The sequence below is a fragment of the Micromonospora sp. NPDC048871 genome (genome assembly GCF_043198155.1).
GTDB lineage: Bacteria > Actinomycetota > Actinomycetes > Mycobacteriales > Micromonosporaceae > Micromonospora.
This window is the reverse complement of record NZ_JBICUM010000001.1, coordinates 564086-621756: the sequence shown is the minus strand read 5'-3', so window position 1 is coordinate 621756 and position 57671 is coordinate 564086. Positions and strand designations below refer to the sequence as shown.

52 protein-coding genes, 2 tRNA genes and 1 pseudogene (2 of these 55 running past the window's edge) are annotated in these 57671 nt (G+C 71.2%); 29 read left to right on the top strand and 26 right to left on the bottom strand.

Annotation, left to right across the window (positions count from 1 at the left end):
• Positions 1–642 carry the 5' portion of a cellulose binding domain-containing protein gene (locus ACGFIK_RS02985; protein WP_327022483.1) on the bottom strand. 483 nt of this gene lie to the left of the window's left edge, so only the first 642 of its 1125 coding nucleotides appear in the window; it begins with the start codon at positions 640–642; its stop codon lies off the left edge, out of view.
• Positions 643–954: 312 nt separating this feature from the next.
• Between ACGFIK_RS02985 and ACGFIK_RS02980 the strand changes: the two genes are divergently transcribed.
• Together ACGFIK_RS02980 and ctaD are read left to right on the top strand one after the other, a co-directional pair.
• On the top strand, positions 955–2061 hold the full coding sequence (locus tag ACGFIK_RS02980) for an FAD-dependent monooxygenase (RefSeq protein WP_327022482.1): 1107 nt from the start codon (positions 955–957) through the stop codon (positions 2059–2061).
• A gap of 114 nt (positions 2062–2175) precedes the next feature.
• On the top strand, positions 2176–3933 hold the full coding sequence (ctaD, locus tag ACGFIK_RS02975) for a cytochrome c oxidase subunit I (protein WP_327022481.1): 1758 nt from the start codon (positions 2176–2178) through the stop codon (positions 3931–3933).
• Between the two features lie 193 nt (positions 3934–4126).
• On the opposite strand, the gene ACGFIK_RS02970 is transcribed toward ctaD, so the two are convergent.
• The 4 genes from ACGFIK_RS02970 to ACGFIK_RS02955 all read right to left on the bottom strand — a co-directional run bounded on the left by ACGFIK_RS02970 (position 4127) and on the right by ACGFIK_RS02955 (position 10005).
• Complete coding sequence (locus ACGFIK_RS02970) at positions 4127–5356, bottom strand: MFS transporter (RefSeq protein WP_327022480.1); 1230 nt, start codon at positions 5354–5356, stop codon at positions 4127–4129.
• Positions 5357–5427: 71 nt separating this feature from the next.
• A complete protein-coding gene (locus tag ACGFIK_RS02965; protein WP_327022479.1) occupies positions 5428–6009 on the bottom strand; it encodes an isochorismatase family protein in 582 nt (193 codons plus the stop codon).
• A 14-nt stretch (positions 6010–6023) separates the two neighbouring features.
• Positions 6024–7310, bottom strand: a complete 1287-nt coding sequence (locus tag ACGFIK_RS02960) for a nicotinate phosphoribosyltransferase (protein WP_327022478.1) — start codon at positions 7308–7310, stop codon at positions 6024–6026.
• A gap of 16 nt (positions 7311–7326) precedes the next feature.
• On the bottom strand, positions 7327–10005 hold the full coding sequence (locus ACGFIK_RS02955) for a LuxR C-terminal-related transcriptional regulator (RefSeq protein WP_393337355.1): 2679 nt from the start codon (positions 10003–10005) through the stop codon (positions 7327–7329).
• Between the two features lie 137 nt (positions 10006–10142).
• On the opposite strand from ACGFIK_RS02955, the gene clpS reads away from it, so the two are divergent.
• The 8 genes from clpS to rdgB all read left to right on the top strand — a co-directional run bounded on the left by clpS (position 10143) and on the right by rdgB (position 15313).
• Positions 10143–10433: an ATP-dependent Clp protease adapter ClpS gene (gene clpS / locus ACGFIK_RS02950; protein WP_327022476.1), complete on the top strand. Its 291-nt coding sequence runs from the start codon at positions 10143–10145 to the stop codon at positions 10431–10433.
• 2 nt (positions 10434–10435) lie between these two features.
• Positions 10436–10930 carry a DUF2017 domain-containing protein gene (locus ACGFIK_RS02945; protein WP_327027248.1) on the top strand — a complete coding sequence of 165 codons (495 nt, stop codon included), beginning with the start codon at positions 10436–10438 and terminating at the stop codon, positions 10928–10930.
• 54 nt (positions 10931–10984) lie between these two features.
• The gene (locus ACGFIK_RS02940) at positions 10985–11473 is read left to right on the top strand and encodes a M67 family metallopeptidase (protein WP_357528708.1); all 489 of its coding nucleotides are present in this window, start codon (positions 10985–10987) and stop codon (positions 11471–11473) included.
• 64 nt (positions 11474–11537) lie between these two features.
• Positions 11538–11876: a MoaD family protein gene (locus tag ACGFIK_RS02935; RefSeq protein WP_327022473.1), complete on the top strand. Its 339-nt coding sequence runs from the start codon at positions 11538–11540 to the stop codon at positions 11874–11876.
• An 11-nt stretch (positions 11877–11887) separates the two neighbouring features.
• Positions 11888–12853: a PLP-dependent cysteine synthase family protein gene (locus ACGFIK_RS02930; RefSeq protein WP_393337351.1), complete on the top strand. Its 966-nt coding sequence runs from the start codon at positions 11888–11890 to the stop codon at positions 12851–12853.
• A 268-nt stretch (positions 12854–13121) separates the two neighbouring features.
• Entirely contained in the window at positions 13122–13868 is a 747-nt protein-coding gene (locus ACGFIK_RS02925; RefSeq protein WP_327022471.1) for an MBL fold metallo-hydrolase, read from the top strand.
• Positions 13869–13924: 56 nt separating this feature from the next.
• Positions 13925–14656 (top strand): ribonuclease PH, encoded by a 732-nt coding sequence (gene rph / locus ACGFIK_RS02920; protein ID WP_327022470.1) that lies wholly within the window; start codon positions 13925–13927, stop codon positions 14654–14656.
• Between the two features lie 51 nt (positions 14657–14707).
• A complete protein-coding gene (rdgB, locus tag ACGFIK_RS02915; protein WP_327022469.1) occupies positions 14708–15313 on the top strand; it encodes an RdgB/HAM1 family non-canonical purine NTP pyrophosphatase in 606 nt (201 codons plus the stop codon).
• Between the two features lie 12 nt (positions 15314–15325).
• On the opposite strand, the gene hutH is transcribed toward rdgB, so the two are convergent.
• From hutH to ACGFIK_RS02885, 6 genes are read right to left on the bottom strand one after another with little or no spacing between them, the layout of a single operon-like run.
• Positions 15326–16861, bottom strand: coding sequence for a histidine ammonia-lyase (hutH, locus tag ACGFIK_RS02910; RefSeq protein ID WP_393337346.1), 1536 nt, complete (start codon positions 16859–16861; stop codon positions 15326–15328).
• On the bottom strand, positions 16858–18105 hold the full coding sequence (gene hutI / locus ACGFIK_RS02905; RefSeq protein ID WP_393337343.1) for an imidazolonepropionase: 1248 nt from the start codon (positions 18103–18105) through the stop codon (positions 16858–16860). The genes hutH and hutI overlap by 4 nt, the downstream gene beginning before the upstream one ends.
• Entirely contained in the window at positions 18102–19454 is a 1353-nt protein-coding gene (locus tag ACGFIK_RS02900) for a formimidoylglutamate deiminase (protein ID WP_327027247.1), read from the bottom strand. Before ACGFIK_RS02900 ends, hutI begins: the two co-directional genes overlap by 4 nt.
• Positions 19451–20671 (bottom strand): allantoate amidohydrolase, encoded by a 1221-nt coding sequence (locus ACGFIK_RS02895; protein ID WP_393337340.1) that lies wholly within the window; start codon positions 20669–20671, stop codon positions 19451–19453. The genes ACGFIK_RS02900 and ACGFIK_RS02895 overlap by 4 nt, the downstream gene beginning before the upstream one ends.
• An 11-nt stretch (positions 20672–20682) precedes the next feature.
• Positions 20683–22326, bottom strand: a complete 1644-nt coding sequence (gene hutU, locus ACGFIK_RS02890) for a urocanate hydratase (protein WP_327022465.1) — start codon at positions 22324–22326, stop codon at positions 20683–20685.
• Positions 22327–22339: 13 nt separating this feature from the next.
• A complete protein-coding gene (locus ACGFIK_RS02885) occupies positions 22340–23188 on the bottom strand; it encodes a MurR/RpiR family transcriptional regulator (RefSeq protein ID WP_327022464.1) in 849 nt (282 codons plus the stop codon).
• A gap of 164 nt (positions 23189–23352) precedes the next feature.
• Here ACGFIK_RS02885 and ACGFIK_RS02880 point away from each other — a divergent pair, with 164 nt between their 5' ends.
• Positions 23353–25296 (top strand): trypsin-like peptidase domain-containing protein, encoded by a 1944-nt coding sequence (locus ACGFIK_RS02880; protein ID WP_393337336.1) that lies wholly within the window; start codon positions 23353–23355, stop codon positions 25294–25296.
• A gap of 82 nt (positions 25297–25378) precedes the next feature.
• On the opposite strand, the gene ACGFIK_RS02875 is transcribed toward ACGFIK_RS02880, so the two are convergent.
• The 7 genes from ACGFIK_RS02875 to ACGFIK_RS02845 form a co-directional block, all read right to left on the bottom strand.
• Positions 25379–27463 (bottom strand): acyltransferase family protein, encoded by a 2085-nt coding sequence (locus tag ACGFIK_RS02875; protein WP_393337334.1) that lies wholly within the window; start codon positions 27461–27463, stop codon positions 25379–25381.
• Positions 27453–28754, bottom strand: a complete 1302-nt coding sequence (locus ACGFIK_RS02870) for an O-antigen ligase family protein (protein ID WP_393337331.1) — start codon at positions 28752–28754, stop codon at positions 27453–27455. Before ACGFIK_RS02870 ends, ACGFIK_RS02875 begins: the two co-directional genes overlap by 11 nt.
• A gap of 1 nt (position 28755) precedes the next feature.
• Positions 28756–30117, bottom strand: a complete 1362-nt coding sequence (locus tag ACGFIK_RS02865; protein ID WP_393337328.1) for a lipopolysaccharide biosynthesis protein — start codon at positions 30115–30117, stop codon at positions 28756–28758.
• Positions 30114–31178, bottom strand: a complete 1065-nt coding sequence (locus tag ACGFIK_RS02860) for a glycosyltransferase (protein ID WP_393337325.1) — start codon at positions 31176–31178, stop codon at positions 30114–30116. The genes ACGFIK_RS02865 and ACGFIK_RS02860 overlap by 4 nt, the downstream gene beginning before the upstream one ends.
• Positions 31178–32140 carry a glycosyltransferase gene (locus ACGFIK_RS02855; protein ID WP_327022458.1) on the bottom strand — a complete coding sequence of 321 codons (963 nt, stop codon included), beginning with the start codon at positions 32138–32140 and terminating at the stop codon, positions 31178–31180. The genes ACGFIK_RS02860 and ACGFIK_RS02855 overlap by 1 nt, the downstream gene beginning before the upstream one ends.
• A gap of 115 nt (positions 32141–32255) precedes the next feature.
• Positions 32256–33803 (bottom strand): sugar transferase, encoded by a 1548-nt coding sequence (locus ACGFIK_RS02850; protein WP_393337322.1) that lies wholly within the window; start codon positions 33801–33803, stop codon positions 32256–32258.
• Positions 33804–33918: 115 nt separating this feature from the next.
• Positions 33919–34986: an LCP family protein gene (locus ACGFIK_RS02845; protein ID WP_393337319.1), complete on the bottom strand. Its 1068-nt coding sequence runs from the start codon at positions 34984–34986 to the stop codon at positions 33919–33921.
• A gap of 114 nt (positions 34987–35100) precedes the next feature.
• On the opposite strand from ACGFIK_RS02845, the gene ACGFIK_RS02840 reads away from it, so the two are divergent.
• Both ACGFIK_RS02840 and ACGFIK_RS02835 read left to right on the top strand, forming a co-directional pair.
• Positions 35101–35934 (top strand): O-methyltransferase, encoded by an 834-nt coding sequence (locus ACGFIK_RS02840; protein ID WP_393337316.1) that lies wholly within the window; start codon positions 35101–35103, stop codon positions 35932–35934.
• A 4-nt stretch (positions 35935–35938) separates the two neighbouring features.
• Entirely contained in the window at positions 35939–36757 is an 819-nt protein-coding gene (locus tag ACGFIK_RS02835) for an MOSC domain-containing protein (protein ID WP_393337313.1), read from the top strand.
• 135 nt (positions 36758–36892) lie between these two features.
• Here the strand turns inward: ACGFIK_RS02835 and ACGFIK_RS02830 are convergent.
• From ACGFIK_RS02830 to bcp, 3 genes and pseudogenes are all read right to left on the bottom strand, one after another.
• Positions 36893–37408 (bottom strand): annotated as a pseudogene (locus ACGFIK_RS02830) (GNAT family N-acetyltransferase); the annotation flags it as partial.
• Positions 37409–37479: 71 nt separating this feature from the next.
• A tRNA-Leu gene (locus tag ACGFIK_RS02825) sits at positions 37480–37565 on the bottom strand.
• A 64-nt stretch (positions 37566–37629) separates the two neighbouring features.
• Positions 37630–38106, bottom strand: coding sequence for a thioredoxin-dependent thiol peroxidase (gene bcp / locus ACGFIK_RS02820; RefSeq protein WP_327022453.1), 477 nt, complete (start codon positions 38104–38106; stop codon positions 37630–37632).
• 169 nt (positions 38107–38275) lie between these two features.
• Between bcp and ACGFIK_RS02815 the strand changes: the two genes are divergently transcribed.
• The 4 genes from ACGFIK_RS02815 to ACGFIK_RS02800 are packed head-to-tail and all read left to right on the top strand — an operon-like array spanning position 38276 to position 40946.
• Positions 38276–38992 carry an energy-coupling factor ABC transporter permease gene (locus ACGFIK_RS02815; RefSeq protein ID WP_393337309.1) on the top strand — a complete coding sequence of 239 codons (717 nt, stop codon included), beginning with the start codon at positions 38276–38278 and terminating at the stop codon, positions 38990–38992.
• Positions 38989–39408: a PDGLE domain-containing protein gene (locus tag ACGFIK_RS02810; RefSeq protein WP_393337307.1), complete on the top strand. Its 420-nt coding sequence runs from the start codon at positions 38989–38991 to the stop codon at positions 39406–39408. Before ACGFIK_RS02815 ends, ACGFIK_RS02810 begins: the two co-directional genes overlap by 4 nt.
• 3 nt (positions 39409–39411) lie before the next feature.
• A complete protein-coding gene (cbiQ, locus tag ACGFIK_RS02805) occupies positions 39412–40185 on the top strand; it encodes a cobalt ECF transporter T component CbiQ (protein WP_327022450.1) in 774 nt (257 codons plus the stop codon).
• An 8-nt stretch (positions 40186–40193) separates the two neighbouring features.
• Positions 40194–40946 carry an energy-coupling factor ABC transporter ATP-binding protein gene (locus ACGFIK_RS02800; protein ID WP_393337303.1) on the top strand — a complete coding sequence of 251 codons (753 nt, stop codon included), beginning with the start codon at positions 40194–40196 and terminating at the stop codon, positions 40944–40946.
• Here ACGFIK_RS02800 and ACGFIK_RS02795 read toward each other — a convergent pair.
• Genes ACGFIK_RS02795 through ACGFIK_RS02780 form a run of 4 tightly spaced genes read right to left on the bottom strand, consistent with a single transcriptional unit; the run spans position 40927 to position 43883 of the window.
• Positions 40927–42087, bottom strand: a complete 1161-nt coding sequence (locus ACGFIK_RS02795) for a hypothetical protein (RefSeq protein WP_327022449.1) — start codon at positions 42085–42087, stop codon at positions 40927–40929. The two genes, ACGFIK_RS02800 and ACGFIK_RS02795, sit on opposite strands and share 20 nt — an antisense overlap.
• Complete coding sequence (locus tag ACGFIK_RS02790) at positions 42084–42800, bottom strand: thioredoxin domain-containing protein (protein WP_327022448.1); 717 nt, start codon at positions 42798–42800, stop codon at positions 42084–42086. Before ACGFIK_RS02790 ends, ACGFIK_RS02795 begins: the two co-directional genes overlap by 4 nt.
• Positions 42793–43281, bottom strand: a complete 489-nt coding sequence (locus ACGFIK_RS02785) for a MauE/DoxX family redox-associated membrane protein (protein ID WP_327022447.1) — start codon at positions 43279–43281, stop codon at positions 42793–42795. Before ACGFIK_RS02785 ends, ACGFIK_RS02790 begins: the two co-directional genes overlap by 8 nt.
• Complete coding sequence (locus tag ACGFIK_RS02780) at positions 43278–43883, bottom strand: sigma-70 family RNA polymerase sigma factor (RefSeq protein WP_327022446.1); 606 nt, start codon at positions 43881–43883, stop codon at positions 43278–43280. The genes ACGFIK_RS02785 and ACGFIK_RS02780 overlap by 4 nt, the downstream gene beginning before the upstream one ends.
• 144 nt (positions 43884–44027) lie before the next feature.
• Between ACGFIK_RS02780 and ACGFIK_RS02775 the strand changes: the two genes are divergently transcribed.
• The 3 genes from ACGFIK_RS02775 to ACGFIK_RS02765 all read left to right on the top strand — a co-directional run bounded on the left by ACGFIK_RS02775 (position 44028) and on the right by ACGFIK_RS02765 (position 47418).
• Positions 44028–45683: a copper resistance protein CopC gene (locus ACGFIK_RS02775; protein WP_327022445.1), complete on the top strand. Its 1656-nt coding sequence runs from the start codon at positions 44028–44030 to the stop codon at positions 45681–45683.
• 14 nt (positions 45684–45697) lie between these two features.
• The gene (locus tag ACGFIK_RS02770) at positions 45698–46474 is read left to right on the top strand and encodes a YcnI family protein (protein ID WP_327022444.1); all 777 of its coding nucleotides are present in this window, start codon (positions 45698–45700) and stop codon (positions 46472–46474) included.
• A 152-nt stretch (positions 46475–46626) separates the two neighbouring features.
• Entirely contained in the window at positions 46627–47418 is a 792-nt protein-coding gene (locus tag ACGFIK_RS02765) for a hypothetical protein (RefSeq protein ID WP_393337678.1), read from the top strand.
• Positions 47419–47473: 55 nt separating this feature from the next.
• Here ACGFIK_RS02765 and ACGFIK_RS02760 read toward each other — a convergent pair whose 3' ends face one another.
• Positions 47474–48796, bottom strand: coding sequence for a glycosyltransferase family 87 protein (locus ACGFIK_RS02760; RefSeq protein ID WP_327022443.1), 1323 nt, complete (start codon positions 48794–48796; stop codon positions 47474–47476).
• A 66-nt stretch (positions 48797–48862) separates the two neighbouring features.
• Between ACGFIK_RS02760 and orn the strand changes: the two genes are divergently transcribed.
• The 9 genes from orn to ACGFIK_RS02715 form a co-directional block, all read left to right on the top strand.
• On the top strand, positions 48863–49459 hold the full coding sequence (gene orn, locus ACGFIK_RS02755) for an oligoribonuclease (RefSeq protein WP_327022442.1): 597 nt from the start codon (positions 48863–48865) through the stop codon (positions 49457–49459).
• Positions 49460–49542: 83 nt separating this feature from the next.
• Positions 49543–49618, top strand: a tRNA-His gene (locus tag ACGFIK_RS02750).
• Between the two features lie 312 nt (positions 49619–49930).
• Positions 49931–51133, top strand: coding sequence for a membrane dipeptidase (locus ACGFIK_RS02745; RefSeq protein ID WP_327022441.1), 1203 nt, complete (start codon positions 49931–49933; stop codon positions 51131–51133).
• A 2-nt stretch (positions 51134–51135) separates the two neighbouring features.
• Entirely contained in the window at positions 51136–52758 is a 1623-nt protein-coding gene (locus tag ACGFIK_RS02740) for an ABC transporter substrate-binding protein (protein ID WP_327027244.1), read from the top strand.
• Positions 52759–52789: 31 nt separating this feature from the next.
• Entirely contained in the window at positions 52790–53743 is a 954-nt protein-coding gene (locus ACGFIK_RS02735) for an ABC transporter permease (RefSeq protein WP_327022440.1), read from the top strand.
• Positions 53744–53816: 73 nt separating this feature from the next.
• On the top strand, positions 53817–54698 hold the full coding sequence (locus ACGFIK_RS02730; RefSeq protein WP_327022439.1) for an ABC transporter permease: 882 nt from the start codon (positions 53817–53819) through the stop codon (positions 54696–54698).
• Positions 54699–54701: 3 nt separating this feature from the next.
• The gene (locus ACGFIK_RS02725; protein ID WP_327022438.1) at positions 54702–55883 is read left to right on the top strand and encodes a Xaa-Pro peptidase family protein; all 1182 of its coding nucleotides are present in this window, start codon (positions 54702–54704) and stop codon (positions 55881–55883) included.
• Positions 55880–56716 (top strand): alpha/beta hydrolase, encoded by an 837-nt coding sequence (locus tag ACGFIK_RS02720; RefSeq protein WP_327022437.1) that lies wholly within the window; start codon positions 55880–55882, stop codon positions 56714–56716. The genes ACGFIK_RS02725 and ACGFIK_RS02720 overlap by 4 nt, the downstream gene beginning before the upstream one ends.
• Positions 56713–57671, top strand: the 5' portion of a protein-coding gene (locus ACGFIK_RS02715) for an ABC transporter ATP-binding protein (protein ID WP_327022436.1). Its footprint extends 25 nt past the window's final position; only the first 959 of its 984 coding nucleotides appear in the window; it begins with the start codon at positions 56713–56715; the stop codon falls past the right edge of the window. The genes ACGFIK_RS02720 and ACGFIK_RS02715 overlap by 4 nt, the downstream gene beginning before the upstream one ends.

The following is a 57671-nucleotide window of genomic DNA, read 5'->3' as shown; positions in this document are numbered from 1 at the left end:
ACGGGTGTCGTTGATGAAGGCCAGCAGGTTGAGGTTCGCGCTGCTGATCGCCGAGGGGGAGACGTACGAGATGACGTTGTTGCCGCCGTTGTTGCCCCGCCAGACCTCCCAGTTGCGCCCGTCGATGTTGGCGTTGCCGACCGGGGAGCCGATGGGCTGGATGGAGCCCTGCCGGTTGAGCCAGATCATGATCTCCATCTGGTTCACCCCGTCCCGCTTGGGCGAGGGGTCCAACCAGATGTCGTACGAGGCGTTGTAGATGGCGTTGCTCACGTACCGGTAGTTGATGCTGCTGGTCGCACTGCTGATCTGGCTGACCTGGATCGGCAGGTTGGTGCCGGGGGAGCAGTTGGTGTAGTGGCAGCCGAGGAAGACCGAGGGGTACGCCGTCGGGGCCCCGTTGGTCGGGTTGCTGCCGTTCTGGGTGGTGATCTCGAAGCCGTTGCTGGTGACGTTGATGCACTGCTGGGCGGTGGTGCCCCACTTGTTGTTCTGCACCACGTAGCGGTTCTGGATCACGGTGCTGCCGTACTGCTCGCAGATGACCGTGTCGGCGGCGGCGGTGCCGCCGAGAGCCACGGCGACGACCGCGCTCGCGGCGAGCAGGCCGGTGGCCATCAGGGCTCGCAGGGTACGTCTCATGGATGCTCCTTGCGTTGCGGCGTCGCGCGGACGCCGGGACGGGAGGTGCGGACGAGCGGTCGGGAGCGTGGACGGTGGTGGGGGTCCGGGAGCGCTCCCACATTCATCGTCACATTTACATCCTTCGAGCTGATGGTGCAACTGGCGAGGGGAAATGCGGCAGAAGGTGAGGTGTGTCACCGCCCGCACGGGTGGCCGACGGCGATCGGCGGGCATCGGGGGTGACCGGATTGCCTCTGGCGTGCACCGATTGCGCCGAGTAGTGTCTTGCCTCCGACGCGTTCCGAACCCCCTCCGGAGGCGTACACCCCCATGCGTGGCTCCCCCCTGCGCATCCTCGTCGTCGGTGCGGGCATCGCCGGCCTTTCCGTGGCCCGGGCCCTGCGCCTGGCGGGCTTCCGCCCGGATGTCACCGACAGAGCGGCGCCGAATGACCTCGACGACGCCGGTCTCTACCTCCCCGGCAACGCCGCCCGGGCGCTGCGACGACTGGACCTCGACGGGCCGGTCCGCCCTTTCGGACAGGTCATCCACCGGCAACACTTCCTGGACTCGGCCGGGCTGCCGCTCTGCGAGGTGGACCTCGACGCCCTCTGGGCCGGGGTCGGCGAGTGCCGCGCCCTGTCCCGCGCCGACCTGCACCGGGTGCTGCTCAGCGGAGCCGGCGGTGCGGTCCGGCACGGCGCCGAGGTCAGCGGCATCGAGCTGCTGCCGGCCGGCGTCGGGGTCACCTTCGTCGACGGCACCCGGACGGAGTACGACCTGGTGATCGGCGCGGACGGACCCCGTTCCTCGATCCGCTCCCTGGCCGCCCTCGGCGGCCCGCCCCGCCCCGCCGGTCAGGTGGTGTACCGCAGCATCGTGCGCCACGGGCCGGTGGTCGAGGAGTGGACCGCCCTGCTCGGGCAGCGCAGTGGCTTCCTGGTGGTGCCGATCGGGGCCGGCCGGCTGTACTGCTACGCCGACGAGGCCGGCACGGAACTGCCCAGGGACCCCCGGGCGCGGCTGGTGGAACTGTTCGGGGACTACGGCGGGCCGGTGCCGGAGGTGCTCGAGGCCCTGGACCGGGTGCAGGCCACCACCACCGACGAGGTCGAACTCGGGCGCTGGTACCGGGGGCGGGTGCTGCTGGTGGGTGACGCCGCCCACGCCACCGCCCCGACCCTGTCCCAGGGGGCGGCGATGGCCCTGGAGGACGCGGTGGTGCTCGCCGAGTCACTGCGGGCCGCGTCGAGCGTGGATGCGGCACTGACCGCGTACGAGAGTCGTCGCCGGCCGCGTACCCGATGGGTGCGGGACCGTACCCGGGACCGCAACCGGACCCGGGACGTGCCGCCCGCACTGCGCGACCCGTTGCTGCGCGGTCGCGGTGATCGCATCTTCGGCGAGCATTACCGGCTGCTACTCGGCCCCCTGTGATCCACGGTCGGTAACCCCGCGCGGCGCTCTCACCTGCCGGGGACTATCCTCCTTGCGGATGACGGCCGCCCCGACAGCGTGCCGAGCGGGACAACCCAGAACCGGAGGCCACTCGTGACCACCGTCGCACCCAAGCCGGTCGTGACCCGGCCCTGGCCGGTCCGGGAGCCGGTCAAGGGGTCGGCCATCGCGCGGATGCTGCGGACCACGGACGCGAAGCAAATCGGGATCATGTACATGGTCACCGCGTTCGTGTTCTTCATGATCGGTGGTCTGATGGCCCTGATCATGCGGGCCGAGTTGGCCCGGCCCGGGCTGCAGTTCCTGTCGCCCGAGCAGTACAACCAGCTGTTCACCATGCACGGCACGATCATGCTGCTGTTCTTCGCGACGCCGATCGTGTTCGCGTTCGGCAACTACATCGTGCCGATCCAGATCGGCGCGCCGGACGTGTCGTTCCCGCGGCTGAACAGCTTCGCGTACTGGCTGTACCTGTTCGGTGGCACCCTGGCCACCGCCGGATTCCTCACCCCGGGTGGTGCGGCCGACTTCGGCTGGACCGCGTACACCCCGCTGAGCACCACCGAGCACGCCCCTGGTGTCGGCGGGAACATGTGGGTGATGGGTCTGGCCATCTCCGGTCTGGGCACCATCCTCGGCGCGGTCAACCTGATCACCACCATCCTGACCCTGCGCGCACCGGGCATGACCATGTTCCGGATGCCGATCTTCACCTGGAACATGCTGGTCACCAGCCTCCTGGTGATCCTGGTCTTCCCGCTGCTGGCCGCCGCGCTGTTCGCCCTGGCCGCCGACCGTCTGCTCGGGGCGCAGGTCTACAGCCCGGACACCGGCGGGCCGATGCTGTGGCAGCACCTGTTCTGGTTCTTCGGGCACCCCGAGGTCTACATCATCGCGCTGCCGTTCTTCGGCATCATCAGCGAGATCATCCCGGTCTTCTCCCGCAAGCCGATCTTCGGCTACAAGGGCCTGGTCGCCGCGACCATCGCCATCGCCGGTCTGTCGATGAGCGTGTGGGCGCACCACATGTTCGCCACCGGCCAGGTGCTGCTGCCGTTCTTCAGCTTCCTGAGCTACCTGATCGCCGTGCCTACCGGTATGAAGTTCTTCAACTGGATCGGCACCATGTGGCGCGGCCAGATCAGCTTCGAGTCGCCGATGCTGTTCTCCATCGGCTTCCTGGTCACCTTCCTCTTCGGTGGTCTGACCGGTGTGCTGCTGGCCGCCCCGCCGCTGGACTTCCACCTGCACGACTCGTACTTCGTGGTGGCGCACTTCCACTACGTGCTGTTCGGCACGATCGTGTTCGCGGTCTTCGCCGGCATCTACTTCTGGTTCCCGAAGATGTTCGGCCGGATGCTCGACGAGCGGCTCGCCAAGATTCACTTCTGGCTGACCATGATCGGTTTCCACACCACCTTCCTGGTGCAGCACTGGCTGGGCAACGAGGGCATGCCCCGGCGTTACGCCGACTACCAGGCCATCGATGGCTGGACGACGCTGAACATGATCTCCACGATCGGCGCGTTCATCACCGGTATCTCCACCCTGCCCTTCCTCTGGAACTGCTGGAAGGCCTACAAGGCCGGTCCGGTGGTGGAGGTCGACGACCCCTGGGGTCACGGCAACTCGCTGGAGTGGGCAACCAGCTCCCCGCCCCCGCTGCGCAACTTCGACCGGATGCCCCGGATCCGCTCCGAGCGCCCGGCCTTCGATGCGAAGTTCCCCGAGCTGGCGGCCGGCCAGAGCATCGCCGGCCCGCCTGAGGGTGGCTCCAAGCCGCTGACCCGGGAGTCCGACGGTGGCGCCAGCTACACCGAGGACGTCTCCAGCGACATCGACCGCCGCTGACCCACTCCGTACGCCGAACGACGGGCGCCGCCCCCACCAGGGGCCGGCGCCCGTCGCCTTTCCGTGCCCGCCTTTCCGTGCCCGTCGCCTCCCCGACCTTCTCTCCTCCGTGCGTGGTGGGGCTCGCGTCTGGGATCAGCACTGCGTCAGCTGGAGGCGAGGCGAGGCGACGGGAGGCCGGGCGGGCAGGCTTTCAGGCGGACGTGGAGGCGGGGGTGGGGGTTGGGGTGGGGTCGGCGTTGGGGAGGGGGGCTTTGTCGGCGCGGCGACGGCGTAGTTCGATGGGTAGGACTGCCAGGGCCACCAGGGCACCGATCGCGCCGATCAGGGCGAAGCCCCACGCCGGAGCGGTGGCGTCGATGACCGCGCCGGCCAGGGGGGCGCCGACGGCAGTGCCGATGGTGACCGCGGAGCCGTGCAGGCCCATCGCTTCGCCGCGGACGCTCGCCGGGGCCAGTCGGCTGACCGCGTCGGAGGTGGAGGCGATGGTCGGGGCGCAGACCAGGCCGGCGGGGATCAGGGCCAGCCCTAGCAGCCACCAGTGTGATCCGCCCAGGCCGACCGGGATGGTGAGCAGGCCCAGGGCGCCGATCAGGACGACCGGGGGGATCAAGCGGCGGGCCGCGCCGTAGGCGAAGCCGCCCACCAGCGAGGCGATCGCCCAGACCGCGAGCACCAGGCCGGTGAAGGCGGTGTCGTCGTTCTCCCGCAGGGTGGCGATGACGGCCACATCGCTGCCGCCCAGGACCAGGGTGGCTGCGGCGCTCACCGCGAACACGGCGACCAGCCGGGAGGTGAGCCACTGTCGGCGGGCCAGTCTGGGCTGGGGTCCGCTGGCCACCTCGCTGGCGCTGCGTACCGGGGGGTTGAGCAGCCACAGCAGCACACCGGAGGCGACGATGCCGGCACCGACCACGTAGAGGGTGAGCCGGGCCGAGATGGTGGTGACGCCGACCGTGGCCAGTGCCGGGCCGATCATGAAGGACAGTTCGACCGACATCGAGTCCAGGGCGTACGCCGGGCGTCGCTTCTCCAGCGGCACCAGGGCGGCGATGGACTGCCGGATCACCGAGAAGATCGGCAACGCCAGCAGGCCGGCCAGGAAGGCGGCCGGCAGCAACAGGGCGTACGAGAGCAGCGGCGCGCTGAACCAGAAGATCGCCTCGGCCACCACGGTGAGCACCAGTACGGGACGCAACCCACCGCGGTCCACCAGTCGGCCCAGCAGGGGAGCCCCGATCGCGGCACCGACCGTGATCGCTCCGCCGACCAGCCCGGCCGCACCGTAGCCGCGCCCCAGATCCTGCACGACGTAGAACGTCAGCGTGATCCCGGTAGCGGTCAACGGCACCCGGGCCAGGATCGCCACCAGCAGCAGCGACCGTAGACCGGGCAGGGCCAGGGCCTCCCGGTAAGGCTTCATGTTCACGTCGGTCCGTACCTCCGCCGGACATCCTCAGCCCGGGCGGGGGCGACCGCCAAACGATTAAGCCCTCATGCGGTCCCGATCACAGCGGTGCCTTCCAGGGTGATCCCGGCCCCCTCGAACGCCCGCAGCGCGACATCCAGGGTGTCCGGGGCCACGGCTGCGGTCAGGTCCAGCAGCACGGTGGTGGCGAAGCCCTCCCGGGCGGCGTCCAGGGCGGTGGCGCGTACGCAGTGGTCGGTGGCGATGCCGACCACGTCGACCCGGTCGACGTCATGCCGGCGCAGCCAGTCGGTCAGGGTCTCGCCGTCCTCGGCCTGGCCCTCGAAGCCGGAGTACGCGGCGGCGTACTCGCCCTTGTGAAAGATCGCCTCCACCCGATCGGTGGCCAGTTCGGGGTGGAACTCCGAGCCCGGGGTGCCGACCACGCAGTGCCGTGGCCAGGTGCTCACGAAGTCCGGCGGATCGCCGAAGTGCGTGCCGGGGTCGACGTGGTAATCCTTCGTCGCCACGACGTGATCCCACCGGTCCGGCTCGGCGGCCAGCAGTCGGGAGATCCCGGCGGCCACCCCCGCGCCACCGGCGACGGCCAGCGAACCGCCCTCACAGAAGTCCTTCTGCACGTCCACGATGATCAGGGCATTGGGCACGGAATCGCTCCTCATCACTGGGCCGGTACGACGGTGACCGGGATGGCGGGATCGCCTGCGGAGAGCTTCAGACCCTCCCACGGGATGGAGATCAGGCACTGCCGCAGGTGTTCCCGCGACTCGTCGAGGGTCGGCAGGGTCACCGTCTGGCCGCCGGTCACGTACGACCGTTGCAGCAACCGGTCGTGGGGCTGCCGGTCCGGCACCCCCTGCGGGACGATGATCTCCTCGGTGGCGGTGCCGGTCGGCTTGTGTCGGCGGACGGCGACCTTGCGCCCACCGATGGTGGCCTTCTGCTCGGATCGCTTGACCACCGGGCGTCCCTCGACCTCGACCAGCTTGTAGACCAGGCCGGCGGTCGGGGCTCCGGAGCCGGTCACCACGGAGGTGCCGGCGCCGTACATGTCGACCGGCTCGGCGGCCAGCGCCGCGATGGCGTACTCGTCTAGGTCACCGGAAACGATGATCTTGGTCTCGGTGGCGCCCAGGGAGTCCAGCAGCTCCCGGGACTGCTGGGCGATCACCGCCAGGTCACCGGAGTCGATCCGGACCGCCCGCAGCTGCGACCCGGCCACCTCGATCGCGTTGCGGATGCCCTGGCTGATGTCGTACGTGTCGACCAGCAGGGTGGTCTGACTGCCCAGCGTGGCGACCTGCGAGGCGAAGGCCGCCCGCTCGTCGTCGTGCAGCAGGGTGAAGGCGTGCGCGGCGGTGCCGGCGGTGGGGATGCCGTACCGCTGCCCGGCGGCCAGGTTGGAGGTGAACTGGAACCCGACCAGGTACGCCGAGCGGGCCGCCGCCACCGCGGCCTCCTCGTGGGCCCGCCGGGACCCCATCTCGATCAACGTCCGGCCCCGGGCCGCGGTCACCATCCGGGCCGCGGCGGCGGCCACCGCACAGTCGTAATTGAGCACCGACAACACCACCGTCTCCAGCACCACACACTCCGCGAAGGTGCCCGAGACGGTGAGGATGGGCGACCCGGGGAAGAACAGCTCGCCCTCGGCGTACCCGTCGATGTCGCCGGTGAACCGGTAGTCCGCCAGCCAGGCGGCGGCCTGCTCGTCCACCACCCCGGTACGCCGCAGGAAGTCGATCTCGGCCGGGTCGAAGCGGAACTCGCGGATCAGGTCGATCAGCCGGGCGGTGCCGGCGACCACCCCGTACCGGCGTCCGCTGGGCAACCGGCGGCTGAACACCTCGAACACGCACTGGCGGTGCGCGGTGCCGTCCCGTAGGGCGGCACTGACCATGGTCAGCTCGTAGTGGTCGGTCAACAACGCGGGACGAAGGGTGTGCACGACCTCAGCCTAGAGTTCAGCTGCTCGTCGTGCCGCCACGGCCCGGGATCGCCCGCAGGGCCGCCTTCAGCTCCGCCCGACCGGTCAGCCCGAGCTTGCCGTACACCCGTTGCAGGTGGTTCTCCACCGTCCGGGCGGACAGGAAGAGTCGCTCGGCGATGGCCCTGCTGGTCTCCCCCTCCGCCGCCAGCCGGGCCACCTCCCACTCCCGTTCGCTGAGCGCCGGGGTGGCCGCCCGCAGGGCCGGGGTCTGCACGGTGTCGCAGCAGCCGAGCAGGAAGGCCAGTCGCTCACCGGCCATGCCGATCTCCGGGGAGCGCCGCTGCCGCAGCAGGTGTACGGCGCCGGCGGCGGCCTCCGCACCCAGCAGGGCCAAGCCCCGGTCCAGGAAGCTGTCGGCCACCGAGAGCAGTTGCTCGGGTGAGCCCTCCACGGCGGCCCGGGCATGCCGGGCCAGCAGCGGGGGAAGGTCCCCGTCGATGCGCTCCGACAGCTCCGTCAACCGCTGGGCGACCGTACGCCGGTTGGCGTCGGAGCAGGTCGGCCCGGTCGCCGCCGGGGCCGCGCCGAGCCGCACCAGGTCGTGCAGGGCCAGGGCCTCGTGTCCGGCGAAACCGTCCGCGCGTAACCGGTCGACCAGCCCGTGCAGGTGGGCGACCGCACCGGGCAGGTCACCCGTGGCGGCCAGGGTGGCCGCCCGGGCCTGCTCCAGCCAGGGGTACAGCACCGCCATGCCGGGGGCGTGGGTGCGGTCGGCCTCGGCCATCGCCTCGACCGCCTGTCGGGCGTCGCCGCGCAGGGCGGCGGCCTGCGCCCGCTCGGCCTGGGCCAGTCCGGCGTAGACCCGGCTGGTCGCCAGGATCGCGCAGGCGCCCAGGGCGGCCCGCAGGGCGGTCTCGCTGCGCCCCCGCAGCCGTGCCGCGTACGCCCGCAGGATCGCCAGGTAGCCGCTGCCGAGCCGGAAGTCGCCCGCGTCGGCCAGGTCGGCGAACTCGTCCGCCACCAGCCGGTCGATGCCGGCCAGATCGCCGGAGAGGGCCAGCCGGGTGCCCCGGGCCAGCTCCACGGCCAGTTGCAGGTACGGCATGTCGGCCCGCCAACTGGCCGCCTTCGCCTGGACCAGGTCAACCGTGGTGGCGCTGCGGCACAGTTGGCCCTGCACGGCCTGGAGGTGGGCGATGGTGCACCGGGCCAGTTCCCGGGCGGCCGTGCCGGCCGCAGGTCGGTCCAGCACCCCCTGGGCGAGCCGCCGGGCGACCGGGGCCTCCAGCCGGTGCAGGCGCATGATGGCCTCGAAGGAGTGGATCCGGGCCTTGGCGGCGAGGTCGGTCAGACGGGCCCCGCGCCGGGCGATCTCCTCCACGGTGGACTCCTGGCTGAGCCCCCAGTAGCTGACCATGCCCCGGGCGGTCAGCCAGCGGCTGAGTCGCTCCTCGTCCTCCTCCTCGGGGGCCGCCGCGTCGAGCACCCCGAGGGCCTCGGCCGGCCGGTCGGCGAACATCAGGATGGTGGCCAGCAGTTCGGCCGCGTGGAAACCCCCGTCGGCCGCCAGCGCCGCGCGGGCCAGCCGGGTGGCCAGCGGTACGTCGTACCGGGCGAACGCCTGCTCGGCGGCGTTGACCAGCATCGACGGGTCCTGGGCGGTGCCGGAGTCCAGCCGCCACACGGCCACCCGGAGCAGATCCTCCCGGCGTCGTTTGCCGGCCCCCTCCAGCAGGGCGGCCAGTTCCGCGTGCAACCGGCGGGTCCGGCTGACCGGGCACTGTCGGCGTACCACCTCGCCGTAGAGCGGGTGAGCCAGTCGGACGTCCAGCCGCCGGTCGGACCGGACCATGGTGATCAGGCCGCGTTCCTCGGCGGTCTCCACGGCGGTGTGGTCGGCGGCCGTGTCGAGCAACCGCAGCCCCAGCGGCTCCCCGAAGGCGACCAACTCGACCACGGCCCGGACCTCGGGACTCAGCCGACCGATCCGGACGTCGATCAGATCGGTGAGGCTGGGTGCCAGCTCCAGGCGTCCGGTCCAGGTCCAGATGCCGTACCGGGGGGTTAGTTCCCCGCTGCCCTGGGCGGCGTGCACCAGCTCGCGCAGCAGCAGCGGGTTTCCGGCGCTGAGCCGGCCCAGCCGGTCCGCCGAGCCGTCATCGACCGGGCCACCGAGGATGGCGGCTAGCAGCCCGGCGGTCTCGGTCGGCGCCAGTGGGCTCAGCTCGGCGTGCTCCACCAGGCCGTCGGTCCACAGTGCCCGGATCGGCACCGGGATCTGTTCACCGTCGCGCAGGGTGCCCACCACGCAGGCGTTCTCGGCGCGGGCCACCAGGTGCACCAGGGCGGCCGAGGGTGGATCCAACAGGTGGGCGTCGTCGACCGCGAGCACGATCCGCCGGCCGGTGGCCTCCTGCTGCAACGTCTCCACCGCCCAGCGCAGGATCCCGGCCGGTGGCAGCCCCGAGGGCTGCTCGACGGCGAGGATCTGCACCAGGCCACCGAAGGGGATGGCCGCGGTGGTGGCGCCGGCCGCGATCCACCAGACCGCGTAGTCCTCGGCGGGCAGGGCGTGTACCCCCTCCCGCAGCAGCCGACTCTTGCCGATCCCGGCGCTGCCGGTGAAGAACACTCCCCGCGCCGGTGTACCGGTCACCGCGGCCCGTAGGCGGTCGAGTTCCATCGTGCGGCCCACGAACCTCCAGGGAGTCATCCGCGCAGCATATCGACGTGCCTGCTTTCCGGCCGGTGGCCGCAAAGGGCGAGGTCGGGGTGTCCGGGCGGGCTGTTGAAGCTCCCTCCGGCGTTCCGGTTCCTCGGTTGCGCCGATCCGGTGGCACGATGGGGGGCATGGCGGCTCCGCAGGTTGCACCGGTCGAGACCCCGGACACCGATGAGGTGCCGGCTTCGGACCGGCCGTGGGTGACGATCGTGTGGGACGACCCGGTCAATCTGATGAGCTATGTGACCTGGGTGTTCCAGAAGCTTTTCGGCTACAGCCGGGAGAAGGCCGAGCAACTCATGCTGGACGTGCATCACAAGGGCAAGGCCGTGGTCTCCAGCGGCGCCCGGGAACGTATGGAACATGACGCCTCGCAGTTGCACGCCTACGGGCTCTGGGCGACGGTGGAGCGGTCGTGAGCATGTTCCGCCGCCGGGGGGACCGGTACGTCGCCACCTTCGCCGTCGACGAGGTACGGGTGCTGCGCAAGGTCGCCTCCGAGGTGGTCGGCCTGCTCACGGACGGGTTCGACCACGCCGATCCGGTGGTCTGTCGGCTTTTCCCCGATGTGTACCCGGATGACGCCGCCGGGACCGCGGAGTTCCGCCGCTACACCGAGGGGGACCTGAAGACCGCGAAGATCGACCAGGCCGGGGCGATCCTGGCCGCCCTGCCCGGCGAGGGCGGCGGCGAGGTACGCCTGGACGCCGAGGCGGCCGAGGCCTGGCTGCGGGCCCTCAACGACGCCCGGCTGGCGATGGGGGTACGGCTGGAGATCAAGGACGGCACGGACCTGGGTGCCGAGCTGGACGACGCGGTGGCCGAGGATCCCTCCTCCAGCCGGGTGTTCCAGCTTTCGGTCTACGCCTACCTGGGCTATCTCCAGGAATCCCTGCTCAACGCCTTGATCGAGTGACTGTGACCAGCGCCGCCTCGCATAGCGTCAGCGACGGGCGCTAGGCTTGGCGGCGTGCTGAGCATCGACCGGTCGATCGTTGACGCGATCGTGGCCCACGCTCGTCGGGATCACCCCGACGAGGCCTGTGGCGTGGTCGCCGGTCCGGTCGGCAGTGACACGCCGACCCGGCACATCCCGATGGAGAACGCCGCCCGCTCGATGACCTTCTACGAGTTCGACTCGATGGAGCAGCTGCGGGTCTGGCGGGAGATGGACGATCGGGACGAGGAGCCCGTCGTCATCTACCACTCGCACACCGCCACGGAGGCGTACCCCTCGCGGACGGACATCGCCTTCGCCGGTGAGCCGGGCGCTCACTACCTGCTCGTCTCCACCCGGGAACCGGACACCGAGGAGATCCGCTCCTTCCGCATCGTGGACGGGGTGGTGACCGAGGAGCCGGTGCGGATTCTCGACGCCGGGGTGGATCCGCACGCCGTGCAGTCCTACATGTTCGGGCAGAGCCCGGCGACGGTCGACTACGAGTGTTCGGGCAACTGATCCCAGCCCCGCACACCCTTTTCCGGCACGTCACCGCGCACACCTGATCAAGGAGTAAGACATCATGGCCATCGAGGTTCGCATCCCCACCATCCTGCGCAGCTACACCGGCGGCGCGAAGGTCGTCGAGGGCAGCGGAGACACCCTGAGTGACCTGCTCGCCGACCTGGACTCCCGGCACGCCGGGCTGCGGGGGCGGCTGGTCACCGAGGCGGGTGCCCTGCACCGCTTCGTCAACGTCTACGTCAACGACGAGGACGTACGCTTCCTCGGCGCCCTGGACGCCAAGCTCTCCGACGGCGACAGCGTGACCATCCTGCCGGCCGTGGCCGGCGGCGCGTTCGGCTTCGCCGCCGCCGCGGCGATCGCGCAGCACAGCCGTACCTCCGTCACCGCCCGCTGAGGCTAGCGGCGATGGCGCGGTACGACAGCCTGCTGGACGCCTGCGGCGGCACACCCCTGGTGGGCCTGCCCCGACTGTCGCCGACGGTGCCCGAGGGGGCGCCGCCGGTGCGGCTGTGGGCCAAGCTGGAGGACCGCAACCCGACCGGTAGCGTCAAGGACCGGGCGGCGCTGTTCATGGTCCGGGCCGCCGAGGAGGCCGGCCGGCTCCGTCCGGGCGACACCATCCTGGAACCGACCAGCGGCAACACCGGCATCTCCCTGGCCATGGTGGCCAAGCTGCGCGGCTACCGGCTGGTCTGTGTGATGCCGGAGAACGTCTCCACCGAGCGGGTGCAGTTGCTCCGGATGTACGGCGCGGAGATCATCTTCTCCCCGGCGGCCGGCGGCTCGAACCAGGCGGTGGCCACCGCCAAGCAGATCTCCACGGAGCACCCGGACTGGGTGATGCTCTACCAGTACGGCAACGAGGCCAACGCGCGGGCCCACTACGAGACGACCGGCCCGGAGCTGCTGCGCGACCTGCCGACGATCACCCACTTCGTGGCCGGACTGGGCACCACCGGCACCCTGATGGGGACCGGGCGTTACCTGCGGGAGAAGGTCGAGGGCATCCAGATCGTGGCCGCCGAGCCGCGGTACGGGGAGCTGGTCTACGGCCTGCGCAACATCGACGAGGGGTACGTCCCGGAGCTCTACGACGCCACCGTGCTCAACCGACGGTTCTCGGTGGGTACCCGGGACGCCGTGCTGCGGACCCGGCAGCTGGTCGAGGTCGAGGGGTTGTTCGTCGGCTTCTCCACCGGCGCGGTGCTGCACGCGGCGTTGGCCGTGGCGCACGAGGCGGTCCGCGACGGTCGCCGCGCCGATGTGGCCTTCGTGGTCAGTGACGGCGGCTGGAAGTACCTCAGCACCGGGGCCTACGGCGGCACCCTGGCCGATGCCGAGGAGGCCCTGGAGGGGCAGCTCTGGGCCTGACCCGGAGCGGTCGATGACGGACCCGAGGGCCATCGGCGACACGCCGGTGGCCCTCGCCGCGTCGGCCCTAGCTGACTGGCCACTCAGCCAACCCGGACTCGATCGGACGGCCCGAGCGGGTGTCACGTTGATGACAACTTCGAGCGGATCATTCTTGCCCTCGCATCAGCGGGCGTAGGCTGCGCAGCGTGGCGTACGCGTCGGTTGTGATCACCACCGGAGCGGTGGCCCGGAGAATCACCACCTACCGTGACAGCGAGACAACTCGATGCGACTGACCGTCCTGGGCTGTGCGGGCAGCTTCCCCGGACCCGAGTCCCCCTGTTCGGCCTATCTGATCGAGGCCGAGGACTTCCGGCTTCTGATCGATTTCGGCCCGGGCTCGCTGTCCACCCTGCAGCGTTACGCCGGGCTGCACGCCCCCGACGCGATCCTGCTGTCCCACCTGCACTGCGATCACATCCTCGACGCCGCCTCCTACGTGGTGGTCCGCCGGTACGCCCCGGACGGCCCCTACCCGCCGTTGCCGGTGTACGCCCCGGCCGGTGCCCCGGAGCGGCTGGCCGCCGCCTACGGGCAGGGGGACAGCGCGGTGGAGGACGTCTACCAGTTCTACGCCCTGGAACCCGGCACCTTCCCGATCGGCCCCTTCACGGTCACGGTCGACCGGGTGCAGCACCCCATCGAGACCTACGGGGTACGGCTGGAGCACGAGGGCAAGGTGCTGTGCTACTCCGGGGACACCGCCCCCTGCGAGACCCTGGTGCGGCTGGCCCAGAACGCGGACGCCTTCCTCTGCGAGGCCAGCTACCTGGACGGGGTGGACAACCCACCGGATCTGCACCTCACCGGCCGGGAGGCCGGCGAGGCGGCGGCCAAGGCGGGGGTCGGGCGGCTGCTGCTGACCCATCTGGTGGCCGCCTGGGGCAGCGAGGCACACACCGTGGCCGCCGCCGCCGGCGCGTACTCCGGGCCGCTGGAAGTGGTCCGCCCGGGCGCCACGTACGACATCTGAGCCGTCGGGCGGGCACCCGGGGACGCTTCGATCACGACACCGCATAGGGTGCAGGGATGGCGCGACCTGATGGGCGGCAGCCCGACCAACTCCGTCCGGTGACCCTCACCCGAGGCTGGAGTACCCACCCCGAGGGATCGGTGCTGGTGGAGTTCGGTGCCACCCGGGTGCTCTGCACGGCCAGCGTCACCGAGGGGGTGCCCCGCTGGCGGCGCGGTTCCGGGCTGGGCTGGGTCACCGCGGAGTACGCGATGCTGCCCCGGGCCACCAACACCCGCTCGGACCGGGAGAGCATCAAGGGCAAGGTCGGTGGGCGCACCCACGAGATCTCCCGACTGATCGGTCGCAGTCTGCGGGCGGCCATCGACCTCAAGGCCCTCGGCGAGAACTCCATCGTGCTCGACTGCGACGTGCTCCAGGCCGACGGGGGCACCCGGACCGCCGCGATCACCGGGGCGTACGTGGCCCTGCACGACGCGGTCAGTTGGCTGGCCGCGCGCAAGGCCCTGACCGGCACCCCGGAGAAGGTGATGCACCGGTCGGTGGCCGCGATCAGTGTCGGGATCATCGGCGGCGAGCCCCGGCTGGATCTGTGCTACGAGGAGGATGTGGCCGCCGAGGTCGACATGAACGTGGTCTGCACCGGCACCGGGGACTTCGTCGAGGTGCAGGGCACCGGTGAGGCCGGTGTGTTCGCCCGAGACCAGTTGGACGCCCTGCTAGACCTGGCCGTCCTCGGCTGCCTGGACCTGGCCGAAGCCCAGCGGAAGGCTCTGTCCCTCCTGTGAAGCGCGAGGAGTGAGCTTGCGAGCCCCGCAGTCGCGAACGAAAGGTGACTCATGAACAAGGTGCTGCTCGCCACCCGGAACCGTAAGAAGCTCATCGAGTTGCAGCGCATCCTCGACGGTGCCCTGGGTGCCCACCGGATCGCCCTGATCGGGCTGGACGACGTCGAGGCGTACCCGGAGTTGCCGGAGACCGGGCTGACCTTCGGGGAGAACGCGCTGATCAAGGCGAGGGAGGGGTGCCGCCGTACCGGCCTGCCGACGATCGCGGACGACTCCGGGCTGGCGGTGGACGCCCTCAACGGGATGCCGGGGGTGTTCAGCGCCCGCTGGGCCGGTCGGCACGGCAACGACGAGGCCAACCTGCAACTGGTGCTGGACCAGGTAGCCGACGTGCCGGACGAGCACCGGGGGGCCTCCTTCGTGTGCACGGTGGCCCTGGTGCTGCCCGGTGGCAAGGAGCATCTGGTGGACGGCCGGCAGCAGGGTCGGCTGCTGCGCGCCCCGCGCGGCGACGGTGGCTTCGGCTACGACCCGATCTTCCTGGGCGACGGCCAGGACCGCACCAACGCCGAGTTGACCCCGCAGGAGAAGGACGCCATCAGCCACCGCGGCAAGGCCCTGCGCGAACTGGCCGCCCTGGTGGCCAAGGTCCTCTGACTCCGCAGACGGCTAGTCGAGGTCGCCGATCGCCTGCTCGATGGTGGTGCGGAGGGCGGGGGTGGCTACCACCTCGCGGGCGGCCTCCATCACCGGCGCGAGGAAGACGTCCGGGCCGGGCGGGCCGGCGATCTCGCCCAGGGCGGCGATGGCCGCCCGGCCGGCGGGCGAGGGGGTCAGCGGGGCCCGCAGTTGCAGTCCGCGTACGGCGGCCAGCAGCTCCACCGCCAGCAGGCTGGTCAGGTTGTCCAGCACGGTACGCAGCTTCTTGGCCGCCGCCCAGCCCATCGAGACATGGTCCTCCTGCATCCCACTGGTGGGCAGGGAGTCCACCGAGGCCGGTGCGGCCAGTCGACGGTTCTCCGCGACGATCCCGGCCGCGGTGTACTGGGCGATCATCAGCCCGGAGTTCACCCCGGCATCGGGGGACAGGAAGGCCGGCAGGTCACGGGAGCGGGTCACGTCCAGCAGCCGGTCCACCCGGCGCTCGGCGATCGCACCGACCTCGGCGGCGGCGATGGCCAGGAAGTCCGCGGCGAAGCCGAGCGGGGCGCCGTGGAAGTTGCCGGTCGACTCGACCCGGCCGTCCGGCAGCACCACCGGGTTGTCCACCACCGACAGCAGTTCCCGGGCAGCCACCGTACGCGCGAAGTCCAGGGTGTCCCGGGCCGCGCCGGCCACCTGCGGGGCGCACCGCATCGAGTAGGCGTCCTGCACCGCGTGGGTCACGTCGGCGCGGTGTGAGTCCATCACCGCCGAGTCCTGCAACAACCGGTGGATGTTGGCCGCGGAGAGGCCCTGCCCGGGGTGCGGGCGGATGGTGTGCAACTCCGGCAGGAAGGGCCGGTCCGAGCCGAGCATCGCCTCGATGGCCAGCGCGGCGGTCACGTCGGCCATGGTGAACAGGTGGGCCGCGTCGTGGATGGCCAGCAGCAGCATGCCGAGCATGCCGTCGGTGCCGTTGATCAGCGCCAGCCCTTCCTTGGCGGCCAGCTCGATCGGGGCCAGCCCGGCCCGGCGCAGGGCCTCGGCGGCGGGCTGCCGCTGACCCTCCGGACCCAGCACCCAGCCCTCGCCCAGCAGCACCAGCGCGCAGTGCGCCAGGGGGGCCAGGTCACCGGAGGCGCCCAGCGAACCGTGCTCCGGCACCCAGGGGGTGACCTCGTGGTTGAGCAGGTCCACCAAGGCGGAGGCGACCAGCGGGCGGACCCCGGAGTGCCCCAGGGCCAGCGAGCGGACCCGCAGCAGCATCATCGCCCGCACCACCTCCCGGGGCATGGGTTCGCCGATGCCGGCGGCGTGCGAGCGGATCAGGGCGTGCTGCAACTCGGCGCGACGTTCGGGGGCCACGAAGGTGTTGGCCAACGCCCCGAAGCCGGTGGAGACGCCGTACACCGGACGACCGGCGGCCTCGATGCCGTCCACGATGGACCGGCTGGTGGCCATGGCCGCCAGGGTGGCCGGGTCGAGGACGACCTTGGCGGTGCCCCGGGCCACGGCTAGCACGTCGGCGGGAGAGTTCCCGGTGGGCTGAATGGTCACGGTCATCGCGGTACTCCGTTGTGCAGGACCTGGCGGATCAGGGGCACCCCCGGCCGGTAGGCCAGGTGCAGGTGGGACGGGGCGTCGAGGATGATCAGGTCGGCTCGGGCGCCGGGCCGCAGCACCCCGATGTCGTCGCGGCGCAGGGCCCGCGCGCCACCGGCGGTCGCCGCCCACACCGCCTCCGCCGGGGTCATCCCCATCTCGCGTACGGCCAGCGCGATGCAGAACGGCATCGAGGAGGTGTACGAGGAACCGGGGTTGCAGTCGGTCGCCAGGGCCACGGTGACCCCGGCGTCGAGCAGCCGACGGGCGTCCGGGTAGGGCGACCGGGTGGAGAACTCCGCCCCGGGCAGCAGGGTGGCCACCGTGGCGGTCTGCCCGTCGGCCCTCCTCGTCGAGGCCAGGGCCTCGATGTCGGCCTCGGTCAGGTGGGTGCAGTGGTCCACACTGGCCGCGCCGAGCTCCACCCCGAGTCGCACCCCCGGGCCGGGGCCGAGCTGGTTGGCGTGCACCCGTGCGCCGAGCCCCAGAGCCTGTCCACAGGCGAGGATCGCCCGGGTGTGGTCGGCGTCGAAGGCGCCCCGCTCGCAGAACACGTCGATCCAGCGGGCGTACGGCGCGGCGGCGGTCAGCATCGGCCCGCACACCAGCCCGACGTACTCGTCGGGGCGGTCGGCGTACTCGGCCGGCACCACGTGCGCGCCCAGGAAGGTGGTCTCCTCGCTGAACTCGGCGGCGATCCGCAGGGAGCGGGCCTCGTCGGCGACGGTCAGGCCGTACCCACTCTTGATCTCGATCGTGGTGGTGCCCTGCCGCAGCGCCTCGGCGTGCAGCCGGCGCACGGTGGCGCGCAGTTCCTCGTCGGAGGCGGCGCGGGTGGCACCCACCGTGGTGCGGATGCCCCCACCGGTGTACGGCTGCCCGGCCATCCGGGCGGCGAACTCGGCGGCCCGGTCCCCGGCGAAGACCAGGTGGGCGTGGCTGTCCACGAACCCGGGCAGCACCGCCGCGCCCTCGGCGTCGATCCGCCGGTCGGCGTTCGGGGCGTCGCCGTCGGGCCCCACCCAGACGATCTCCCCCTGCTCGATGAGCACGGCCGCCCGCCGCCGCAGCCCCAGCGGCCCGCCCTCACCGGTGCCGGCCACATTGGTGACCAGCTCACCGATGTTGTGGACCAGCAGGCTGCCGACGGCGTGCCGGCCTCTGTTCGCGACTGCGGGGCTCGCAAGCTCACTCCTCGCGCTCACGGTGTCACCTCCGCTATGGCGTCGGCCAGTTCCTGCGGTACGTCGACCGTCAGGTGGCGGCCGTCGCGGACCACTACCCGCCCCTCCACCACCACCTGCGTGATGTCGGCTGCCCCGGCGGCGAACCAGACCCCGGCCGGAGCCACCCCGGCGGTGCGTACGCTGTCCAGCCGTACGGTGACCAGGTCGGCGCGGTCACCGACCGCGATCCGCCCGGCGTCGGTCCAGCCCAGTGCGGCATGTCCGGCCGCACTCGCCGCCTGCATCAGCTCCGCCGGGGCGAAATGCCCCCGCTTGCGGGTCCGCAGCCGCTCGTCCAACTCGACCGCGCGGGCCTCCTCGAAGAGGTCGATCACGGCATGGCTGTCGCTGCCCAGGCTCAGCGGGGTGCCGGCGTCGGCCATCCGGCGGGCCGGGCCGATGCCGTCGGCCAGGTCCCGTTCCGTGGTCGGGCAGAGGCAGACCCCGGTCCGGCTCTCCCCGAGCAGGCTCACATCGCCGCTGGTCGGATGGGTGGCGTGCACCGCCGTGGTGGCCGGACCGAGGATCCCGTGGTCGGCCAGCAGCCCGGTCGGGGTACGCCCGTGCACCGCCCGGCAGGCGTCGTTCTCAGCCGGCTGCTCCGACAGGTGCACATGCAGCGGCGCGTCCCGCCGGTGCGCCCAACCGGCCACGGTGGCCAGCTGCTCGGCGGGTACCGCCCGCACCGAGTGGATCGCCGCCCCGAGCCGGGCGTGCTCCCCCTCGGGGGTGAAGGCGGTGACCCGGTCGGCCCAGCGCAGCGCGTCCCCGTCGCCGAAGCGCAGCTGGGCCCCGGTCAACGGCCGGCCGTCCACCGAGGCGGTCAGGTAGCAGGTGTCCAGCAGGGTCAGCCGGATCCCGGCGTGCGCCGCCGCCTCGACCAGCGCCGCGCTCATCGCGTTCGGGTCCTCGTACGGGGTGCCCCCAGGGCCGTGGTGCAGGTAGTGGAACTCCCCGACGCAGGTGATCCCGGCCAGGGCCATCTCGGCGTAGACCGCCCGGGCCAGGGCCAGGTAGGAGTCCGGGTTCAGGCGGGTGGTCACCGCGTACATCCGGTCCCGCCAGCTCCAGAAGTCGCCCCGCCCACCGTGGGTGTGCCCGCGCAGGGCCCGGTGGAAGGCGTGCGAGTGGGCGTTGGCCAGGCCGGGCAGGGTCAGCCCGGGCAGCCGTACCGCGTCGGCCAGCACGTCCACCCCGGCGTGCGGCGGGCCGCCCGGCGACAGCGGGGTGACCCCGGTGATCCGACCCTTCACGGTCTCGATCAGCACCTCCGGGGTGGGTTCGGCCTGCTCGGGCAGCCAGGCGTACTCCGCCAGCCAGCGCATCACCGACATGCCAGCTCCTGCAACACCCGGGCCAGGGCGACCACCCCGGCGGCGCAGTCGGGGTCGTCGGCCGACTCGGCGGGGGAGTGCGAGACCCCGGTGGGGTTGCGGACGAAGAGCATCGCGGTCGGCACCTGGGCCGCCAGCACCCCGGCGTCGTGGCCCGCTCCGGTGGGCAGCACCGGGGCCTCCAGCAGCCGGGCCAGCCGGTCGGTCAGCCCGTGGTCGAAGGCCACCAGGGGGGTGGCCGACTCCTCGGTCAGGGCCACCTCGGTCCCGTCGCGGCGGGCCCGCTCGACGGCCTTGGCCCGGACCGCCTCCACCAGACCGGTGAGGGTCTGTGGCTCGGCGGCGCGGGCGTCCAGCCAGCCGGTCACCCGGGAGGGGATGGCGTTGGTGGCGTTCGGCTCGACGGTCACCCGGCCCACGGTGGCGTGGGCGTCGCGCAGCCGGGCCTCCTTGTTGGCGGCCAGCACCGTGAAGGCGTACGTCAGCATGGGGTCACGGCGGTCGGCCATCCGGGTCGTACCGGCGTGGTTTCCTTCGCCGGTGAAGTCGAAGCGCCAGCGGCCGTGCGGCCAGATGGCGCTGGCCACCCCCACCGGGGCGTTTTGATCGACCAGGGCCCGGCCCTGCTCCACATGCAGCTCCACGAAGGCGCCGAAGCGACCCACCAGGGCCGGGTCGGCGCCCGCCGGGCGGGCCCCCAGCGCCTCGGCGAAGCTCACCCCGGCCGCGTCCCGCAAGGCAGCCGCCCGCTCCACCTCGATCTGCCCGGTGAGCAGCCGGGACCCCAGGCAGGGTACGCCGAAGCGGGCCCCCTCCTCCTCGACGAAGGCGGCGACGACCAGCGGCCGGTCCGGGGTGACCCCGGTGGCCCGCAGCTCGTCCACGGCCAGCCAGGCGCTGACGATGCCCAGTGGCCCGTCGTAGCCCCCGCCGTGCGGCACGGAGTCGAAGTGGCTGCCGGTCAGCACGGCCTCGCTGCCGTCGGGATCCCCCCACCAGGCGAACAGGTTGCCGTTGCCGTCCTCGGCGACCGGCATGCCCCGCTGGTCGGCCTGGGCCCGGAACCACTCCCGCAGCCGCAGCTCCGGCTCGGTCAGGGCGTAGCGCAGGTAGCCCCCGCTGCGCGGGTCGCGGCCGATCGGCGCGATCTCGTCCCACAGCCTGCGGAACCCGTTAAGAAGGGGCCCTTCCTCTACCGTATGCGTTAACAAGGGGCCCTTCCTTACTCCGCCATCGGGATGCGGACGTCGGTGTGCGGGGTGGGGTAACCGGCGTCGACGTGCCGGATCACCCCCATCGCCGGGTCGTTGGTCAGCACCCGCTCGATCTTCTGCCCGGCCAGGGCGGTGCCGTCGGCCACACAGACCTGACCGGCGTGGATGGAGCGGCCGATGCCCACCCCGCCGCCGTGGTGGATGGACACCCAGGAGGCGCCGCTGGCGGTGTTGACCAGCGCGTTGAGCAGGGGCCAGTCGGCGATCGCGTCCGAGCCGTCGGCCATCGCCTCGGTCTCCCGGTAGGGGCTGGCCACACTGCCGCAGTCCAGGTGGTCCCGGCCGATCACCACGGGGGCGCTCAGCTCACCCGAGGCGACCATCTCGTTGAACCGGACCCCGGCCTTGTCGCGTTCGCCGTAGCCCAGCCAGCAGATCCGGGCCGGCAGGCCCTGGAAGGCCACCCGTTCGCCGGCCATCCGGATCCACCGGGCCAGGGACTCGTTCTCCGGGAACAGGTCCAGGATGGCCCGGTCGGTGGCGGCGATGTCGGCCGGGTCGCCGGAGAGGGCCGCCCACCGGAAGGGGCCCTTGCCCTCACAGAACAACGGCCGGATGTACGCCGGCACGAAGCCGGGGAAGTCGAAGGCCCGCTCGTACCCGCCCAGCCGGGCCTCGCCCCGGATGGAGTTGCCGTAGTCGAAGACCTCCGCACCGGCGTCGAGGAAGCCCACCATCGCCTCGACGTGCCGGGCCATCGACTCCCGGGCCCGGTCGGTGAACTCGGCCGGCTTGGCCGCCGCGTAGTCCCGCGCCTCGGCCGGTTCCACCCCCACCGGCAGGTACGACAGGGGGTCGTGGGCGCTGGTCTGGTCGGTGACGATGTCGATGGCCACCCCCCGGCGCAGCAGCTCCGGGAAGACCGTGGCGGCGTTGCCGACCACCCCGACGCTGAGCGCCCGGCGGTCCCGCTTCGCGGCCAGGACCCGCTCGACCGCGTCGTCCAGGTCGTCGGCGACCTCGTCCAGGTAGCGGTCGTGCACCCGGCGGTCCAGCCGGCTGCGGTCGACGTCCACGATCAGGCAGGCACCGCCGTTCATGGTCACCGCCAGGGGCTGGGCCCCGCCCATCCCGCCGCAGCCGCCGGTCAGGGTCAGGGTGCCGGCCAGGGTGCCCCCGAAGCGCTTCTCCGCCACGGCCGCGAAGGTCTCGTAGGTGCCCTGGAGGATGCCCTGGGTGCCGATGTAGATCCACGATCCGGCGGTCATCTGCCCGTACATGGTCAGCCCCAACTGCTCCAGGCGGCGGAACTCCGGCCAGGTGGCCCAGTCACCGACCAGGTTGGAGTTGGCCAGCAGCACCCGGGGGGCCCACTCGTGGGTGCGCATCACCCCGACCGGTCGGCCCGACTGCACCAGCATGGTCTCGTCGTCGCGCAGGTCGGTCAGGGTGTGGACCAGGGCGTGGTAGGAGGGCCAGTCCCGCGCGGCCTTCCCGGTGCCCCCGTAGACCACCAGGTCGTCCGGGCGTTCCGCGACCTCCGGGTCGAGGTTGTTCATCAGCATCCGCAGGGCGGCCTCCTGCGGCCACCCTCGGGCGGTGCGTTCCGGGCCTCGGGCGGCCCGGATAGGGCCGGGGGCTATGTGGGTCATGGTGTGTCTCCTCCTAACCGAGGAACAACTGGCGACGGGCGGCGGAGGCTTCGAAGGCCTCCAACCGCCGCTGGGTCTCGGCCGGGGCGGCGTCGCAGATCGCCTGGAGCAGCACCATGGCCAGGGTCATCGGAGCGGTGTGCAGGTCGAACACGAGCTGGGTGCCGACCGCCGCCGGCAACACCACATCGGCCAGTTCGGCGGCCGGGCTGACCGGGGAGTCGGTGATCGCCACCACGGTGAGCCCGGCGGCGCGGGCCTCCCGCAGGGCCTCCAGGGTCTCCCGGGGATAGCGGGGCAGCACCAGGGCCAGCAGGGCGCTCGCCCCGGCCTCGGCGGCCTGCTCCAGGCGGTCGGTGAGCAGGCTGCCCCCGTCGTCGAGCACCCGCACGTCCGGGTGCACCTTCGCGGCGAAGTACGCGAAGTAGGCGGCCAGGGGAGCGGCGGCCCGCAGCCCCAGCACCGGCAGGGGACGGCTGGCCGCCAGCAGTCGGCCGGTCTCGGCCAGCCGCTCCCGGTCGCTCAGCTGCTCGGCCAGCCGGTCCAGGTTGCCGATCTCGGCGCGTACCGCCTGTTGGAGTTCGTTGCCGGCGGTGGCCGGGCCGGGCGCGGCGGCGGTGAGTTCGCGCAGCCGCCGCCGCAGCGCGGGATAGCCGTCGTGGCCCAGCGCGACGGCGAAGCGGGTGACCGAGGGCTGGCTGACGCCGGCCAGTTCGGCTACCTCGGCGGCGGAGAGGTAGCCCACCGCAGGGGCGTGCTGCACCAGGCAGTGCGCGATGCGCCGCTGGGTCGGGGTGAGTCGGACGCCGTCGAACAGGCCGACGACCCGTTCGGTCGGCGCCTTGGTATCCCCGTCATTCACCCTATGACTCTATGCATCAAAACTTTCAGCAGGCAAGTGGTCAACCTCATTGACCGTTCTGACCAGCGAATTCACGAGGATGAGGCGATGCGGGCCGACCGGCGGGCAGGGCTAGGTGCGGTGGCTCGGTAGGATCCGCACGGCGGTTGAGCAGAGGAGTTGCCATGCAGCCGGAAGGCCCCTACCGGTACACCCATCTGCTGGGGGGTTCACCGGTCGGCAAGGCATGGGCAGCCCTCGATCAGCAGGGCCGGTTCGTGACCGTGGCCGTCCTGGACGCCACTGTGGCCGCCGCCCCGGGCTGGCGGGAGGCCTTCGCCGGGATCGTCAACAACCTGGCCCAGGGGCCCGCCGGAACCCCCTTTGTGTACGCCGACTTCTCGGCGGCCGCCCCCTGGGTCGCGTACGGCCCGGAGGCCGGCCCGGCTGCGGAGAAGCTGTTCCGGGCGCTCGGTGTGGAGTACCAACCCGTACCCTCCTCGGCCCCGCCGCCGGTTTCCCCACCCGTCTCCGGCCCACCCCAGCCGATCTCCGACCCCCCGCAGCCGGTCTCCGGAATGCCGCAACCTGTGTCTGGGATGCCCCAGCCGGTCTCCGGAATGCCGCAGCCCGTCTCCGGGATGCCCCAGCCGATCTCGGGGATGCCGCAACCGGTGCCCGGGATGCCGCAGCCGGTTTCCGGGGCGGCGCAGTCGGCGGGGCCGGTACCCGCCCAGCCGGTCTACCCGGATCCGGTCTCGGGCACCCCGGCCTCGCCCGGCTTCGGCCCGGCCCCGGACGACCCGCTGCGGCACGACCCCTTCAGCTCTCCGGCCCGGCGGATCCAACCCTCCACCGCGCCGAAACGGCAGGGTGGCCTGTGGGTGGCGATCGCCGCGCTGCTGCTGGTCGCCGCCATCGGTGGGGGTGCCGGCATCTGGGCCATCTCGGCCAGTGACGGACAGAACCCGCCGGCGGTCACCGCGCCAACCGCGCCCCCGCCCCCGCCGGGGCTCAAGCCCTGGGCCGAGGCCGCGCCGCGCAGCCCGCAGGAGCACGCCCTGGCCAAGGTGGCACCCGCGATGGTCTTCCTGGAGGCCATCTACACCGGCTACGTCCGCAACAAGCAGGACGGTGCCCTGCTGCACCCCGATCCCTTCACCTTCAGCCGCCGCTGCACCGGGGTGGTGGTCAACCACGACGGGCATCTGCTCACCAACGGGCAGTGCGTCGCCCCCACCTCGGAGATCCTGCTCGAACACGCGCTCGGCTCGCTGGCCGACACCCTGGTGGCCCGGGGCACCCTCAAGGCCGGGGAGGTCGGCGGCTACGTCAAGGGTCGACTGCCCAGCAGTGCCTTCACCGGCCCCGAGCGGGACACCGACCCCGCGGTCGTGCTGCACGGCCAGATGAACGTGGCCAAGGGTGACCTCAAGGCCAGCCCGGCGATCCCCGGCACGGTCGTCAAGGTGCTCCCCCTGGAGGAGGGCAACCTGGCCCTGGTCAAGCTCGACCAGGCCAACCTGCCCACCGCCGAACTGAACACCTCCGCCACGATCGCCCCGGGAACGGCACTGAACGTCCTCGGCTACGCCACCACCGATGCGGAGTACCGCTCCGCCACCTACACGGTGAGCACCAAGGCCGCCGAGGTGACCGAAGTGGACCCGGAGACCTCCTTCTACCGGGTCAGTGAGGATGTCGGCGCCTACTCCCGGGGCGGCATCGCGATCGACCCCGAGGGCCAGGTGGTCGGGATGCTGGACAACGACCTGCTGGCCCCCAAGCGACCCAACCGCCTCGTGGTACCGGTGGCCCGGCTGACCGGGCTGCTGGACTCCGCCGACGTCGACAACAAACTCGGCGAGACGGACACTCTCTACCGCAGCGCCCTCGAGGCGTACTTCACCGGGGACGAGGGGAAGGCCGCCGCACAGTTCGCCCAGGTCGTCGAGCAGGCCCCCGCGAACGCCCTGGCCCTGGCGTACCGCGACACGGCGGTCGCCTTCGGCGGTAAGCCGGAACCGGACCGGCCCGCCTGGGCGGTGCCGGTGCTCATCGGTGCGGGTGTCGCCCTGGTCGCCGGGCTCGGCGTGCTGCTCTGGTCTCGGCTCCGCCGGACCAGGTAGTCGCCGGTAGCTGCTGGCCGGGTGGTCGTCAGCCGGCGGCGCGGCTACCGGCACGCCGGTGCTGGCCAGCCTGGCGTGCGGGTCAGTCCGAGGGGCCGCGTAGGACCGGGGTCAGGGCCTCGTCGAACATCGGGGCCAGCTTGCGGGCGTACTCGGCCGTGACATGGTTGCCGTCGCGGCGGACGATGACCCCTCCGACGAAGATCGGGCACTGTCCACCCTGGCAGAACCAGTCCGTGGTGGCCACGTGCCAGGCCCGCTTACCACTCCAGACCCGTCCGTCCACCTCGGCGTAGGAACGGTACTCGTCGTCCAGTTGGGAGACGCAGTCCTGCGGGGCGGAGAAGCGGGTGATGCAGCTCTTCGGATCCGGGCCCAGGGGCGGGGGTTGCAGGGCGACGATCTTCCCGGCGAGGGCCAGCCAGTTCTCCCGGGCGGTGCGGGCGGCCCGCTCCCATTCGGCCAGCGCCGACCGGCCGCCGGTGTCGGTGAACCGCTGACGGTAGGCGTTGCTGACGATCACCAGGTCCGGCCGGTTCTCCTCGATGATGCGCCGGACGATCTGCTGGTGACCGGGACAGGACCGGGTGATGGCGTTGATCGGCGAGGTCGTGCCCGAGGCCAGGAAGGGGCAGCCGGCGTAGGTCAGGTCCCGTACCGCCCAGCCCTGGGGCTCCAGGACCCCGCGGACCAGCGGCAGCCAGGCGGTGGCGATGGAGTCCCCGACGACCACGGCCAGCCGGGCGGGGCGGGGTGACCCGATGACGCAGTCGTTGCCGTCCGGGATCGCCGGCCGGCAACCCTGCCCGTGCCCCTGAGTGAAGCCTCGGCGGCCCAGTTCACCGGGGGCCGGGGTCAACACCGGCCAGTCCTTGGCCGCCAGCGCCGTACCGATCTGGGCGCTCAGGTCGCTCTGTGAGGTGACCGCCGCCGTCTCGGCCGGGGCCTGCGGCGGCGGGATCAGCACCGCCACCGTGGCCGCCACCACCGTGGTGGCCAACGCCGCCACGGTGGCGTACCGGCTGATCCGGGCGACCCTGCTCTCCGGCGGCCGCCCCGGCGCGCGCGGCTCCAACCAGGAGGATCGACGGATCGGATCCTCCACCAGGTGGTAGCTGAGCATCGAGAGCAGCACCGTGCCGACCAGGGTGAGCACCACCACGGTGGGTCCACTGTCGGGCAACGCCGCGCCGAGCAGGATCAGCAGCGGGAAGTGCCACAGGTAGAGCGAGTACGAGATGTCGCCGAGGTACCGGACCGGCCGGTTGGTCAGGGGCAGCATCAGATGCTGCCCGCCGACCCCTCCGGCGATGACCAGGGCGGTCGAGATCACCGCCAGGAAGGCCCCGGGCACCGGGAAGGGGGACTGGGCGGTGATGGCCAGCACCGAGACCAGCAGACCGATCAGACCCGCCCACTGGTACGCCGGACGGGCCGGAGCCGGTATCCGGGCCAGCAGGGGGGCCGCCAGGGCCAGCAGGGCACCCACCCCCAGCTCCCAGGCCCGGGAGAAGGTCGAGAAGTAGGCGACCGTGGGGCGGTGGCTGACCTCCCAGAGGGCGAACAGGATGGACCCCGCCACGACCGCACCGAGGACCAGACCCACCGCCCACCGGGCGCTGCCGCCGTACCGGCCCCGTCGGGCGGCGAGGCTCAGCACGACCACCAGCAGCACCGGCCAGACCAGGTAGAACTGCTCCTCGACGGCCAGGGACCAGTAGTGCTGCAACGGGGAGACCGGGCCGTCGGTCTGCCAGTAGTCCGTGCCGGTGAAGGCGAACCGCCAGTTGGCACCGAACAGGGCGGCCCACAGGGTGTCCCAGGCCGTCGATCGGGCCCGATCCCCGAGGAAGAGCAGCGCGGAGGCCAGGTAGGTGAGCACCAGCACCAGGATCGCCAGCGGCAGGATGCGTCGGGCCCGGCGGCGGTAGAAGTCCGCGAAGGAGATCCGGCCCCGCCGGTCGTACTCGGTGAGCAACAGGCCGGTGATCAGGAAGCCGGAGATGACGAAGAAGACGTCGACCCCGACGAATCCGCCCGCCGGCCAGCCGAGGACATGGTCGAGGATGACCACCACGACGGCGAAGGCGCGCAGGCCCTGGATGTCCGGGCGGAACCCGAGACCCGGGGGCGGCGGTCGCCGGACGGTGGCCTGGTCAACCGGCATCGTGAGGGAGCCTGACGACATCACCGGTGGTCACCGAGGTGTCCACCTGGTTGCCATCGGTCGATCCTAGCGTGCACGCGGTAACCACCAGCAGAGCGAAGATCCAGGTCAGCCCGTCGGCCGAGAGGGGGTTCCAGACCACCTCGGTGAAGGAGTAAATGATGAACAGGCCCACCGGCGCCTTGGCGGAGAAGGCCCGGCCGTCGACCACCGGTGCCCGCAGCAGGGTGGCGATCAGCAGGCCCCACAGGGTCAACGCGATGAACCCTCCGGAGAAGATGGCCAGCACATAGCCGGAGTGGAAGAAGTGGTGCGGGGCATCGCCCTGGTCCCGCAGCAGGTACCACTTCGAGACGCCGACCCCGGTGGCCTCCGAACCCGCTATGTACTCCCGGGCGTGGATCCAGATGTTGCCCCGGTTGCTCAGGGTGTTCTTCGCCGCACTCCAGGTCAGATAGGTCGCCGTGGCCACCGCCCCGATGACCACTGACACGCAGAGGGCGAAGTTGATCTGCTGGTACGGCCTACGCCACTCCAGCAGCATGGCCCCGAGCACCCAGCAGGCCACCGCGGCCAGGGCCAGGTAGCTGGTCCGGGAGCCGGTGGCCACGATGACCAGCAGACCGAAGGCCACCACCGCCCACCGTTGCGCCCCCCGCAGCGCGCAGACCGCGGCCACCAGGGTGAAGGAGGTGATCAGGGCGATGTAGTTCTCGGAGTCGTAGAAGCTCTTGAACAGCCCACCCGCCAGCGAACACTTCTCCAGTTGCCCGCCGGTGCAGGCCCGCCAGGCCTGTCCGTAGAAGGCGGTCGGGATGGTCAGCAGGGACAGCACGGCCAGCCCGGTGTAGGCCATCGCGGCCAGGCTGATCGGGGCACCGGCCGCCAGCAACCACACCGCCACCAGCAGCAGACCCGCGGCGGCGTACGCCGGCATCCGCGACCCGTACACCCCCTCGCCGGTGAGCAGGTCTACCGCGACGCACCAGAGGAGCAGGGCGGCGGCCAGGCACAGGCAGATCCGACGCCAGATGTCCGCGGGACCGGCCAGACCCCCACGGCGTACGAAGAACAACCAGGCGACCAGGGCGAACACCAGCAGGCCGATGAGCGCGGAGGAGTTGTCCCCGGCGAGGACCGGCGCGGCGTTGGCCAGGACGGAGAATCCGATCAGCCCGATCGCGATCCTCCCACCGCCGAAGGCGGCGGCCACCGTCCGGCGTTGGTGGATCAGCCACCCGGCTACCGCGACACCTCCCGCAGTCAGCAGGACACCGAAGAGTGTGGTCACCTCAGACCCTTTCCATGGAACGTGGCTGTGCGGGTGCGTCGCCCGGGTCGCGGCGGGCGGCGGCGGCCAGGCTTCCCCAGAGCAGTACGGCCAGCAGCGCGTCGCAGAACAGGCTGGAGGCGATGGCCCCCTGCCAACCGTAGGCCGGGATGAGCCACAGGTTGAGTAGCACGTTGAGCACCCCGATGCCGATCTGGCAGACCGTCCGCCGGCCCTGCATCCGGGCACCGGAGAGCGCGTCGGCGGCCAGGTAGTGCAGCGACTTGAGCACCAGCAGGGCGCTTAGCCCCTGCAGGGCCGGTATGGCCGCCTCGAAGTCGGCCCCGAACACCAGCGGCATCATCCAGGCGAAGGCCACCAGCAGCAGGCTCACCGGCACACTGAAGGCCAGGAAGCGTGGCAGCAGGCCACGGGCCATCCGCATGGCCTGGCGGGGACCGTGCCGTCCCGCCTCGAAGAACCGGGGGTAGGCGATCGCGCTCATCGACCGGGCCGGGGTGTACGCGAGGTCGACCACCCGGTAGGCCGCGGCGTAGATGGCGGCGCCCTCCGGGGTGCCGAGCCGGGACAACATGACCTTGTCGACATCGTTGTAGATCGACTGGGCCGCCAGCCCCACGGCGAAGAGCATCCCGGTGCGGGCCTGCCGGACCGCGCCCCGGAGACCGATCCCGCCCCGGCCGCCACCGAGCAGGCCACCGGCGATCACGGGCAGGCAGACCAGGGTGGACAGCACCGCCGAGGTCACCGCCCAGTCGTGCAGGGTGACCGGCCCGTCGGCGGCGGCCAGCACGACCGCACCGGCCAACCGGCAGAGGTGCAGCAGGGCGGGGATCAACGCGGCGAGCATGATCCGACCACGGACCTGGATGGACGCCGCCACGGCCTCGATGAGTCGCCAGGCCACCAGGTCGGCGAAGGCCAGACAGAGCAGGTCGACCAGCGGGACGTCCGCACCCCAGATGGCCAGGCCGGCGGCGGTCACCAGCACGGTGGCGGCGGTGCCGAAGATGGTGGAGAGGAACAGCCCGCGGACGAGGTGCCGGAGCCAGTCGCCCGGGGCGTCCGCGTAGTTCTGCATGATCAGGCTGGGCGCGCCGGCCGACGCGAAGGGCGAGATCACCGCGATCAGGGCGGTGACCCCGACGAACAGGCCGTAGGTGCTGAGCGGCATCTCCCGCGCCAGCAGCACGAACAGCGCCCCCTGAGCCAGGGTGCGCAGCAGGGTGCCGGCGAAGAACTTGCCGGACTTGCGGAGGAAGCCGTCACCGCGCCCGACACCGGCCGACGAGCCGCCACCCGGCTGCTGCGGATCCGGCTGCTCGGTCACCGGCCGCTCGGGGCCGCCGGGGACCGCCGTCATGTCAAGGCCTCCACCCATCGGGCGCTGACCGTGGCCGGGTCGAGTTCGGTGCAGCGGGCGTGCCAGGCCTTCTCGAAGTCCGCCACCCCGGGGCGTCCCTCGCCGGTCAGGGTAACGATCGCCTGGGCCAGGGCCGCCGGGGAGGTGTCCGCCGCCAGGGCGCCCGGTACGAAGGTCGGGATCATCTCGTCCAGGGCGGGAACCGGCAGGGCGGCCACCGGCAGACCGGCCTCGGCAGCCTCCACGAGACTGAAGCCGAAGGTCTCGGCCCGGGAGGGGTGCACCAGCACGTCGGACTCCGCCAGCAGCCGGGCCACCCCGGGCACCCGGCCCAGGAAGGTCACCCGGTCGGTGAGCCCCAACTGGCGGGTCCGCTCGTGCAGCAGGTCCCGCTCCTCGCCGTTCCCGGCCAGGGTCAGGTGATGGTTCGGCGGCAGCAGGGCCAGCGCCTCCAGCGCGCAGGAGTGGTTCTTGTACGGGCGGAAGGCCGCCGTGGTGAGCAGCCTGATCCGCCGCCGGTCGGCCACCGGACGCGGGGCTACGAAGGCCCTGGGCGGCATCGGGTTGGTGATCGTCACCACCGGCTGGCCGGGGGCGAGTCCCCGGACGGTGCGGGCCACCCCCTCGGAGACGGCCACGACCAGGCTGGGGCGCAGCCCGCGAACCCGGGCCAGCCGGGCCAGGGTGCGGACCCGGCGGTCGATGCGCAGCCGCTCCGGCAGCAGCGAATGCTCCCAGGCGACGTAGTCCCGGCCGGTGCCGGCCAGGGCGGTGCCGACCGGCACGCTGCCCCACAGCCCGCTGGCCACGATCCGTACCTCCGCCGGCAGCCGGTGCAGTCGGCGTCGCAGCGGCGGCACCGCCTCCGCCAGCCGGGTGATCCGAGTGCCCAGCCCCAGGGTGTCGATGGCCAGGTCACCCAGGGTGGGCGGGACCTTTCCGGACAGCACCGTAGCGGAGACCTCGACCCCCTGGTCGTGCAGACCCCGCAGGAGCAGCGCCGCGGCCAGTTCCATGCCGTACAGCGGATCCAACTGGGGGAGTACGAAGTGCAGCCGCATCAGCGGCCCCCACCCGTGGGCAGGGCACCGTTGTCACCGGTGCTGCGGGAGCCGCGCATCGCCACCCGCTCAAGAGCCGACCGGGGCACCAGCCCCAGGGCCGCCAGGACGGCGTTGCGGGCCGAGGGGGCCCGGTTGCGGCGGATGGCGCGCACCATCTCGCGTACCCCCTCGCGGTCGCGGGCCTGCACGGCGTAGCGCAGGGTCTGGGCGGCGATGAAGTCGGAGAAGGTCTCCGGGGCCCACACCCCCTCCCAGCGCCGGGCCCAGTCCCAGGAGGTACGCCAGTCGGCCCCGGCCGAGATCGATCCCGGGCTGCCGACGGTGTAGACCGCGGTGGCCTGCTCGATCTGCACGATCTTCGCTCGCGGCAGCCGCGCCGCCCGCACCAGCCAGTCCCAGTCCTGGTGCCGGGGCAGGGACTCGTCCCACGGGCACTGCCGGGCCAGTTCGGCCGTGGTCAGCAGGGTCGAGGTGGGCAGGGACTGCCGGCCCACCCCGAGGTGCCGTCGACGGAAGAGGTAGTCCTCCGGCAGGGTGCCCTCGGTGATCAGGGCGGTCGGTACGGGGGTCGGCAGCGCGGCGCCCCCCGCCTTGCGTTGCAGGGTGCGGGAGGAGACCACCGGCAGCCAGCCCTGGCCGGCCAGGCCTTCCAGGACGGGCAGTTGGGCGGCGAGCTTGCCGGGCAGCCAGGCGTCGTCGTCGTCCAGGAAGGCGATGTGGCTGCCCGGGGCGGCGTGGCGTACCCCCAGGTTGCGGGCGTACGAGCCGCGCCGTCCCCCGCCGGTGCAGACGATCTCGTCGATCTGGTCCCGCAGTCGGGCGACGCCGGGCGGCACCTCGGCCAGGTCACACACGACGACCACGTGTACGGACACGCCCTGCTGGTCGCGGGCGGTGGCGACCGCCTCCGCGAGGCTGGGCCGGCCCGTGGTCGGGATGACTACCGAAACATCCGGCATCGGTTACTCCAAGCAGTTCGGCTGAGGGGTTCCCCGGGCTAGCCGGCGGTGGGGGAACGGCGGTGAGGGGCGGTGCCGGCGGAACCGGTCCGGTGACGGACCTGGCGCAGGTCGCTCAGCGACCACCACCACGGAACACCTCGGCCACGGTCCGCAGGAGCACCTTGGCGTCCAGCCACAGTGACCAGTTCTCGATGTAGTAGTTGTCGAACCGGGCCCGATCGGAGATCGGGGTGTCCCCGCGCAGGCCGCTGACCTGGGCCAGCCCGGTCAGCCCTACCGGCACCCGGTGCCGCATGGCGTAGCTCGGGTACTCGGCGGAGAACTTCTCGACGAAGTACGGCCGCTCGGGGCGGGGGCCGACCACACTCATGTCGCCCCGCAGGATGTTCCACAGTTGGGGCAGCTCGTCCAGGGAGGTCCGGCGCAGGAAACGACCGATGGGCGACACCCGCCGGTCGTGCGCGATGGACCAGTTGGTCTGGGACTCGTGCTCGTTGACCGGGCGCATGGTGCGGAACTTGATGATGTGGAAGGGCTTGCCGTGCCGGCCGATGCGCTCCTGCCGGAAGAAGATGCCCCGGCCCCCGTCCAGGAAGGCCAGCCCCGCGCAGAGCAGCAGGATCGGGCTGAGCAGCAGCAGGGCCAGCGCGGCGAAGACCACGTCGGAGGCCCGCTTGAGGGCCCAGTGCGGCCCGGACAGGGTGGTGTCCCCGACCTTGACGATCGGGATGGCGCCGATGTGGTCGCCGTGCGACCTGGAGCCCCAGAGCCGGGGGGCGGCCCACAGGTCGCAGGTGGCGACCTTCGGCTGGCGGAGGATCTCCATCAGCACCAGTTCGGGGCACTCCGGGTCGGCGATGATCAGCACGTCGCACTCGGTCAGCCGGACCAGGTGTTCGAGCTGGTCCAGGGGGCCGATCAGGGGAGTGGTGGCCGAGGCCGTCGGCGGGGGAGTGTCCACATGCCCGACGAACCGCAGCCCGTACCGGGGATAGCGGCGCAGCAGCCGGGCCAGTTCCACCGCGGTCGGACCGCTGCCGATGATGATGGCGTTGTGTTCCACCCACCGTTGCCGCCGGGCCAGGGTGGCGATCTCCCGGGTCAGCAGGCGACCGGCGAGCACCAGGATGGCGGCGATGGCCAGGCCGCGGATGAACTCGACCAGGTACTCCGCGGAGTCGTGACGCAGGGCGGCGATGATGACCACGATGGCGGAGGAGGCCAGCAGTCGGCCGCAGAGGCTGGGCAGCTCATCGAGGATGCTCACGTGCCGACGGGCCTGATAGAGCCCGCCGGCGGCGAAGACGGCCACCGTCAGGACCGTCATGACCAGGGTGCCGCGCCAGTACCGTTGATCCAGCAGCAGGGGGGAGAGCAGGGCGGCCACATCGACCGGCGCGGTCAACATCCAGGCGCGCAGCCCCCGGGTACGGGTGGAGGTGCGGGAACTGGGGTAGGGCAGGACCGCGGTGGCGTCCAGCCCCGGGCGGGTGTCCTCGCCGCCCGTCGGGGTGGACTCCGCCCCGGCGGTGGTCTGTGGGTTCGGAGGTTCCGCCTCCTCCTCGGACTCCGCTGACCGGGAACGCTGCGTCGGAGCCGATACCTCACCCTCGTCGGGCGCGTTGGTGGCCGGGTAACCCATGACAGGTTGCCTCGACATGTGTGGATCCTCCCCCGTGGAGTGACATCCAGTGACGCTGCTAAAGCCGCCGGAGCGAACGCAGGATACGGTGGCTCTGGCGACAGCCGCCAGAGCCACCGGGACAATTCATGCCCTACTTTCCTGCGCTGAGCACTTCCTTGACCGCGTCCCGGCGAAGGGCGTCGTAGAACTTCGAGGCCTTCTCCGGGTCATCGAAGACGACACTCTCGCTGCCCACCCGGCCGGTGCCCTTGGTCGGGTTGGTCATGAAGGTCAGGTCATTGCCGCGCAGGCCGCGCAGCTCCATCGCCATGTCCACCAGGGACATCTTCTTGTCGACCGATACGGCATTCGAGGTGGCTCGGACGAAGGAATTGAGCTTGGTGGGACTTGTCAGAATTCCGCCGGAGGCGGCTCTGTCCAGAATGGCCTTGATGACCTGCTGCTGATGTTTGATCCGGGTGAAGTCGCCGTCGGCGAACTGCTTGCGTTGCCGCGAGAAGTCCAGTGCGGTGGCCCCGTCCATCTTCTGCCGACCCCGCTCGAAGGTGCGGAAGGGGGGATGGATCGAGGTGAACCGCTTCTCCGAGTTGACCTCGATGCCGCCGAGGGCGTCGATGATCTCGGTGAACCCGGCGAAGTCCACCATCAGCACGTGATCGATCCGGATCTTGGTGTACTGCTCCACGGTCTGCACCATCAGCGGCAGGCCACCCCAGGCGTACGCTGCGTTGATCTTCGCCTCGCGGCCCCCACGGCCCTCCTTGGTGCGGGGGATCGCCACCCAGGTGTCCCGGGGTATCGAGACGAGTTGCGCGCCGGAGCGGTCCTTCGACACATGCGCCAGGATGATGGTGTCCGCCCGCGAACCCCCGGTGCTCTCCGGATCCCGCGAGTCGCTGCCGAGGATCAGCATGTTCAACGCGCCCTTGGCGACGACCTCCGGCCGGCTCTCCTCGGGTATGCCCTCGAAAGCGTCAAGGCGCTCGATGTCGGACTCGACCGACTTGAGATAGAAGCCGGCCCCTACCGCGCCGCCCACCCCGATCAGGGCCAGCACCAACACGCTGATCAGCGTGATCCGCAGCCACCGTCGGCGTGGTCTTCTCGCCGGGGCCGCCGTTGTCTCCGACCCGTCGGTGTCCCCCGCCGGCAGTGTCTGCTCCGGAACGGTCGTCCCGGCCTGCTCTCCACTCGACATGGCGCGATGCTACTTAACCCCACCCACGAGCAGGGGCCCGGCGGGCCGGGAACCGGCCAGATCAATCTTCATCGTGTTTCCCCAATGTTTCGGTCCGTCTGATAGAACCCACGGGTGGACGCCGTCAAGCTGCGTCGGGCCATCGCCCGCACCCGCCTAGCCCCCGTCGCCGCCTTCCCCAAGCGGCTGGTAACGGTGGCCCGCCATGACGTCAAGGTGCTGCGCACCTCGGCCCGATGGCTGCTCGCCTCCCGCGAACACCACAACTACACCTACGAGCTGACCAAGCTCAGCCGCAGCCACCTGGCCTGGTTCGTCAGCGTGGTGTGTGACCTGCCGGTGACGCAGGTCCGCAGCTATCTGGAGGAGATCGAGTCGGACGAGGCCCTGCGCCGGCACATCGCCTCGGCCACCGGCAGCGCCGCCCGCCGGGGCCTGGCCGACAAGCAGGTCCGCTACGCCCGGCGCATCGGGTGGTACGCCATCGTGCGCGCCCGTCGACCCGGCCACATCGTGGAGACCGGTGTGGACAAGGGGCTGGGCAGCTGCGTACTGGCCGCCGCCCTGTTGCGCAACGCCGCCGAGGGCCACCCCGGCCGGGTCAGCTCCATCGACATCAACCCCGAGGCCGGTTACCTGGCCCGGACCGCCCCCTGGTCCGAGGTGATCGACCTGGTCATCGGAGACTCGGTCGAGTCGATAACCGCCCTGGACCGGCCGGTCGACCTGTTCCTGCACGACAGCGACCACAGTCGAGCGTACGAGAAGCGGGAGTTCGAGGCCGTCGAGCCGAAGCTGGCTCCCGGGGCGATGCTGCTCACCGACAACGTCACCCACACCAACGTGCTGGCCCGGCACGCCGAACGCACCGGCCGGAAGTTCCTCGCCTACCGGGAAACCCCGGCGAACCACTGGTACCCCGGGGACGGCATCGGCGTGGCATGGTGACCGGGTGCGGATCAACGAGATCAACACCTATCCGGTCAAGGGCTGTCGCGGCCTCAACCACTCCGAGGCCGAGGTACGACCCTGGGGGCTGGACGGCGACCGGCGGTGGATGCTCGTCGACCCCGAGGGGGTGGGGATCACCCAGCGGGAGACGACCGCCCTGGTCCGGGTACACGCCCACCCCGAGACCGGTGGCCTGTGGCTACGCGCCGCCGACCGACCCGACCTGTGGGTACCGCAACCGTCCGAGGTCACCCCGGTGCAGGTGCGTACCTTCCGGCGCCGGGCACTGCGGGTAGCGGCCCTGCCCGCCGGTCCGGCTGCGGACACCTGGCTCAGTCAGTTGCTCGACCGGCCGGTGCGCCTGGTCTGGCTGGCCGAGCCGGCTCGGCACATCGAGGCGGGCCGCAAAAAGCACGACCCGGGCGATCAGGTCAGCTTCGCCGACGCGTACCCCGTCCTGCTGACCAGCACCGCCTCCCTGGCCGCCCTCGGCGACTGGCTGACCGAGGCCGGTGCGGACCCGGTCCCGATGAGCCGGTTTCGGCCCAACCTGGTCATCGAGGGGGCACCCGCCTGGGCCGAGGACGACTGGGAAGGGCGCAGCATGCGCATCGGCGGGGTGGCCTTCCGGGCCGCCGGGCCCTCGGCCCGCTGCCTGGTCACCACCACGGACCAGCAGACCGGGGTACGCGGCCGGGAGCCGCTGCGCACCCTGGCCCGGCACCGCAATGTCGACCGGCAACTGCTGTTCGGGCTCAACCTCGTACCGCTGGAGTCCGGCCGGGTACGCCTACGTGACCCCGTCTTAGCTTTCGCTTAGGTCGCTTGTCCGGCTCGGCCCTCGTCCGGCAGCATCGGTGCGCGTGACCGACGGAACCGATGGCCCCGCCGCACGGACAACAGCCACGCGTCCCTCCCCAGGGGTAGCCGGCTGGCTGGCGGGGCCGTGGTCCTCGGTCAGTCCGAGCCACATCAGGATCTCGTCCCGGTCGTCGCCGGGGGCCACCCGGATGGCGCCGGGCCAGCGGCCTACCTCGCGGTATCCGAGTCGCCGGTAGAACCGGTCCAGCCCCAGCCCGTCGCGTACGGTCACGTGCAGCGCCGACAGGCCCAGGTCCCGCCCGATCTGGGCGGCCGTACGCATCAGCGCCTCACCGACCCCGCGCCCCTGGGTGTCCGGGTGGACCATCACCCGGGTGAGGGTCCGCAGGTGCGGCTTCAGGTGGAACCGGGGATCGGTGAAGATCGCCATGGCGACCAGTCGGTCGTCGTCGTAGCCCAGCAGCAGCCGGTCAGGGCCCTCGGCGATGCCGGCCAGGGTCGGGTCGGCGATCGTCCGCACCTTTTCGGCCGTCACCGGTGCCACGAACCCGACCGCGCCGCCCGCGTTGGTGACCTCCACCCAGAGGGTGACGATGTCGGCGCGCAGCTCAGGGGTCAGTTCGGGATCCAGGAGGAAGTGCAGGGTCACCCGGACATCCTGCGCCGGGCCGCCCGCCGGATGCCCGTGATCGTGATGGGCCCGACAGGGGAACAGGGTGTTGGTGCGGGAGGGGGGATTCGAACCCCCACGTCCTTTCGGACAATAGGACCTAAACCTACCGCGGCTGCCATTACGCCACTCCCGCCGGCCCTGAAGAGTCTAGGGTGTCGCCCCGGCCCGCTGTCGAGGCCTCCGACGATCACATCTGGTCAGTCCAGCCCGAGGTCCCGGCGCAGCTTGGCGACATGGCCGGTGGCCTTGACGTTGTAGAGCGCCCGCTCGATCTTGCCGTTCTCGTCGATCACGAAGGTCGAACGGATCACCCCGGTGACCGTGCGCCCGTACGACTGCTTCTCGCCGTACGCCCCGTAGGCGGTCAGCACGGCCTTGTCGGTGTCGGCGACCAGCGGAAAGGTGATCGCGTCGCGCTCGCGGAACTTGGCCAGCTTCTCCGGCTTGTCCGGGGAGATGCCGATCACCTCGTAACCGGCGGCCTGGAGGGAGCCGAGCGAGTCGCGGAAGTCGCAGGCCTGCTTGGTGCAGCCGGGGGTCATCGCCGCCGGGTAGGCGTACAGGATGACCTTGCGGCCGCGCAGGTCGGCCAGGGTGACCTCCCCACCGGTGTCGGTGGGCAGGGTGAACTCGGGCGCCGGGTCACCGGGGGAGAGACGAGCGGGTGCGGTCATGGGCCGACCATACCGGCGCGCCAGCGACCATGACGGCGGGCTCCGGAGGGTGTCCGATGTGTCGGCAGGCGACAGGAATTTGCTGTTGCCAGATATTGGCAACAGCAGGGGCCGGGAAATACGCTCACCCTGCCGGCGAGCGCGGGCCCGCCGTCACGTGGGAGGTCACGTGGAAAACCTGGCCATGCACATCTCCAACGGCATCATCGACGGTCCGGTCGCCGCGATCTTCGCGGTGATCGCTCTGGCGGCTCTGGCACTAGCCGTCCGCCGGGCACGGCAGGACCTGGACGACCGACTCGCCCCGATGGCCGGCCTGGTCGCCGCCTTCATCTTCGCCGTGCAGATGCTCAACTTCCCGATCTTCACCGCCGGAGTCAGTGGCCACCTGCTCGGTGGGGCCCTCGCCGCCATGCTGGTCGGCCCCTGGGTCGGCGCGCTGTGCATCGCGGTGGTGCTGGTGGTGCAGGCCCTGGTCTTCGGCGACGGTGGGGTGGCCATGCTCGGGCTCAGCATCACCAACATGGGTGTGATCGCGGTCGGGGTGGCGTACCTGCTGATCGCGTTGCTGCTGCGGGTGCTGCCGCGTACCCCGGCCGGGTTGGCCGTCACCGCGTTCGTCGCCGCGCTGGTCAGCGTGGTGGTCGCGGCGATGGGCTTCGTGTTGCAGTACTGGCTGGGCGGCACCGCCGACCTCGGCGGCAACCTGGCCGGGCTGGCCGGGACGATGGCGGTGTCCCACCTGTTCATCGGTATCGGCGAGGGCCTGATCACGGCCGCCACGGTGGTCACCGTGGCTAAGGTCAGACCCGATCTGGTGTACGCGCTACGCGCCCTCAAGCCGGTCGCCCCGGCGGCCGTCGCCCCCCTCGGGGGTGTCCGGTGAAGCGCCTCTGGGGTCTCCTGGTCGGTGGTCTGCTGGTGGCCCTGCTGCTGGCCGGTGTGGTCAGCAACTTCGCCTCGCCCCATCCCGACGGGCTGGACTCCTCGCTACGCGAGGGCTGCACCTTCGACGCCGAAGGCGAGATCACCGGGGGCAGTTGCCCGGCCCAGCAGGAGAAGGACCATGAGATCGGCGGGCCCCTGGCCGACTACGGCATCGCCGGCATCGACAACGACTTCCTCTCCACCGGACTGTCCGGGGTGCTGGGTGTCCTGCTGACCTTCGCGGTGGCCGGCGGGGTGTTCTGGCTGGCCCGTCGGCGTGACGCGGGACCGACCCCACCAGCCGACCGCTCGGACCCGCCCGCACTCAGCCAGGAGGCCGAGCAGTCGGGCACATCCGCGTCGAGCCAGGGGTAGCCGGTGGGTGCCGGGCACGCCCATGTGCTCTACCGGGAGTCCGACTCACCGGTGCACCGGCTGCCGCCGGAGGTGAAGATCGCGGCGATGGTGGCCTTCACGATCGCCGTGGTCGCCACCCCCCGGACGGCCTTCTGGGCCTTCGGCGCGTACGCCCTGTTGGTCGCGGGGGTGGCGGCGCTGGCCCGGGTGAGCCCCGGCTGGCTGCTGGCCCGCACGGTGATCGAGGTGCCCTTCGTGCTGTTCGCCTTCGCCCTGCCGGTCATCGGCGCGGGCGAGCGGGTCGAGGTGCTCGGGCTGGGCCTGTCCGTCGAAGGGCTGCACGGTGCCTGGAACATCCTGGCCAAGGGCACCCTGGGGGTCTGGGCCTCGCTGCTGCTGGCCGCGACCACCACCACCCGTGACCTGATCGTCGGGCTGGACCGGCTGCGCTGCCCCCAGGTCATCACCCAGATCGCCACCTTCATGCTGCGCTACCTGGACGTGCTGGTCGGCGAGGCCCGTCGGATGCGGGTGGCCCGCATCTCCCGGGGCGACGACCCCCGCTTCCTGTGGCAGTTGCGTGGCTTCGCCGCCGGTGTCGGGACCCTGTTCCTGCGCGCCTTCGAGCGCGGCGAACGGGTCTACCTGGCGATGTTGTCGCGGGGCTACACCGGCCGGCTGCCGACGGTGTGGCAGGGCGCGGGTGCGGCCGCCACCACCGGTCAGTGGCTGGTCGCGGCGACCCTGCCGCTGCTGGCCGGCACGGTCGCCGTCACCGCCGTACTGCTGGCATGATGCACCTCGTGCCGTCCACCGCACCCAGCCTGGAGGTCCGGGGCGTCCGGTACGCCTACCCCGACGGCCACCTGGCCCTGCACGGGGTGGACCTGACGGTGGCCCGGGGCGAACGGGTGGCCCTGCTCGGCCCCAACGGTGCCGGCAAGACCACCCTGGTGCTACACCTCAACGGCATCCTCACCCCCGCCGAGGGCCACATCAGTGTGGGTGGGCTGCCGGTGACCACCGACCGGGCTCGGCTGGCCGAGATCCGGCGGCGGGTCGGCATCGTCTTCCAGGACCCGGACGATCAACTCTTCCTGCCCACGGTCGCCGAGGATGTCGCCTTCGGACCGGCCAACCTGGGGCTGCGCGGAGCGGAACTGGCCGCCCGGGTGGATGAGGCCCTGGCCGCGGTGGGCATGTCCGAGCATCGCGAACGGGCCCCGCACCACCTGTCCTTCGGTCAGCGGCGCCGGGTGGCGGTCGCCACCGTACTGGCCATGCGACCGGAGATCCTGGTGCTCGACGAGCCCTCGTCGAACCTCGACCCGGCCGCCCGCCGGGAACTGGCCACCATCCTGCGGGCCCTGCCGGTGACCCTGCTGATGGTCACCCACGACCTGCCGTACGCCTTCGAACTCTGCGACCGGTCGGTGATCCTGGACGGTGGGCGGATCGTGGCCGACCGGCCCACCGCCGACCTGCTCGGCGACACCGACCTGCTGGCCCGGCACCGCCTGGAACTGCCGTTCCCGTTCAGTCCCGCTCGGAAGTGACCGCATCCGCTGATGCGCCGGCCCCGTCACCACCGGCGGCAGTCCGGCCGGAGGCAGCCGTGCGTCCGGCGGCGGCCCGGCTGGCCGTGCGTCCGGCGGCGTGCAGTCGCAGCACGGCGGCGGCCAGGGCCCCCGCCCCGGCTCCCACGGCCAGCACCACCAGCACCCGGGCCAGGGTCGGTGGCCAGGGCACCGGCACGACCGACCGGGCCAGCAGGGCAGCATTGGTCACCCCGGCGAACAGGGCCAGGCAGGCCCCGGCCAGGGCCACCGGAAAGTCGACCCCGGCCCTGCGGCGCAGCACCCACCAGGCGGCGGCGATCGCGCCGAACCCGGCCAGCAGGGCCCACACCGGCCCGGTCAGCAACCCCACCAGCACCCCGCCGACCCCGGTCGCCCCGGCGTCCAGCACCCGACCGACCGCGAGCAGTACGGCCGCCAGCCCGCCGAGGGCCAGCACCCCACCGACCCCGGCCAGGGCCCGACGCCCCGCGACGGTGGCCGCCGGGAGCAACCCCAGGGCACCCACCGCCAGGGTGCCGAGGACGGCCGCCACCCACCAGGGGTACGCGTCCGGCGGCGGCACCCAGTGCAGGGTGCCCCGGATCTCCGCCGACCCGTTCGGATCGCGCAGCGGCACCACCCAGTCGCGTACCCGGTGCTCCCGGTCGGGCGCGGCGCGGACCTGGGCGGGCGGACCGGCCTCCCGCCACAGCGCCCGCTGGTCGTGCCAGCGGGCGGTCGAACCCGACTCCACCCGACGCCACTGCGGGGCGGCGGCCGGATTCACCTCCGGCGGCAGGCGGGTCTCCCCGGCGATGGTGCGATTCAGGTACGTCGCGGGGGAGCGGGTGTTCTCGAAGACCCCGTCCGGGCCGACCCGCAGGTACGGCTCACCCGAGTAGCCGATCACCTCCACCGGCTGGTCACCGGTGTTGGTCAACTCCAACCGGGCACCCGCCTCGATCACCCGTACCCGAAGCTGCGGGCGGTCCGGGGTCACGGCGGTGACCTCCACCCGGTAGTCCGTCCCGTTCGGGGCGTCGGCGCCGTGCGCCACCGCGGGAGCGGCGGTGGCGGTCAGCGTGGTGACCATGCCGGCTAGCAGCAGCCCGGCCCGGGTCAGCAGGGCACGGCTCACCGCCCGGCCGCCTCCACCGCGGCGGTGATGTTCTCCGGGGTCCACTCCCGCACCTGCTCACCGTTGACCAGGACGGTCGGGGTGCCGGTGACGTTGGCCTTGGTCGCCTCCTGGCTGACGTGCGAGGTCCACGGCTTGTACTTGCCGTCGCGCACGCAACTGCCGAAGCTGTCGCGGTTCAGGCCGACCTCGGCCCCGATGTCGATCAGCTCGTCGTTGCTCAGCTGCGCACCGTTCTCCGGCGGCTGCTTGTCGAACAAAGCCTTGCTGAACTCGGTGAACTTGCCCCCCTCGGCGGCACAGCCGGCGGCGGCCGAGGACCGGGTCGAGTACTCCGTGCTGGAGAAACGGTTCAGGAAGGCCACCGGGTGGTACACCACCCGGGCCTTGCCGTCGCTGACCAGTTGCTCCAGGGTGGGGCCGCTGGTCTGCTCGAACTGCTTGCAGGCCGGGCAGAGGTAGTCCTCGTACACGTCGATCGTCACCGGCCCGCTGCCGACCGCGATGCCGGTGCCGTCCTGGGTCGCGCCCGGCGGGGCGGTGAACTCCCCGGAATCCTGGCTGGACCAGACACCCCAGCCGATCAGACCCGCGATCACCAGCACGGACACCGCGCCGATCGAGGTCCAGAGGGTCCGCTTGCGCCGCCGTTCCCGGGCCAACTGCTCCCGGACCACGCGGGCCGCGTCTTTGCGCCCCTTGCGACTACTCATCTTCGTCCTCCACCGGTTCGCCCGTCAGCGCGCCGTCCACGGAGACGGCCGTGCGGGGCCAGATCAGTAGGAACCCGGCCAATGCCAGGAAACCCAGGTCCCGGAGGATCTCCGGGAAATAGCTCGGACTCTCCCCGGCCGGCAACTCACCGCCGGTGCCGAAGCAGCCGCAGTCGATCGCCAGCCCCCGCGACCAGGCCGAGATGATGCCGGCGATGAAGACCACCAGCAGCGCCGCGGAGACCCCGGCGGAGAGCCGGGTGGCCAACCCGAGCAGCAGCAGTACGCCGAGGGCCAGTTCGACGAAGGGCAGCACCGCCCCGACGACCATGGAGACCTCGTACGGCAGCACCTGGTAGGCGTGCACCGCCCGGCCGGAGCCGGCCAGGTCACCGACCTTCGTGGCGCCCGCGTACAGCCAGACGGCGGCCAGTCCGAGCCGGACGGCCAGCCCGATCCAGGGCAGCAGTTTCCTGTTCATCCGGCTTGCGCCTGTCCGACGGCCTCGACCAGTTCGCTGCGCGCCCGGGCCACCCGGGACCGGATGGTGCCCACCGGCACCCCCTCCACGGCGGCGGCCTCCGCGTACGACAGGCCCAGCAGTTGGGTGAGCACGAAGGCGCCGCGCCGCTCGGTCGGCAGCCGGCGGACCAGGTCGGCCGCGCCGAACTGCCCGGCCGGGTCGGGGTGCGGCACATCGGTGTACGCGTCCGCGGTGAGTCGTTGGGCCAGCCGGCGGCGCCGGACCACCGTACGCAGATGGTCGGCGCAGGTCCGCCGGGCGATGCCGAGCAGCCAGGTACGGGCGGTGGAACGCCCCTCGAAGGCCGGTAGGGCCCGAAACGCCCGGAGATAGGTCTCCTGGGTCAGGTCGTCGGCGCTGTCCGGATCGACCAGGGCTGCCGCGAATCGCCACACCTCGGCCTGGGTGGCCCGGACGAAGTCGGCCTGGGCGGCGGGGTCGCCGTCCCGTGCGGCCAAGGCGGCGAGGGTGGCGGGATCGGCCGATGCCGGGCAGTCTTGACCACGGTCGTCGGCCGCTTGGGGGTGAGCGGCGGCGATGTCGCGCGGGGCGGGGATCACGACAACCCAGGTTACGCGGCGGCGTGCTGAGCAGCAGGGTCCTTCGGCCCTTCCAATGCAATGCGCCACGCCGGGAACTTTTTTACCTCAGCGTCCGACTATCCGAGCATGACTCCCGGCCCCGAATCGGCGAGCATGGCCAGCATGACTGCCGCCCCTCGCCGCCGATTCGCGCGGCTGACCGCCGCCGCCGGTCTGCTGGTGACCGTCGTCGCGCTGCTGCTCGCCCCGGCGAGCCCGGCCGCGGCGCACGCCGTGCTCTCCAGTTCCAGTCCCGCCGCCTCCTCCGTGGTGCCGAACGCACCGACCGAGGTGGTACTCACCTTCAGCGAGCCGGTCCGCAAGGTGCCGGACAAGATCCGAGTGATCGCCCCGGACGGCTCACGGGTCGACCGGGGTGAACCCACCTTCGCCGACAGCCTGGTGAGCATCCCGGTCGACACCTCCGGTGGCAACGGCACCTACCTGGTCACCTACCGGGTGATCTCCGCCGACAGCCACCCGGTCTCCGGGGCGTTCACCTACTCCGTCGGCGCCCCCTCCGAGCCGCCGGTGGACTCCGGCGACGACAGCCGGGCCGACCCGGTGGTCAGCAACGCGGTCAAGGTCAGCAAGTTCGTCGGGTACGCCGGACTGCTGCTCCTGGTCGGCGCGAGCCTGGTGCTGGCCGTGCTCTGGCCGCGTCGCCTGCCCCGCACCGGCCCGACCCGGCTGGCCTGGACCGGTCTGGGACTGGTCGCCCTGGCCACGGTCGCGACGACCCTGTTGCAGGTGCCCTACACCAACGGTGGTGGCCCCTTCGACATCACCGGGGCCGGCCTGGGCCTGGTCCTGGGCAGCACCTTCGGCGCCGCCCACCTGGTCCGGCTGGGGCTGCTGGCCGCCGCAGCCGTGCTGCTGCGGCCCCTGTTCGCCGGGTCGGCGGGCCGTACCGACCTGATCATCCTGGGTGTGCTCGGCGGGGCGGCACTGCTCACCTGGCCGTTGTCCGGGCACCCGGCGGCCTCCCCCGCCCCGGCCGTGTCGGTGCTCGTCGACGCGGTGCACCTGGGCAGCATGGCCGTCTGGCTGGGCGGCCTGGTGATGCTCGTGGTGTTCCTGCTGCCCCGGGCCGACGAGCGGGAGTTGGGGGCGATCCTGCCGATCTGGTCGCGGTGGGCGGCCCTGGCGGTCTCCGCGCTGCTGCTCGCCGGCATCGTCCAGGCCCTGATCGAGGTGGCCACCCCGGCGGCCCTGGTGAACACCACCTACGGCCGGCTGGTGCTGGCCAAGGTCGGGTTGTTCGCGCTGGTGATCGGGGTGGCCGCGTACTCACGGCACCTGGTCCGCAAGCGGATCGCGGCCAGCCGACCGGCACCGATGCGCCGGGCGGTCTGGGTCGAGTTGGCCGTCACCGCGGTCGTGCTGGCGGTGACCTCGGTGCTGGTGCAGACCCCGCCGGCCCGTACCGCCGGGGCCGATGTGGCCGGGGCCGAGAGCGGCTACTTCACCACCACGGTGAAGAGCAGCCTGTTCTCCATGCAGATCGAGATGGCCCCCGCCCAGCGGGGCAACAACTCGGTCCACTTCTACGCCTACACCCTGGACAACCAGCCGCTTCCGATCGAGGAGTGGAAGGCCACGGTCGCGTTGCCGTCGGCCGGCATCGAGGCGATCGACGTACCCCTGCTGCCGTTGACCGACAACCACGCCACCGGTGAGATCAACCTGCCGTCGGCGGGGGAGTGGGAACTGCGGGTGACCGCTCGTACCACCGAGATCGACCAGGCCACGGTGACCGCCACCGTGGAAATCCGTTAGAGAGGGTTCCATCGATGATCCGTCACCGGCGTACCGTGGGTGCCGTCCTGGCCCTGACGCTCGGCACCGTGGCCACGGCCGTGTTCGGTTTCGCGGCTCCCGCGTCGGCGCACGTGTCGATCAGCCCCAGCGAGGCGAAGCAGGGCGGCTACGGCCGTTTCGCCTTCCGGGTGCCGAACGAGAGCGACGAGGCATCGACCACCAAGCTGGAGATCTTCCTGCCGGAGAACGCCCCGGTCGGTTCGGTGTCGACCATGCCGGTGCCGGGTTGGCAGGTGGCGGTGGAGAAGCGTCGGGTGGACCCGCCGGTGCAGGTGCACGGCGCCGAGATCTCCGAGGTGATCTCCAAGATCACCTGGACGGCGGACGGTGCCGCGGCGGCCATCGCCCCGGGCACCTTCCAGGAGTTCCCAATCTCCATGGGCCCGTTGCCCGACGTGGACCAGATGATCTTCAAGGCCCTCCAGACCTACTCCGACGGCGGCGTGGTGCGCTGGATCGACGAGCCGCAGCCCGGTGGTGAGGAGCCGGCCACCCCGGCCCCGGTGCTCACCCTGACCGCGGCCACCGACACCCCGACCGGGGCGCCGGCCGAATCACCCGCCGCCGAGGCACCCGGCACGGCCGCCGGGGCGACCGAGGACGACGACGAGGACGGCAACGGGCTGGCGGTCGGGCTGGGGGTCGCCGGGCTGGTGGCCGGGCTGGCCGGACTGGTGCTGGGCGGCCTGGCGTTCGCCCGTACCGGACGGGCCGCAGGCCGGAGCGGCGAGGCGACGCCCACCTCCTGACCCCCGATCACCACGAGACCCGCCGGAGCCACTCCGGCGGGTCTCGCCTTTCCTGGGCGGTCTTGTCCGGGTGCCTGCCGGATATCCGCTGATCAGCCCGGTCTCCTCGGTAAGGTCGGCCGGGTGTCTAGCTACGGAGAGAGATGGTGCGGATGCGTTTAGTGCACAGATTGGCCGGGATGCTGCTGCTGGCCGTCGGCATGACCGCGCTGATCGGCGCCGCCGCGCTGGGTCTGCTGACCGGACGGGCCGACCCGGGCGGTGGATACGCGGCCCGCTTCGAGACGGTGCAGACCGACGGACACGCCGTGGTGGTGACCGACCTGGCGGCACTGGTACGCGAGGAGGTGCCCCTGGTCCACCTGGGCGAGACCCGGATGCGGCTGGAGGCCCACACCCCGGAGGGTCCGGCCTTCATCGGGCTGGCCCCGGTCGGCGAGGTACGCCACTGGCTGGCTCCCGCGCCGTACGCCGTCGTCGAGCGGATGGCGTTGACCCGAGGGCCCTTGCCGGTCCGACTGGCGCAGGTCATCCCGCCCGACGGTCAGCTGGCCAGCCTGCCGACCGCACCGGCCGCGCAGACCTTCTGGACCCGCACCGGCGCCGGAACCCTGGAGTGGACCCCGGAGGAGTTGAGCGGGCTCAGCCTGGTGCTGATGGGTGTCGACGGCCGCGCCGACCTGACCCTGCAACTGCGGGCCGAACTGCGGCCCGGCTGGCTGGCCCCGGCCACCTGGGGCTCACTGACCGCCGGCACCCTGCTGGTCACCGTCGCCGGGGTGCTCCTGTTGCGCCCCCTCCACCCCCGCGAGGTCGTCTTCGTGGTCGAACCGGACCAGGTCCCGGTCCTAGCCGGCCGCCTAGGCATCAGCTCCCTGACCGGCCTGGGCACCCCCACCCCCCGCCAACCCCTAGCCATAGCCCCCACCCACCCACCCCACTAACCCCCACCCACCCCACTAGCCCCCGTTGATCATGAGGTTGGCGGCAGTCTGAAGATCAACGACTGCCGCCAACCTCATGATCAACGGAGCGGAGCGGGGGAGGGAGGGGGAGGGGGGAAGGGAGCGGGGGTGGGGTGGGGGTGCGGGTGGGGGTGCGGATGGGGAGGGTGGACAGGAGGAGCAGGCAGAGGAGGACGTAGGCGTTGCGGCCCAGGAACTCCCAGGGGGTGTCCGTCGGTACGGGGGCGATGCCCCAGTCGTAGAAGGACACCACGCCGTACACGATGATCATGCAGGTGCCGAGGGCTACGGCGCCCAGTCGACGGCGGCGGCGGGCCCCCTCGGCGGTGTACGGGTCGGCGCGCAGGATCGCGTCGACCAGGAGCACCACCGCCGGAATGAACCAGTAGATGTGGTGGGTCCAGGTGATCGGGCTGATCAACGCCGCCACCAGGCCGGTCAGGGTCAGGCCGGTCAGGGCGTCACCGGCCTGGGAGGCGCGTACCGCCCGCCACAGCCCGTACCCGACGATGGCCGCGACCAACGGCAGCCAGATCAGTCGGCTCGGGTCCTCCGGTGCGGTGAGTCGGCTCAGCAGCCCGAACAGGGACTGGTTGCCGGTGTAGTCGGTGCGGCCGACCCGGTCGGTGGCCCACAGTTCGTGGGTCCAGAACCGCCACGAGTCCGCCGGTGCGACCGCGGCGGCCAGCAGGGTCGCCCCGGCGGCGGTCGCGGTCGCCACCCCTGCCGCCCGCCACCGCCGGGTGGCCAGCAGGTAGACCACGAAGATGCCGGGGAACAGCTTGAGCGCCGCGGCCAGCCCGATGCCCACTCCGGCCCACCGGCTGTCCCGGGGTACGGCGAACAGCAGGTCGGCCAGGATCAGCACCACCAGCAGCATGTTGATCTGACCGAAGGTGATGGTCTCCCGGGTGCTCTCCACCCCGAGCACGAACAGCGCCCCCACCGCCAGGGTGAACAGGTACGGCAGCCGGTGCCGGCGGATCACCGGATCGAGCAGCCACTTCGTGGTGACCAGCACCCCCAACAGGGTCAGCCCGGTGAAGATCGCCACGGTGGCGCCGAGCTTGAGGTGACCGAAGGGCAGCAGCAGGAGGGCGGCGAACGGGGGATAGGTGAAGTACAGCTCGCCCTGCACCCGATCGGGCTGCACGTAGTCGTAGAGGGGATTGCCGGCGGCCCACCAGTCCATTGCCGACATGTAGATCTTCAGATCGAAGAAGTTGTGCGTCCTGCCGGGCAGGTAAAGCGCAGGTAGCGCCGCCGCCAGCACCAGCGCCCCGAGGACCCGGCGGGCCCGGCGGGCACCAGGGTCGGTCACATCGACGGTACGGGGTTCGGCGGGATCGGCGGGCACGGGGAAACCCTAGCGGTCGGTGGCCGCGACGGCGTGCAGCCACGAGCCTTGGGCTGCGCGTAGGCTGTGCCGGTGGCTGATCTTCTCGTCTGGATTGACTGTGAGATGACCGGGCTGGACCTCGGCAGCGACAAGCTGATCGAGGTCGCCGCGTTGGTCACCGATCCCGATCTCAACGTGCTCGGTGACGGGGTGGACGTGGTGATCCACGCCGACGAGGAGGCGCTGGCGGCGATGCCGGAGATCGTCCGGACGATGCACGCCAAGTCCGGGCTCACCGAGGAGGTACGCCGCTCCACGGTGACCCTGGCCGAGGCGGAGGACATGGTGCTCGACTACATCAGCCGGTACGTCAAGGATCCGCGTACCGCGCCGCTGTGCGGCAACTCGATCGCCACCGACCGGGGCTTCATCGCCCGGGACATGCAGCGCCTCGACGCCCACCTGCACTACCGCATGATCGATGTGTCCTCGATCAAGGAGCTGTGCCGGCGCTGGTATCCCCGGGTGTACTTCGGTCAGCCGCAGAAGGGCCTGGCCCACCGGGCCCTGGCCGACATCCGGGAGAGCATCCGGGAGTTGGAGTACTACCGGCGGACCATCTTCGTGCCGCTGCCCGGCCCGGACGTGGACACCGCCAAGGGCATCGCGGCCGGCCTCTGAACCACCCCGCAACCCGCTGGACGCGTTCGACCGTGGTGGGGGTATGATTTCCTCGCACCGCCCGCAGTACGGGCGAGCGCATGGTGGCTGTAGCTCAGTTGGCAGAGCACCGGGTTGTGGTCCCGGTTGTCGTGGGTTCAATTCCCATCAGTCACCCCACCACAAGTAGGCCCCCTTTCGCAGGGGGCCTACTTTTTTGTGTCACTCCATCCGAAATTGGTCTGACCACCTACCTATGCCTGCCGGTCTGGTCGGTCGGCTCGGCTGTTCGTACAGCCGCCCTGAGGTGTTCGGTGCCGGGCCGGCTCAGCCGACCGTACAACCGTCCTGACCTGCGGGAATGTTGCCGGTTTCGGATAACGAACAGGTCACGAGGTCTTACCTGACGCGAGCTTTCCTCGGTATGTTGCCGCAAGGCATGAGGTCGGACCTCATTCCTCGTGCCGCTTAGCTGACGAGGTGAGTTGACGAGTGCAGGAACCAGCCCCCCGCTACGCCGGATACCGGTCCTTCGACTATTTGACGCCACACGTTGACTACAAGGTCTTCGAGCTGGCTCCCGAGATCGGCCGTGTGCCGGAGCACGACCTGGGTCTCAACGCCGAGCAGCACGCCCGGGTGGCCCGGCTGCTGCGCGAGCACATGGCCATCTCGCTGCACGAGCACCCGAAGATCCTGCCGGCCGATGTGACGCAGCTGCGCGACTACAACCGCACCGGCCGCAACTCGTTCGGCTTCGAGGGTCTGGCCCGCTCCGGCATGACCGCGGTCTTCGACAACTTCATGAACGGCACCGGCTGCGTGACCAGTGAGCACGCCTGGAAGTGGGACGACGTCATCTACGACATCGGTCTGCGCTTCGCCGACGTCGCCAAGCAGGACCACGTGGTGGTGGCGACCACGTTGGAACAGATCTTCGAGGCCAAGCGCAACGGCCAGATCGCCCTGGTGGCGGGTCTGGAAGCGGCCACGATGATCGAGAACGAGCTGGACCGGATCGACATCCTCTACGGCTTCGGCGTACGCCAGATGGGCATCGCCTACAGCCAGGCGAACATGCTCGGATCCGGCCTGTCCGAGGACCGCGACGGCGGGCTGACCCACTTCGGGCGGCGCGCGGTGGACCGGATGAACAAGCTCGGTATCGCCATCGACATCTCGCACTCCGGCGACCAGACCTCGCTGGATGTGATCGAGGCCAGTCGGGTGCCGGTGTTCATCACCCATGCCGGTGCCCGTTCGGTCTGGAACACCCCTCGGATGAAGCCGGACGAGGTGATCCGGGCCTGCGCCGAACGGGGTGGCGTGATCGGCATCGAGGCCGCTCCGCACACCACCCTCTCGGCGGGCCACCCGCACCATTCCATCGAGTCGGTCATGGACCACTTCACCTACTGCGTGGAGTTGGTCGGCATCGACCACGTCGCGTTCGGCCCGGACACCAACTTCGGTGACCACGTCGGCCTGCACGACAGCTTTACCCAGCACCTGGCGATCGGTAAGGCCCACGGGGTGGTGGACCACCCGCGGGTTCCGTACGTGAGCGGCATGGAGAACCCGGCGGAGTGCTTCAGCAACATCGTCGGGTGGTTGGTCACGCACGGTTACTCCGACGACGAGATCGCCAAGGTCATCGGCGGCAACATCATCCGGGTTCTTCAGGAGGTTTGGTGAAAATGGCAGTGAAGGGTCGTTGGCGGCTCGCTGTCGCGCTCGGCGTGGTGGCCACGCTGGGTCTGTCCGGCTGCGGTCTGAACGAGGACAACAACTCGTCCTCCAGCAACTCGTCCTCGGAGGCGGTGCTGCGTATCGGCACCACCACCGACGTCAGCAACTTCAACCCGCTCCAGTCGCTCAGCAAGACCGACTCGTGGATTCTCAACGCGATGTACCCGCACCTGCTGCGGATCGACGAGAACGCGAAGAAGTCCCCGGAGCTGGCCAAGGAGTACCGCTACGAGGATGACGGCAAGACCGCCGTCTTCGTGCTGCGGGACGACTTCAAGTGGTCCGACGGCAAGCCGGTCGTCGCCGACGACGTGAAGTTCAGCGCCGAGAAGATCATGGAGTACAAGCTCGGCAACGTCGCGGCCAAGCTGACCTGGGTCGAGTCGATCGAGGCCCCGGACGCGACCACGGTCAAGTTCAAGCTCTCCCAGCCGTACGCGCCGTTCGCCGAGGGCGTCGGCTTCTGGATGTCCGTCGTGCCGAAGCACATCTTCGAGCAGGCCGGTGACCTGTCCAAGTTCGCCAACGACTCGAACTGGGTCGGTGCCGGACCGTTCGTGCTGGACAGCGTGACCAAGGGCCAGCGCTACGTGATGAAGCGCAACGAGCACTACCCCCTCGCGCCGGGCGGTAAGGCCGCGGTCAGCCAGGTCGAGTACCGGGTCTACCCGGACGTCAACACGATGATGCTGGCGCTGCGCAACGGCGACATCGACCTCATGGGTACCCCGGTGCCGATCTCGGCGGCGAAGACCTTCGAGGGCGACGACAAGATCAAGCTGGAGAAGGTCGGGGCGCTCGGCTTCGCCCACCTGACCTACAACATGAAGAACAAGTACCTCGCCGACCAGCAGGTCCGGCAGGCGCTGTCGATGGCGGTGGACACCAAGGCGATCATCGCCGCGGTGCTCCAGGGTGACGGCCAGCAGATGGCCGGTCCGATCTCGCCGATCTTCTCGGAGTACGACAACACCGAGCTCCAGCCGTACCCCTTCGACCCGGAGGGCGCGAAGGCCAAGCTGAGCGCGGCGGGTTACCAGGACGGCAACAACGACGGCTTCTTCGACGAGCTGTCCTTCGGCGTGGCCTGCGACCAGTCCAACGCCAACATCACCCGGGTGGTGCAGCTCTTCCGGGAGAGCGCGGCCAAGGCCGGCATCAAGCTGGAGAACGAGTGCGTCGAGCGCAACACCTTCCTCACCCGCACCAAGAACGGTGAGTACGACATCGACGCCTCCCAGTGGGGTGTGTTCGACAACCCGATGGACCAGCTGCGCAGCACCTACCTGTCCAGCAACCCGGGTGGCATCAACTACAACCTGCTCGAGTCGGCCGAGATGGACGCGCTGATCAACGACGCGGCCGGCACCACCGACCCCGAAGAGTTCAAGACCAAGATCAAGAACATCGACAAGGTCGTGCACGAGCAGGCGTACCTGACCCCGCTGTACGTGGAGAACTTCCAGTTCGCCTACAACGCCAGCAAGTTCACCGGCTTCGTCCCGTCGCCGTCTGACCTGCTCGGCATGGTGACCGCGTACTCGCTGGCCCAGGTCACTCCGGTCAAGTAACCCCCAACCAGAGGGAAAGGAGGGGTCCCCCGTGCTGCGTTTCGTGCTCAGCCGAGCACTGAAGGCCGTCCTGACCGTGTGGATCGCGATCACCTCGACGTTCTTCCTGCTCCGGCTGCTGCCGGGGGACCCCACGACCCTGATGGTCGAGGGCGACATGACCCCGGAGATGCAGGCGGCACTGCTCAAGACGTACGGCCTGGACCGTCCGTTGTGGGAGCAGTACGTGTCGTACCTGCGCGAGTTGGTCCAGGGCAACCTGGGCATCTCGTTCCGACAGATCCAACCGGTCACCGACATCATCGTCGACCGGCTGCCCTGGACCCTGCTGCTGGCCGGTTGCGCCTTCGTGCTGACCGTCGCGGTGGGTATCCCGATCGGGGTGACCGCCGCGGTCAACCGGGGCAAGTGGCTCGACCGTGCCCTGCAGGGCTTCGGCATCAGCGCCAACGCCCTCTTCGTGCCCAGCGTCGCCATCCTGCTGCTGGTCTTCTTCGGGGCCCAGCTCGGCTGGTTCCCGATCGGTGGGGCGATCGACCCGGACACCCGGGGGGTGGGGGCCTACCTGAGCCTGGCCCACCACCTGGTGCTGCCGGTGCTCTCCCTGGTCCTGGTGCAGCTCGGCCCGTACGCGTTGACCCTGCGGACCAACATGATCGAGGTTCTCGGTGAGGACTACATCCGGGCCGCCCAGGCCCGGGGCCTGTCGGCTCGGCGCCGGGTCTGGAAGCACGGCCTGCGCAACGCCATCCTGCCGGCACTGACCCTGATGGGCCTGCAACTGGGCACCCTGGTCGGCGGCGCGGTGCTGACCGAGACGGTCTTCGCCTACCCCGGGGTCGGCCGCCTGATCTACGAGGCGGTGGGTCAGCAGGACTACCCGGTGATCCAGGGGGCGTTCATCATGCTCGCCGTCACGGTGGTGTTCGCCAACGCCCTGACCGACATGCTCTACGCCGTCCTCAACCCCCGGATCCGCCTGTGAACACGAGGAGCGCGGCGCAGCGGAACCCCGCAGCCGTGCGCGTCCCCACCACCGTGAACGAAGGGAGGGTGCCGTGAGTGCCCCTGTGCTGACCGAGCCGGCACCGCCGTCGGCACCGACGGTGTCCAAGCGGTCCTCCTGGCTGGGTTACCTGCGGCAGCCCACCGTGGCGCTGTCGGTGCTGGTGCTGCTGGTGATGGTGGTGATGGCGGTCTTCGCGCCGCTGATCGCCGACGAGCCCGCCGGCGCCGGGCCGGATGTGCTGCAGCCGCCCTCCGGGGCGCACTGGTTCGGCACCGACGACCTGGGGCAGGACGTCTTCGCCCAGGTGGTCTGGGGCACCCGGACCAGTCTGGTGATCGGCCTGGCCGCCTCGCTGATCGCGCTCGCGCTGGGCACCACGATCGGTCTGGCGGCGGCGTACTTCCGTCCGATCGACGCGGTCGCCACCGTCATCACCGACGTGATGCTGGCGCTGCCCACCCTGCCTCTGATGATCATGCTGGCGGCGGTGGTCAACCCCAGCGTGGTCACCCTGACCCTGATCATCGGGTTCTTCGCCTGGCCCGAGGTGGCCCGGCTGATCCGCTCGCAGGGGCTGGTGATCAGCGCGATGCCCTACATCGACGGGGCTCGGGTACTCGGCGCCACCGGCTGGCGGATCGTCACCCGCGAGATCCTGCCCGCGGTCGTCTCCCTGATGGTGGTCAGCGTGCTGCTCACCGCCTCCCGGGCGGTGATCTCCGAGGCCGGCCTGAGCTTCCTGGGCCTCGGCGACCCGGACGCCTGGTCCTGGGGACGGATCCTGCTCAACGCCCAGCGCAGCGGCACCATCGCGATCGCCTGGTGGCAGACCCTCTTCCCGTCCCTGGCGATCCTGCTGCTGGTGCTCGCCGCGACCCTCGCCGGAATGCGGTTCAACGACTCCCGTGACCCCCGCCGCAACGGAGGCTGACCAGTGCGACTTCCCGACAGCTTCTACACCAGCGTCCGTACCCGACTCAGCGAGGCGCTCGACGAGCGCGGCCTGGACGGCTACCTGGCCACCTCGCCGCCGGAGGTCGCCTTCCTCAGTGGCTTCTTCTACATCGCCACCGAGCGACCGGTCTACCTGTGGATGCCCCGCGAAGGCGAACCCCTGCTGGTCATCCCCCGCCTGGACGAGGAGTACGCCGCTCAGCAGGGGGTGACCCTGCCGACGGTCAGCTACTTCGAGTACCCCGGGGTGGTCAGCGCCGAGGAGACCCTGGCCGCCGCCCTGTCCCGGCCCGGTGGGGCGGGACGCCGCATCGGGGTGAGCGCCGGGGTGTCCGTGGCCGCCTTCCGGGCGTTGTCCGGGGCCATCGGCGGCGCGGAACTGGTCACCACGGACGCGGTGGCGAAGCTGCGCCTGTGCAAGTTCCCCGAGGAGATCCCGTTCCACGAGGCCGCCGCCCGGATCTGCGACGAGATGCTCGCCGCCGGGCGCGCTCTGATCGAGGAGGCGTTGGCCTCCGGGGGCCCGCTGCCCCGGGAGGACGAGATCGCCCGGCATGTGATCGGTTACGGCACCGATCAGATGTACGCCAACTACGACCTGGTCGTCTACACCACCAAGCTGGCCGGGGGACTGGTCTACGCCGGTCCCAACTCGGCGCTGCCGCACGGCCTGCCGACCCGTCGACGGGTACAACCGGGGGACACCCTGATCCTCTCCCTGGGCGCGGCGGTGGCCAGCCGCTTCGTGGAGAGCGAGCGGACCTTCATCATCGGTGAGCCCACCGCCGAGCAGGTGCGCTACTACGAGGCCGACCGGCTGGCGCAGGAGGTCGGCACCCAGGCGATGGTCGCCGGCCGGACCTGCGCCGAGGTCAACAAGATCTGCCTGGACGTGCTGCGGGACCAGGGGCTGGGTGACTACATCCGGCACCGGCAGGGGCACGGCATCGGGCTGCAGAACCACGAGGCGCCGTGGGTCGAGGACGGCGACCACACCGTGCTCGCCCCCGGGATGCTGCTCTCCAGCGAACCCGGTGTCTACGTGCCCGGCCACGCCGGCTACCGCATCTCCGACACGGTCCTGGTGCAGCAGGACGGTCCGCGCCGGCTCACCGGCTACCCGCGCGACCTGGCGTCCAACATCATCGAGGGGGTCCGATGAAAATCAATGGAGCGGAACTGGTCGTCGAGGCCTTCGGCCCCGAGGACGGCCCGGCGATGATCGTGCACCATGGTGCGCCGGGGCTGGGCTCGCGCAGCGAGCCGAAGCGTTCCTTCGGCCCCTTCTCGGACCGGTTGCGGGTCATCGTCTTCGACGCCCGGGGCTCCGGGGAGTCCAGCGACGACGAGCCCTTCACCCATGAGCAGTGGGTGGCCGACGTGGACGCCATCCGGGAGCACTTCGGCTACGAGAAGATCGTCATGGCCGGTGGGTCGTACGGCGGATTCATCGCGATGGAGTACGCCATCGCCCACCCCGACCGGGTCTCCGCCCTGGTGCTGCGGGACACCGCGGCCGACACCGCACACGACCACCTGGCGGTGGAACGGGCCCGCAACACCGACCGCTCGGTCATCCCGGAGTGGGTCATCGACCGCATCGGCACCGGCCGGTTCGAGAGCAACGAGCAGCTGCGCGAGTACTGGCGGGCCATCCTGCCGCTCTACGACCACCAGCACGACCCGGCCAAGGACGAGGCGCGGCTTAACGCCACCCGGTTCCACTACCGGACCCACAACGCGGCCTTCGGGCAGAACATGCCCCGGTACGACCTCAAGCCGAAGCTGCCCTCGATCACCTGCCCGACCCTGGTGACCGTGGGCCGGCACGACTGGCGTACCCCGGTGGAGGCCTCCCAGGTCATCGCGGACCTGGTGCCCAACGGGGAACTGGTCGTCTTCGAGAACTCCGGCCACTCCCCGCAGTTGGAGGAGCCGGAGCTGTTCCAGCAGGTCGTGCGGGACTTCCTGCGCCGAGCCGGGGTGTTGCGATGACCCTGTTGGAGATCGCCGACCTGCGGGTCGCGTTCCCCGGCCACAGCGGGCCGGTGAACGCGGTCAACGGGGTGTCGCTGGAGGTCGACTCCGGACGGACGTTGGCCATCCTCGGTGAGTCCGGCTCCGGCAAGAGCGTCACCGCCCAGGCGGTGATGGGCATCCTCGACGTACCGCCGGCCACCGTCAGCGGGTCGGTCCGGTTGCAGGGCCGGGAGCTGCTCGGCCTGCCGCGCAAGCAGCGGGAGCGGATCAGCGGCGAGGAGATCGGCATGGTGTTCCAGGACGCCATGGCCGCCCTCAACCCGGTCTTCACCATCGGCCACCAGATCATGGAGGTGCTGCGGGTACGCCGGGGCATGTCCCGCGCCGACGCCCGCCGCCGGGCCATCGAACTGATCGACCGGGTACGCATCCCGGCCGCCAAGGACCGGCTGCGCGACTACCCGCACCAGTTCTCCGGGGGTATGCGCCAGCGCATCATGATCGCCCTGGCGATCTCCCTGGAACCGGACCTGCTGATCGCCGACGAACCCACCACCGCCCTGGACGTGACCGTGCAGGCCCAGGTGATGGAGCTGCTGGCGGAGATCCAGCGGGACAGCGGCATGGGTCTGCTGCTGATCACCCACGACCTGGGTGTGGTGGCCGAGGTCGCCGACGAGGTGGCGGTGATGTACGCCGGCCGGATCGTCGAACGCGGCACGGTCGAGCAGATCTTCGCCGGACCGGCGCACCCGTACACCGAAGGGCTGCTCGCCTCGATGCCCCGGGTGGACCGGCGCGACGAACAGCTCTACGCCATCCCGGGCGCCCCGCCCAACCCGGCCCGGCTGCCCACCGGTTGCCCCTTCCACCTGCGTTGCCCCCGGGCCACCGAGGAGTGCCTGGTGACCCTGCCGCCGTTGCAGCTGCTGCCCGCCCAGCGGGCCAGCGCCTGCCACCACCACGAGGA

Excerpts from the sequence above, each read along its gene's own strand:
- ACGFIK_RS02865 (WP_393337328.1), bottom strand. The coding sequence starts at position 30,117 with ATGACGGCGGTCCCCGGCGGCCCCGAGCGGCCGGTGACCGAGCAGCCG.
- ACGFIK_RS02740 (WP_327027244.1), top strand. The coding sequence starts at position 51,136 with ATGGCAGTGAAGGGTCGTTGGCGGCTCGCTGTCGCGCTCGGCGTGGTG.
- ACGFIK_RS02790 (WP_327022448.1), bottom strand. The coding sequence starts at position 42,800 with ATGAGTAGTCGCAAGGGGCGCAAAGACGCGGCCCGCGTGGTCCGGGAG.
- hutU (WP_327022465.1), bottom strand. The coding sequence starts at position 22,326 with ATGACCCACATAGCCCCCGGCCCTATCCGGGCCGCCCGAGGCCCGGAA.
- ACGFIK_RS02845 (WP_393337319.1), bottom strand. The coding sequence starts at position 34,986 with ATGTCGAGTGGAGAGCAGGCCGGGACGACCGTTCCGGAGCAGACACTG.
- clpS (WP_327022476.1), top strand. The coding sequence starts at position 10,143 with ATGGCGGCTCCGCAGGTTGCACCGGTCGAGACCCCGGACACCGATGAG.
- rph (WP_327022470.1), top strand. The coding sequence starts at position 13,925 with ATGGCGCGACCTGATGGGCGGCAGCCCGACCAACTCCGTCCGGTGACC.
- ACGFIK_RS02860 (WP_393337325.1), bottom strand. The coding sequence starts at position 31,178 with ATGCGGCTGCACTTCGTACTCCCCCAGTTGGATCCGCTGTACGGCATG.
- ACGFIK_RS02720 (WP_327022437.1), top strand. The coding sequence starts at position 55,880 with ATGAAAATCAATGGAGCGGAACTGGTCGTCGAGGCCTTCGGCCCCGAG.
- ACGFIK_RS02955 (WP_393337355.1), bottom strand. The coding sequence starts at position 10,005 with ATGACTCCCTGGAGGTTCGTGGGCCGCACGATGGAACTCGACCGCCTA.
- ACGFIK_RS02935 (WP_327022473.1), top strand. The coding sequence starts at position 11,538 with ATGGCCATCGAGGTTCGCATCCCCACCATCCTGCGCAGCTACACCGGC.
- ACGFIK_RS02945 (WP_327027248.1), top strand. The coding sequence starts at position 10,436 with ATGTTCCGCCGCCGGGGGGACCGGTACGTCGCCACCTTCGCCGTCGAC.
- ACGFIK_RS02875 (WP_393337334.1), bottom strand. The coding sequence starts at position 27,463 with ATGCCGGTTGACCAGGCCACCGTCCGGCGACCGCCGCCCCCGGGTCTC.
- ACGFIK_RS02880 (WP_393337336.1), top strand. The coding sequence starts at position 23,353 with ATGCAGCCGGAAGGCCCCTACCGGTACACCCATCTGCTGGGGGGTTCA.
- ACGFIK_RS02775 (WP_327022445.1), top strand. The coding sequence starts at position 44,028 with ATGACTGCCGCCCCTCGCCGCCGATTCGCGCGGCTGACCGCCGCCGCC.
- rdgB (WP_327022469.1), top strand. The coding sequence starts at position 14,708 with ATGAACAAGGTGCTGCTCGCCACCCGGAACCGTAAGAAGCTCATCGAG.
- ACGFIK_RS02850 (WP_393337322.1), bottom strand. The coding sequence starts at position 33,803 with ATGTCGAGGCAACCTGTCATGGGTTACCCGGCCACCAACGCGCCCGAC.
- ACGFIK_RS02970 (WP_327022480.1), bottom strand. The coding sequence starts at position 5,356 with ATGAAGCCTTACCGGGAGGCCCTGGCCCTGCCCGGTCTACGGTCGCTG.
- ACGFIK_RS02980 (WP_327022482.1), top strand. The coding sequence starts at position 955 with ATGCGTGGCTCCCCCCTGCGCATCCTCGTCGTCGGTGCGGGCATCGCC.
- ACGFIK_RS02765 (WP_393337678.1), top strand. The coding sequence starts at position 46,627 with ATGCGTTTAGTGCACAGATTGGCCGGGATGCTGCTGCTGGCCGTCGGC.
- ACGFIK_RS02930 (WP_393337351.1), top strand. The coding sequence starts at position 11,888 with ATGGCGCGGTACGACAGCCTGCTGGACGCCTGCGGCGGCACACCCCTG.
- bcp (WP_327022453.1), bottom strand. The coding sequence starts at position 38,106 with ATGACCGCACCCGCTCGTCTCTCCCCCGGTGACCCGGCGCCCGAGTTC.
- ACGFIK_RS02855 (WP_327022458.1), bottom strand. The coding sequence starts at position 32,140 with ATGCCGGATGTTTCGGTAGTCATCCCGACCACGGGCCGGCCCAGCCTC.
- ACGFIK_RS02925 (WP_327022471.1), top strand. The coding sequence starts at position 13,122 with ATGCGACTGACCGTCCTGGGCTGTGCGGGCAGCTTCCCCGGACCCGAG.
- ACGFIK_RS02770 (WP_327022444.1), top strand. The coding sequence starts at position 45,698 with ATGATCCGTCACCGGCGTACCGTGGGTGCCGTCCTGGCCCTGACGCTC.
- ACGFIK_RS02785 (WP_327022447.1), bottom strand. The coding sequence starts at position 43,281 with ATGAACAGGAAACTGCTGCCCTGGATCGGGCTGGCCGTCCGGCTCGGA.
- hutH (WP_393337346.1), bottom strand. The coding sequence starts at position 16,861 with ATGACCGTGACCATTCAGCCCACCGGGAACTCTCCCGCCGACGTGCTA.